The following is a 54,171-nucleotide window of genomic DNA, read 5'->3' as shown; positions in this document are numbered from 1 at the left end:
CGTCTTCGACTTCTCCCAGGGCGACGAGATCGTCGACCTCGCCCGCGCGAACCACCAGAAGGTGCGCGGCCACACCCTGGTCTGGCACAGTCAGCTGCCCGACTGGCTGACGTCCCGGGAGTGGACGGCGCCGGAGCTGCGCGCCGTACTGAAGAAGCACATCCAGACGGAGGTACGGCACTACCGCGGCAAGGTGTTCGCCTGGGACGTCGTCAACGAGGCGTTCAACGAGGACGGCACCTACCGGGAGACGATCTTCTACAAGACGCTCGGCCCCGGCTACATCGCCGACGCGCTGCGCTGGGCCCACCAGGCCGACCCGCGCGTGAAGCTCTACCTCAACGACTACAACATCGAGTCCGTCGGCCCGAAGAGCGATGCCTACTACCGGCTCGCCAAGGAGCTGAGAGCCCAGGGCGTTCCGCTGCACGGCATCGGCCTGCAGGCCCATCTGGCGCTCCAGTACGGCTATCCGACCACGCTGGAGGACAACCTGCGCCGCTTCTCGCGGCTGGGCCTGGACACCGCGCTCACCGAGGTCGACATCCGGATGTACGTGCCGGCGGACGAGCAGAAGCTCGCCACGCAGGCCGAGTGGTACCGGGACCTGACCGAGGCGTGCCTGGCGGTGCGCCGGTGCGTCGGCATCACGATCTGGGACTACACCGACAAGTACAGCTGGATTCCGGCGTTCTTCGAGGGCGAGGGCGCGGCCCTGCCGTGGGACGAGCAACTCGCGCCGAAGCCCGCGTACTTCGCGATCCGCGACGCGCTCAAGTAGCGGGCCGGGCGGGGCCGGTGCGCGGAACGCGTCTGCGGCCGGCCCCTCAGGTCTCCGGAGGGCGTGCGGGCCGCCCGGTCGTGCTCAGGCCGCGGTCGCCACCCGCAGCGGGCGGTGCGGGGCGATGATCTGGCCGTCGGGCAGGAGCTCACCGGTGTCCTCGAAGAGCAGTACGCCGTTGCACAGCAGGCTCCAGCCCTGCTCCGGGTGGTGCGCCACGAGGCGGGCGGATTCCCGGTCGGCGGAGTCTGCGGTGGGACACGGTGGCTGGTGCTGGCACATGGGTGGGATCTTCCGCTCTGACGTGGTGTTCATGGCCGCCCCCGTTGCGACAAGTGGTTCGAACCCAGTGTTGCCCCACGGGCGTCGATCCGCAGGGATTTCGGTGCACCGCTTCTCACAGGTTGATGACGCATCACTCGCGCGGACGGTTCATCCCAACTGCACTGTCATTTTGGGTGGTTCGGAGTGGCCGGATGGGGCTAGTCCATGCAGGTCGGAGGCTCGTGGGAGCGTCATGGTGCTCGTACGAGCAAGCAGGCGGCGCACCCGACGCCGTACCCCGCGACCGGCGACCGGTGGCGGGGTACGGGGGCGGTTCTTCCGGGTTTCTCAGGCGGGTGAGCCGAGGAGGGGCGCCGGGGTTACGCGGTGGGTCAGCACCGGGAGCAGATCGGCGACCCGGTGCGGCCGGTGGGCCGCGATGCCGGGCGGCGCGGGCGCCAGCGGGACCAGCAGGTCCGTGGGTTCGGGATGGCCGATGGAGGCGTCGGCGGCGCAGTCGCCGTGCAGCCACAGGGTGAGCATGTACAGGCCGGGCACCGACAGCAGCCGGGGCTGGTAGGCCTGCGGCATCGTCTCGGCCTGTCGCAGCGCGAGCTCGGTCGAGGTGATGTACGGGCCCTCGAAGAAGTGCGAGAAGGCCCAGCCGTCCGGGGTCAGCCGGGTCTCGGCGGCGGCGACGGCACGGTCGCCGCAGCGGATCAGGAAGCGCCAGCCGGTCAGCCGGGTGGTGGACGGGCCGGTGGCGGTGATCCCGTCCAGCACGTGCACCGGCAACGGCAGCTCGGGCGTGGCGGGTCCCTGGGCTGCGCGCAGGGACGGTGTTCGGGCCTCGCGGACCGCGGTGGGGGACCCGAGTGCGGTGAGGACGGAGCGAAGTGCGGGCGCGGGAGCCGGGGGGACATGCAGCGGCATGGTGGGTCGCCTCTCATGAGACAGGCACGGTGGCGCGAGGGCGGGGCGGACGGCGCTGTCAGCTCGCGGGGGCAAAGTGGTGTGGGCCGAGGTCTGGGTACGTGGGTGCGCGTGAGACCTGCCGCAGTCCATTGCTGCGGCAGGTTCTCCGACCCGGGCGCCAACCTTCTGCCTTGTTCGCGGAGTTTATACGACAAGTGTTCAGTGAGTGTTTCGTCTACCCGCTTCCGGCGCACTCGGCAAGGGCGCATTCGGACGGCGATGCGCGGGAATCATCCCGATTTCGGAAGGGGTGGACGCCGATGACCTCGGGTAATGCGCGAGAAGCGGTCGGCCAATTCTCGTCGGCGTTTTTCACGAGTTCGTCAACCGCGCGAATCCTTGCGCTGACCCATGCCCGGCGAATGTGCCGCCGGTCACGTCCGACAGCCTAGCGGGCGGCGGGCTCGTCCGGGGACGTTATCGATCGCTTCGGCTGGGCATCATCCCAACCGACCCGGGACACCGACCGGCGGCCGGATCCTCCGCCCGCCCATACGAGGAGGGATGCTCCGATGGGGGAGAAGGTCGTGGCAGGTCGGTTCGATCTGTCCGACCGCCAGCGCTACCGCGACAAGCTCCGGAAGTGTCTGGCGGGCCTGGAGCGGCTTCTGGCGGAGAAGCGGTTCGATCGCCCGAAGAACCTCATGGGGCTCGAGATCGAATTGAATCTCGCTGGAGCCGACGGCATGCCGAGAATGTTGAATGCGCAGGTTCTCGAGCGGATCGCGAGTCGGGATTTCCAAACAGAACTCGCCATGTTCAACCTGGAAGTCAACATCGCGCCACACCGGCTGGGCGGCCGGGTATTCGACCGTCTCGCCGAGGAACTCCGCACCTCCTTGGCATATGCCGACCGGAAAGCCGCTGAGCTGGACGCGGGAATCATGATGATCGGCATTCTGCCGACGCTCGACCGCGATGACCTGGTCTCGTCCAACCTCTCCGACGTCGACCGCTACACCCTGCTCAACGACCAGATCGTGGCCGCCCGCGGGGAGGACTTCCGGCTCGACATCGACGGCGTGGAGCACCTCAGCTGCACCTCGGGGTCGATAGCGCCCGAGGCCGCCTGTACCTCCGTCCAGCTGCACCTCCAGGTCACCCCGGGCCGCTTCGCCGACGTCTGGAACGCCGCCCAGGCCGTAGCCGCCGTCCAGGTCGCGATCGGCGCCAACTCGCCCTTCCTGTTCGGCCGCGAGCTGTGGCGCGAGTCCCGCCCGCCGCTGTTCCAGCAGTCCACCGACACCCGCCCGCCCGAGCTGCAGGCCCAGGGGGTGCGGCCGCGCACCTGGTTCGGGGAGCGGTGGATCTCCTCCGCCTACGACCTCTTCGAGGAGAACCTGCGCTACTACCCCGCGCTCCTGCCGATCTGCGACGACGAGGACCCGCTCCAGGTGCTCGACGAGGGCGGCGTCCCGAGCCTGGCCGAGCTGGTCCTGCACAACGGCACGGTGTACCGCTGGAACCGCCCGGTCTACGGCATCGCCGACGGCGTCCCGCACCTGCGGGTCGAGAACCGCGTCCTGCCCGCCGGGCCCACCATCACGGACGTCCTCGCGAACGCCGCCTTCTACTACGGCCTCATCCGCGCCCTCGCCGAGGAGCCGCGCCCGGTGTGGACGCGGCTGCCGTTCGAGGCGGCCGCCGCCAACTTCGACACCGCGTGCCGGTACGGCATCGAGGCGCGGCTGCAGTGGCCGCGGCGCGGTCGCTACGGCGGCGTCGCGGAGATCGACGCGGCCACCCTCGTACGCGACGACCTGCTGCCGCTCGCGGCGGCCGGTCTGGATGCGTGGGGCGTCGAGGCCGCCGACCGGGATCTGTATCTCGGGGTCATCGAGGAGCGGTGCCGGCGGCGGGCGAACGGCGCGTCCTGGCAGGCCGCGACCTTCCACCGCGCGCTGGAGCAGGGGCTGTCCCGGGATGCCGCGCTGGCCGCCACGACGCGCCGCTACTGCCAGCTGATGCATGTCGGCGAGCCGGTCCACACCTGGCCGGTGGGTCTCCCGGAGGCGGTACCACTGGGCTGAGGGGCGTGCGCCCGCCTCGGCCCCCGTGGGCTGATGCCGGCGTGGAGGACCGCCGAGGAGTGCCTGGACAGGGGCCGCCGCCGTTCGCCTCATACTGATCGGGCAAGCTGTGACGTCCTATGACGGTGGTGCCCCTGGGAGGCAGTGTGCAGGCGGAGGCGGGTCCCGTGGCCGGTTCATTCCCGCAGGAGGGGCCCTCGCGACGGATCCTCCGTGACGAGACGTTGCTGGTGCTCGGTGTCTCGCTCGGTGCGAGCGGGGTCTCCGCGCTGATCAGCTTCATCGGTTCGGCGACCAAGCCGGGCGGCCTGAAGGACCAGGCGGCGACCCTCAACGCCTCCGCGGCACCGGGCCGCCCCTGGCTGGACCTGGCCTGGCAGCTCTTCGGGATCACCACGTCCCTCGTGCCTGTCCTCCTCGTCGCGCACTTCCTGCTCCGCGAGGGCAGCAGCCTGCGCGCCCTGGGCTTCGACCGCACCCGCCCCTGGCCCGACCTGGCCCGCGGGGCGGCCGTCGCCGCGGTGATCGGCAGCAGCGGCATCGCCTTCTATCTCGCCGCCCGGGGTCTGGGCTTCAACCTCACCGTGGTTCCCGAGGCGCTGCCCGAGGTGTGGTGGAAGTACCCGGTGCTCGTCCTGTCGGCCCTGCAGAACGCGATCCTCGAAGAGGTCATCGTGGTCGGCTATCTGCTGCGCCGACTGCACCAGTTGGGCTGGACGCCGGGCGCCGCGCTGGCGGCCAGCTCCGTGCTGCGCGGCTCGTACCACCTCTACCAGGGCATCGGCGGCTTCATCGGGAACATGGTGATGGGCGTCGTCTTCGTCTACCTGTACCGCCGCTGGGGCCGGGTCGGCCCGCTGGTCGTGGCGCACTCGCTGCTCGACATCGGCGCGTTCGTGGGTTACGCGCTGCTCGCGGGGAAGGTCGACTGGCTGCCGACGGCGTGAAAGAGGGCGTACGACGGACTCGTACGCCCCTTTCGGCCGAGAGGCCCTAGGCCAGCAGCTCCCCGTCGATGACGGTGACCGCGCTGCCGCCGAGCAGGACGCGGTCGCCGCGCAGTTCGGTGCGGACCCGGCCGGAGCGCGCCGACGCCTGGAGGCCGGTGAGGCCGGGGCGGCCGATGCGCTCGGACCAGAAGGGGGCCAGCGCGGTGTGGGCGCTGCCCGTGACGGGGTCCTCGTCGATGCCGACGTTGGGGAAGAAGCAGCGGGAGACGAAGTCGTAGCCCCGGGAAGGGTCCTCGGCGCGGGCGGTGGCGATGATGCCGCGCTCGGAGAAGGCGCCGAGGGCGCGGTGGTCGGGGGCCAGGGAGCGGACCGTCTTCTCGTCGGCGAGCTCCACGAGCAGGTCGCCCACGTTCGGTCCGGTGTCGAAGGCGGCCAGCGGCTCGGCGCCGAGGGCGTCGGAGACCCCGGCCGGGATCTCGGTCGCGGTGAGCGGGGCGGTGGGGAAGTCCAGGGTGTACGAGCCGTCCTCGCGGGGCGTCGCGACCAGGACACCGCTGCGGGTGGCGAACCGGACCGGCCCCTCGTGCGCGCCGGAGGTGTGCAGCACATGGGCCGTGGCGAGCGTCGCGTGCCCGCACATCGCGACTTCGGCGGCGGGCGTGAACCAGCGCAGCGCCCAGTCGGCCTCCGGGTCGTCGGACAGCGGGTGGGCGAACGCGGTCTCGGCGTGGTTGACCTCCTTGGCCACGTTCTGGAGCCACTCGTCCCCGGGGAAGGCCTCGAGGAGCAGCACCCCGGCGGGGTTCCCGGAGAAGGGGCGGTCGGTGAAGGCGTCGACGATTCGGATGCGCATGGCACGACGGTAGGCGCCACGAAAACCCCGGACCAAGGCCAATCCCGGGCGACTGGACCCAATTCGCGGTGCCGTCGGCGGCTTCCGCTCCGGCAGAGGGGGCATCGTGATCCAACGTTGGCCAGAGGGCGCTGCGCACATGGGCCTGGGGTCGTCATCGTCGCGAGCGTGATCGTGGGCTGCTTCGCGGGCCCGGTCACCGGGTCGCTCGTGGCCGGAGCCTTCGCGGTCCTCTTCCTCGCCGCTCTGACGGTCATGCTCGTCTGGGGTCCGCCCTGGCCGCCGGCCGCCGGAAATCCCGCGGCTGTCGCGGGACAGCACCTGACGCGTCCGTCCGGTTCGGCCCGGGAACGAGCGAGTCCTGGCGGGGCTTGTCATGCGAACTATTCCGATATATCGTTGAGGCATCGCGACAGATCAACGATGGAATGGAGTGATTGCGATGCGTTCCCATGGATTCGAACGTGGACACGGTGGTGCCGGTCGTGAGGGCCGGGGCGGTTTCGACGGTCGGCGGGGTGCCTTCGGGCCCTTCGGGCCGGGCGGTCCCGGCTTCGGTGGCCCGGGGTTCGGCGGTGGGCCCGGCTTCGGAGGGCCGGGGCACTGGGGGCCCAGGGGCCGAGGCGGACCTAGGGGAAGGGCCCGGCGCGGTGATGTACGCGCCTCGATCCTGGCCCTGCTCAAGGACCGCCCGATGCACGGCTACGAGATGATCCAGGAGATCGCCGAGCGCAGCGGCGGGGCGTGGAAGCCCAGCCCCGGCTCGGTGTACCCCACCCTCCAGTTGCTGGAGGACGAGGGCCTGATCGCCAGCGAGAGCGAGGGCGGCAAGAAGCTGTTCTCCCTCACCGAGTCCGGCCGTGCCGCGGCCGAAGAGGGCCCCGAGGCGCCCTGGGAGGAAGCCTCCCGAGGCGTCGACTGGGAGGCCGTGAACGACATCCGGCAGGCCGGCTTCGGTCTGATGGAGGCCTTCGGCCAGGTCTGGAAGACCGGCAGCAAGGAGCAGCGCGAGAAGGCGATCTCCGTGATCAACGAAGCGCGCAAGAAGCTGTACCTGATCCTCGCCGACGAGGACTGACGGATTGACGGCCTCCCCGCCGTGACAGAGAGGCGCCCCGCGGATCGCTCCGCGGGGCGCCTCTTCGTCGTACGGCCGCTGTCGTACGGGGTGCTCAGCTCACGAGGCCCGCCAGCTTGCGCAGCGACTCGTTCAGGGCGGCCGTACCCGAGTCCTTCAGGCGGCCCGCCATCAATGACACCGCGGCGCCCGTGAACTCCCCGTCGATGCGGACCGTCGTGGCGTCGTCCCCGCCGGGCGTCAGGGTGTAGCGGGTGGCGACGCTCACCGCCATCGGCCCCTTGCCGCGCAGCGCCAGCACCCGGGCCGGCTCCAGCTCCTCGATCGTCCATTCGACCTCGGCCGGAAAGCCCATGAGTTTCATGTTCTCCTGGAAGGTCCCGCCCACTTCGAGGGCGGTCGGCCCGCCGTGCGGGAAGTTGGTGTGGGTCGCGTTCCACTCGCCGTACGCGGACCAGTCGACGAGCTGTGCCCACACCTTGTCGGCCGGTGCCCCGATCCGTGCCTCCGCGCTGACTTCGGCCATGCGACCACCCCTTCGTCTCGGGCTACGGTGTCGCGGAACGTAGTCGCAGGGCCTGGAACATTCAATACTGATGAACCGTCAGGAAGTGTGGAGGCCCCGGGCGAGGACTCAGCTCACCAGCCTTATCACCGCCGCGTCGAACAGATCCCACGCACGCGGGAAGGCGCTCTCGTCATGGCAGTGCCAGGCGTCCCAGAACAGGTCGGCGGGCAGCGCGTCCTCCGGGGCGTACACCCGGTAGACGTACTGTCTGCCGTCGACGGCCGGCAAGCCGACCAGCCAGCACCTGCTCTCCATGCACCTGTTGGACGTGTGAGGACGCGCGGTGGTTGCGCGCGGGGGGCGGATCACGGCGGCGCGCGCCGCTGAGGGGAGAAGGGCCTGATCTCATCCCCAAGGAGGAGATTCCGGCGCACCGGGTCCACTCTCCGTGGGACGCGAAGATGCATCCCTCCGTGGATGCCCCGGTCCTCGAACGCTGATGGGGTAGGGGCGTGCAATCCCGTATCCCCCGGCAGCCGGGCCAGGACCAGGCCGGAGGGCGCCCGGACGACGATGTCAGGCTCAGTGCCGAACTGGCAGCGGTGATCTCCGGTGCCCGCAGACGCGCGGTACGGGACGCGGACCGCCAGGTCGACACCGCCCATCTGCTGCACTCCCTGCTGGAGTACGACCCCGAGGTGCGGGAGGTCTTCGACGGCGGGCCCCGGATCGCCCGGCTGCTCGGCTACCTCGTCCAGCGCAGCATCGGCTACGGCCTGCGCTGGCAGGGCAGCGTCGAGGACTCTGGGGCCGTGCCCGTGGTGACCGAGGTCGAGGGGTTCTCGCCCCTGGCCGCCGGGGCGCTGGAGTACGCGTGCGCCCGGGCCGCCCGCCGCGGCGATGAACCCGCCCGTGGTGTCGACCTGCTCGCCGCCATCCTCGTGGACAAGGAGGCGCGGGCCGTCGAGGTGCTCGTCCGCGCGGGGATCGACGCGGGCGAGGTGTACGCCCGGATCGACAGCCGCCCCGAGACCTGCGTCGGCGAGAGCGGCTGCTGACCCGAGAGCGGCTGCTGACCCGGGCGCCGAGGCCGCGGGTACCGTCCAGTCGTTGAGACAGGTGTCATCGGGGGTGACGCTCATGTCATGGCCTGTCATCATGTGCCGGTGCGTAAGTCAGAGAGCAGTCAGGGCGGTCACGGCAAGGGGATGGGGCTGGGCCTCGCCCTCGCCTCCGCGCTCGCCTTCGGGGGATCCGGTGTCGCGGCCAAGCCGCTGATCGAGGCGGGGCTCGACCCGCTGCACGTGGTGTGGCTGAGGGTGGCGGGCGCGGCCCTGGTGATGCTGCCGCTCGCCGTACGCCATCGCGCGCTGCTGCGCCGCCGCCCGGCGCTGCTCGCCGGGTTCGGACTGCTCGGCGTGGCCGGTGTCCAGGCCTTCTACTTCGCCTCCATCTCCCGGATCCCGGTGGGCGTCGCCCTGCTGGTGGAGTACCTCGCGCCCGCGTTGGTGCTGGGCTGGGTGCGGTTCGTGCAGCGGCGTCCGGTGACCCGGGCCGCCGCGCTCGGTGTGGTGCTCGCGGTCGGCGGACTGGCCTGTGTCGTCGAGGTCTGGGCGGGCCTCAGCTTCGACGCGCTCGGCCTGCTTCTCGCGCTCGGCGCCGCCTGCTGCCAGGTCGGCTACTTCGTCCTGTCCGACCAGGGCAGCGACGCGGCCGACGAGGCTCCCGACCCGCTCGGCGTCATCGCCTACGGCCTGCTCGTCGGCGCCGCCGTGCTGACCGTCGTCGCCCGGCCCTGGTCGATGGAGTGGTCCGTGCTCGCGAACAGCGCCGACATGAACGGCACCCCGGTCGCCGCCGCCCTGCTGCTGTCCTGGATCGTCTTCATCGCCACGGTCGTCGCCTACGTCACCGGCGTGGTGTCGGTGCGCCGGCTCTCCCCGCAGGTCGCGGGCGTCGTCGCCTGCCTGGAAGCGGTCATCGCGACCGTCCTGGCCTGGGTCCTGCTCGGCGAGCATCTCTCCGCCCCGCAGATCATCGGCGGCGCGGTCGTGCTGCTCGGCGCCTTCATCGCCCAGTCCTCGGCGCCGAGCAAGGGATCCCCGGAGCCGGTGGCCAGTGGCGGCGCCGAGCGGGAGCTCTCGGCCCGGGGGACCGCCGCGTAGGTCACCTCAGGTAGGCCGGGACCTCGGTGCCGGGGGCCAGGTCCGGGTCGTCGACCGGGGCCTCGTACCCCTTGCGCAGCGGGACCACTCCGGCCCAGTGCGGCAGGGCGAGGTCCTCGGGCTCGTCGTTCACACCGCCCGTGCGGAGCTTGGCGGAGACCTCGTTCAGGTCGAGGCGGATGACGGCGGTGGCGGCGAGTTCCTTCTTGTTGGCGGGCCGGGAGTCGGCCGAACGGCCCGGGACGACATGGTCGACCAGCGCGTCCAGGGCGAGCCGCTTCTCCTCGGGGTCCGTCACGTCGTGCGCGACGCCGTGCACCACCACGGACCGGTAGTTGATCGAGTGGTGGAAGGCCGACCGGGCGAGGATCAGCGCGTCCACGTGCGTCACGGTCAGGCACACCGGCAGCCCCGGGTCGGCCTTCCCGGTCATCCGCAGCGGGCGGGACCCGGTCGAGCCGTGGACGTAGAGCCGGTCCCCGACCCGGCCGAACAGCGTCGGCAGCACCACGGGCGCCCCGTCCCGGACGAACCCGAGATGGCACACGTAGGCCTCGTCGAGTATCGAGTGCACCAGTTCCTTGTCGTACGACGCCCGCTCGGCGGAGCGGGTGGGAACCGTGCGGTCGGTCGGGGCGTAGGCGGCGGTCTCCGGCTGTCGGGTCCCCTGCATTGCGATCTCCATTGCACTAGTACATAATCTGCTTTGTGCTAGGAGAATATCGGATCACCGGCCGGCGCGCAGCGGAGATTGCGGCCGCCATCGAGGCCGCGGTCGGTTCAGGAGAGCTGGAACCCGGGCAACCGCTGCCGCCCATGCGGGAGTTGGCGGCCCAGCTGGGCGTGAACCCGAATACGGTCGCGGCCGCGTATCGCACCCTGCGCGAGCGCGGAGTCATCGAGACCGCCGGACGCCGGGGCAGCAGGGTGCGGCCCAAGCCGGCCACCACGGCACGCGAGTACGAGCGGACGGACGTCCCGGCCGGAGTGCGGGGCCTGGCCGACGGCAACCCCGACCCGGCCCTGCTGCCCCCGCTGGCTCCGGCGTTCGCGGCGGCGGCGGAACAGGGGGACCGCGAGCCGGTCCTCTACGGGGACGAGCCCCTGGATCCCGGGCTGGCGCGCCCGGCGCGCGCCGGGCTGGACGCGGACGGGGTGCCGGACGGCCCCCTGTTCGTCGCCTCCGGCTCGCTGGACGCCATCGAGCGGGTCCTCGCCGCCCATCTGAAGCCGGGAGACACCGTCGCCGTGGAGGACCCCGGGTGGGGCAGCGTCCTCGACCTCATCCCGGCGCTCGGGCTGCGCATCGCCCCCGTGGGCGTCGACGACGAAGGGCCGCTCCCCGACGACGTGCGCCGGGCGCTCGGCGCCGGGGCCCGCGCCCTGATCGTCACCGACCGGGCCCAGAACCCGACCGGCGCCGCGGTGAGCGCGGCACGCGCGCGTGCCCTGCGGTCCGTCCTGCGGGAGTACCCCGACACCCTGCTCATCGAGGACGACCACGGTCACGCGATCGTCGACGTCCCGCTGCACCCGCTGGCGGGCACCACGCGCCACTGGGCCTTCACACGCTCAGCGGCCAAGGCGTACGGCCCGGACCTGCGGCTCGCGGTGGTCACCGGTGACTCCGTCACCCTCGACCGGGTGCGAGGACGCCAGCGCCTCGGCCCCGGCTGGGTGAGTCTGCTCGTCCAGCGCGCCGTCGTACGGCTGTGGTCCGACGGCTCGGTCGACCCCAAGGCGGTGGCGGCGGCGTACGGCACTCGCCGTGACCTCCTCATCGGCGCGCTCGCCGAACGGGGCGTTCCCGCGCGGGGCCGTACCGGCATGAACGTCTGGATCCCCGTCCCGGACGAGACCGGCGCCGTCTCCCGTCTCCTGCACGCGGGGTGGGCCGTCGCCCCGGGCGCCCGCTTCCGCCTGACCAGCGGCCCCGGGATCCGCGTCACGGTCTCGACGCTGACGGAGGCGGAGACGCCGGCCCTGGCCGACGCCATCGCCTCCGCCGTACGCCCGGCTCCCGGCCGCAGTGGTGTCTAGGCCGCCTTCGCGGGCCGACGGACGGACCGGTCCCCGTCGGCCGGGAGGGGGCCGCGTGCGCGCGGGCGCATCTGGGTCAGGGCCGCGCCCGCGAGGACGATGGCCGCGCCGACCGGGGTCGACCAGCTCAGCGACTCGCCGAGCAGCAGGACGCCGGCCGCCGTCGCGATGACCGGGATGAAGTAGGTGACCATCTGGGCCGTCGTCGGACCGACCTCGGCGACCAGACCGTACTGGAGGAGCACCGCGAAGCCGGTGCCCAGCGCGCCGAGGGCCGCGACCGCGAGCAGGGGGAGCAGCGGGAAGTCGGTGGGGGCCGTGGTGAACAGCGGGGTGACGATCGCGAGTTGCACGGTGGCCAGCAGCAGCTGGGCGCCGGTCAGGGACAGGTGCGAGGAGTCCGCGCCGGCCAGGGTGCGGCGGACGTAGATCCAGCCGATCGGGTAGCAGAGGGAGGCCAGCAGGGCCATGCCGGTGCCCCGCGCGTCCATGCCCGTGAAGCCCTGCCAGGCGCCGAGCACCGTCAGGACGCCGAGGAAGCCGAGGCCGAGGCCCGCGACGCGCAACCGGGTCGGCCGGTCCTCGGAGAGGGCGACCAGGGACAGGGCCATGCCCCACAGCGGGGAGGTGGCGTTGCAGATGCCCGCGAGGGTCGACGGGATGGTCAGCTCCGCGTAGGCGAAGAGGCTGAACGGCAGCGCGTTCAGCAGCAGGGCCGCCACCGTCAGCTGCCCCCAGGTGCGTGCCCCGCGCGGGAGCCGGTCCCGGCGTACCACCATCGCGACCGCCAGCACCGCCGTGCCGAACAGCAGTCGGCCGAGGGTGACCTGGAAGGGCGCGTACGCCTCGGTGCCCACCTTGATGAGCAGGAAGCTGAAGCCCCAGATGAGGCAGAGCGCGGCGAAGCGCAGACGCCAGTCGAGCAGCGCGCGGGAGCGGGTCATGGGATCAGGGTGCGGCAGCTCGATCTCGTAGCACAAGCGAGAATTCGCGAGCCATATCTCGTAGCATTGCTTACATGTTGAACCTGGAGCGCCTGCGCACCCTCGACGCCCTCGCCCGGCACGGCTCGGTGAGCGGCGCGGCCGAGGGGCTGCACATCACGACGTCCGCCGTCTCCCAGCAGATGTCCAAGCTGGAGCGCGAGGTCGGCCAGCGACTGCTCGCCAAGAACGGCCGCGGGGTCCGGCTCACGGACGCCGGACGGCTGCTCGCCGAGCACGCGGCGCGGATCCTGTCCCAGGTCGAGCTGGCCCAGGCCGACCTGGAGGCACAGCGCGGTCAGGTCGCGGGGGAGCTGCGGCTGTCCGCGTTCCCGACCGCCGCGCGCGGACTCTTCCCCGACGCCCTGGCAGCGCTGCGCGCCGAGCACCCGGGGCTGCGGCTGCGCTCCAGCGAACTCGAACCGGAACACGGCGTCGCGGGCGTGGTCCGCGGCGATCTCGACCTGGCCGTGGTGCTCGACTGGTACAACAAGCCGATGCCGCTGCCGGACGGCCTGGTCAAGGCGCCGATCCTGGACGACCCCGCCGATGTGGCGATGCCGGTCGGCCACCGGTTCGCGGGCCGCGACGAGGTGGATCTCGCCGAGTTCGCCGAGGACGAGTGGATCACCTGGGGTCAGGGCGAGTTCTGCCACGAGTGGCTGATGTTCACCCTGCGCTCCAAGGGCATCGAGCCGATCGTGGGGCACCGCGCGGCCGAGACCCACACCCAGCTCGGCCTGGTCGCCGCGGGGCTCGGCGTGTGCGTCGTCCCGCTGCTCGGCCGCCACCCGATGCCGCCCGGCGTCGTCGCCGTGCCGCTCAAGCAGCGGGTGCGGCGGCATGTGTACGTCGTCTGGCGGGCGGACGCCGACCGCCGCCCGTCGATCCGGGCGGCGGTGAAGGCGCTGCGCGAGGCGGGGGAGCGGATCAGCACCACGGCGCCGACGGCTTCGACCGCGCCGACAGCTGCCACGGCGCCGACGGCTTCGACTGTGCCGACAGCTTCCACTACAGCGCCGACAGCTTCCTGAAGTCCCAGGACACGACCTTCTCCGGGGTCAGCCGCATCCAGGCGTGCCGGCCGTCGTGCGGCATCTCCTCCAGGCCGAAGTTCTTGCGCGCGAACAAGGTCTCCGGGACGTCGAGTTCGGCGCACAGCTCCCCGGTGCGGGGACTCTCGCCGACGAACTCCACCGTCCCGGACAGTTCCACGCCGCGCAGTTCGTCGTACTCCTCGCCCGTGTCGACCACGACGGCGACCCGCTGGTCGCGCCGCAGCTGCGCCCAACGCCTGCTGCGCACCACCGAGTACAGCCACAGCGAGGTGCCGTCCCACGCGAACCACAGCGTGCTCACGTGCGGGGCGCCGTCCGCCGACACGGTGGCGACCCGGCAGGTGCGCTGGGTGGCCAGGAACTCGTCCAGCTCACCCGGCGTCATCATGATCTTCCGGCCCCGGCGTTGAGTGACGGTCATGCGTCCCCCTCTTCTCCCACGTCGTGCCAGAGGAGATCCTCTGACATCACGTCAGAAAAGGATGGGGCGTCTTCCGTCCCCGCGCAATGGTGGCTAGTGTCGCCCGCTCCGGATTGTCGGCGACAAGGGGGAACCATGCCGTCGTACGACCAGCTCAGCGAACTCCTCGACCCGGCCGGGACCGTGCTGCTCACCGTCGAGTGCCAGCAGGGGGTGGTCGGACCGGACAGCGCCCTGCCCGAACTGGCCAAGGAGGCCCGCTCCTCGGGCGCCCTCGCCAACGTGGCCCGGCTGGTGGAGGCCTCCCACGCCTGCGGCCTCCAGGTGATCCACGCCATCGCCGAGCGCCGCCCCGACGGCCGTGGCGCCAACCGCAACGCCCGGCTGTTCCGGGCCGCCGAACGGCTTCCCGTCCAGCAACTGTCCGGCACCGTCGCGGTCCGAGTCGCCGCGCCGATCGAGGTCACCGAGGAGGACTTCGTCGTACGGCGGCTGCACGGCCTGTCGCCCATCCAGGGCACCGACGTCGACGCCCTGCTGCGCAACCTCGGCTGCCGCACGCTGGTCGTGACCGGGGTCTCGGCCAATGTGGCGATACCGAACGCGGTGTTCGACGCCGTCAACCGCGGCTACACCGCCGTCGTGCCCACCGACGCGATCGCCGGGGTGCCCTCCGAGTACACCCCCGCCATGATCCGCCACACGCTGGCGCTGGTCGCGACCCTGACCACGACCGCCGAGCTGCTGGCCGCCCTCCGGGTCAGGCGAGCGTGATCGAGTCGCCGTCCACGGAGATCTTCTTCGCGGGGAGCGGCTGAGTGGCCGGCCCCTTCTGCACGCTGCCGTCCTCGATGGAGAACCTGCTGTTGTGACAGGGGCAGGTGATGGCGCCGTCGGCGACACCCGTCACCGGGCAGCCCTGGTGGGTGCACTCGTAGGAGAACGCCTTGAAGGTGCCCGCCGCGGGTTGGGTGACGACCACCTTGTGGTCGTTGAGGATCTTCCCGCCGCCCTCCGGGATGTCCGCGGTCGTGGCGATGACCGTTCCGGCCGACCCGGACGATCCGGACGACTCGTCGTCCTCCGACCCGCACGCGTTCAGCGCGAAGGAGAGGCCCACCGCGCCGACCGCCGCCACGACGGTACGGCGGCTCGGGGCCGCGACGGGGTGGAGCGGTTCGCTGGTCATGCCGGACTTCCCTTCCACGGAGGTGCGCCTTGCCCCCACTGGTACGGGCGGCGCGCGTGAGCCGTTCAGAGCGCCAGTAACCTGGGGCGATGCTCAAGGAAGTCATCGCGACCCGGTTCATCACGCCGCTGCGTGAGGGCGGCTCGCTGCCGGGGCTCGTCGAGGCCGACGACTTCGGGACGTACGTCCTGAAGTTCCGCGGCGCCGGACAGGGCCGCAAGACGCTGGTGGCCGAGGTGGTGTGCGGCGAGCTGGCCCGCAGACTGGGCTTCCGGATGCCGGGCCTGGTGACGATCGGCCTCGACCCGGTGCTGGGCCTCGGGGAGCCGGACCAGCAGGTACAGGAACTGCTGAGGGCGAGCGGCGGTGCGAACCTGGGGATGGAATTCCTCTCGGGCGCGCTGGGCTTCGACCCGCTGGCCTTTCCCGTGAGCCCGAGGGAGGCGGGCCGGATCCTCTGGTTCGACGCGCTGGTGAACAACGTCGACCGCTCCTGGCGCAACCCCAACCTGCTGATGTGGCACGGCGATCTGTGGCTCATCGACCACGGCGCGACGATGATCTGGCACCACAACTGGCGCGGCGCCGAGGCCTCGGCGGCCCGTCCGTACGACGCCTCCGACCACGCCCTGCTGCCCTTCGGGCCGGATGTGGCGGCCGCGGCGGCGGAGTTGGCGCCGCGCGTCACGGAGGACCTGCTGGCGGAGGTCATGGCCGAGATCCCGGACGACTGGCTGACGGACGAACCGGGCTTCGAGACCCCGGACGCGCTGCGAGCGGCCTACACCCGCCCGTTGCTGGCCCGCGCCGCGGTCGTGCACGAGCGAATCGAGGGCACCAAGTGACCACCGACGACCGTCACTTCATCAAGGGCGGCCCGAGCGACCGCGACGTCTTCGAGTACGCCGTCCTGCGCGTCGTGCCCCGAGTGGAGCGCGGCGAGTGCATCAACGCCGGCGTGCTGGTGTACTGCCGGGCGAAGGCCTACGTGGCGGCCCGCACCCACCTGGACGAGGCCCGCCTGCTGGCCCTGGACCCGGAAGCGGATGTGCCGGGCGTCCGGGCCGCCCTGTCGGCGGTCGAACGCGTCTGCGCGGGCGGCGAGGGGGCGGGCCAGGCGTCCTCGGACGACCCGGGCCGCCGGTTCCGCTGGCTCATCGCTCCCCGCTCCACCATCGTCCAGCCGGGGCCGGTCCACACGGGGCTGACCGCCGACCCGGCCGCGGAGACGGAACGGCTCCTGGACCTGCTCGTGCGGTGAGCGGCCTCGTGCGCTGGGTCGGCCTTGTGCGTGAGCCGGCGGTGAGCCGGCCTCGCGCCTGAGCCGGCCTTCAGCGGTGAGCCGGCCTCGCGCCTGAGCCGGCCTTCAGCGGTGAGCCGGCCTCGCGCCTGAGCCGGCCTTCAGCGCTGGGCCGGCCTGCCGCGGTGAGTCGGCCTTCTCCGGTGAGTCAGCCGCGACGGCGCTTCACCACGTAAGCGGCCGCGACGGCGCCGCCGGTGGCGAGCGTCAGCCCGGCCGCGGTCTCCCAGCCGTTGAGCCAGGAGCCGGTGGCACCGCCCAGGCCGCCGCGCACGCCCATCGTCGGGGTGACGGAGGCGGGTGCGGTGGTGGCGGGCATGAGGGTGGCGGGCGCGGTGGTGACCGGCGCCGTGGTGACCGGCGCGGGAGTGACGGGCGCGGTGGTGACCGGCGCGGGGGTGCTGACGGCGGTGCCGACCCTCGGGAGGATCTCGCAGGCGATGCCGTCGTCCGGGCCCTGGTCCTCGTCGAGGCCGTGCGGATCACTGGGGTCGCGGTCGTACTCGGCCTGCGCTTCCTCGTGGGATCGGAAGTCGCGGCAGTCCAGGTCCTGCGCGTGTGCGATGCCGGCCAGCGGAAGGATCGCGGCTATGGCGATCAGGGCGCCGGCGGCCCCGGTGTGACGGCGCATGGTGCGCCTCCTTTCCGGCCACGGATGGCCCTCGGCCGACGCTAGGGCCGTTCGCGCGCCGGGACGCGCGGAGAGGGGCCGATCGGGTGCCCTGGCCAGAGCCGGTGCGGGAGGATGGCGGCCGAGGTTCCACGGAATGGATCACACCGTGACGGTGTGCCGTTGACACCGGGTGCCAGGGCTTCTAGCGTCACGTGTGCTGAAGGTACTAAGCGGTCGCTCACTGGAGAGTGTTCCGCTGAGCCGCATCCCAAGGGCGAGGAGAAGCAGGCATGTCCATCACTGAGCAGCGGGTCGCCGTCGTGACCGGCGGGGCGCGCGGGATCGGGGCCGCCACCGCCGTGCGGCTGGCCGCCGAGGGGCGCGCGGTCGCCGTGATCGATCTCGACGAAGCCGCCTGCAAGGACACCGTGGAGAAGATCACCGCGGCGGGCGGCAAGGCCCTCGCGGTCGGCTGCGACGTCTCCGACGAGGCGCAGGTCGAGGCGGCCGTGGCGCGGATCGCCGAGGAGCTCGGCGCGCCGACGATCCTGGTCAACAACGCGGGCGTGCTGCGCGACAACCTGCTGTTCAAGATGAGCGTCTCGGACTGGGACACCGTCATGAACGTCCACCTGCGCGGCGCCTTCCTGATGTCGAAGGCCTGCCAGAAGCACATGGTCGACGCCAAGTTCGGACGGATCGTCAACCTGTCGTCGTCCTCGGCCCTCGGCAACCGCGGCCAGGTCAACTACTCCGCCGCCAAGGCCGGTATGCAGGGCTTCACCAAGACCCTCGCCATCGAGCTCGGCAAGTTCGGCGTCACCGCCAACGCCGTCGCCCCCGGCTTCATCGCCACCGACATGACGGCCGCCACCGCCGAGCGCGTCGGCATGGGCTTCGACGACTTCAAGGCCGCGGCCGCCACCCAGATCCCGGTCCAGCGCGTCGGCTACCCCGAGGACATCGCCAACGCCATCGCCTTCTTCACGGGCGAGGACGCGGGCTTCGTCTCCGGCCAGGTGCTGTACGTCGCCGGCGGACCGCTCGACTAGGGAATCACGCACATGACTTCAGTGGAACTCTCCGGCAAGGTCGCCCTCGTCACGGGCGCCAGCCGCGGTATCGGCTACGGCGTCGCCGAGGCCCTCGTCGCACGCGGCGACCGGGTCGCCATCACCGGCCGCAACGAGGACGCCCTCAAGGAGGCCGTCGAGCAGCTCGGCGCCGACCGTGCGATCTACATCGCCGGCAAGGCCCACGACGAGGCCCATCAGGCCGTCGCCGTGGAGCGCACCATGGAGGCCTTCGGCCGTGTCGACTTCCTGGTCAACAACGCCGGTACCAACCCGGTGTTCGGGCCGATCGCCGACCTGGACCTGAACGTCGCGCGCAAGGTGTTCGAGACGAACGTGATCTCGGCGCTCGGCTTCGCGCAGAGGACCTGGCACGCCTGGCAGAAGGACAACGGCGGCGCGATCGTCAACATCGCCTCCGTCGCGGGCATCGCGCCCTCGCCCTTCATCGCCGCCTACGGCGTCAGCAAGGCCGCGCTGATCAACCTCACCCAGCAGCTCGCGCACGAGTTCGCCCCCAAGGTGCGGGTCAACGCCATCGCCCCGGCCGTGGTGAAGACCAAGTTCGCCCAGGCCCTGTACGAGGGCCGGGAGGAGGAGGCGGCCGCCTCCTACCCGCTGGCTCGGCTCGGTGTGCCCTCCGACATCGGGGGCGCAGCGGCCTTCCTCACCTCGGACCAGTCCGACTGGGTCACCGGTCAGACCCTCGTCGTGGACGGCGGCATCTTCCTCAACGCGGGCGTCGGCTGACGCCACCATGGATTTCCGCCCGGTTCTGTACAGAGCCGGGCGGAACGTCCAAACCGTAATCAGCCACAGACCTTTGACAACGTAGTCAAAGGTTTATCGATCAAGAACCCTCGTGAGACAGCGGTTCAACTCGTGAAGCTCTGCGGTATGGTCTGCCGACCCTTGGTATGGCAGATCGAGGAGCGTGCGCGTGTTCAACCGGAACCGACGCCTACGACAGGTGGCGGCCATCGCGTCCATATCGTCCCTGATGGCGGGATGCGGAATCCTCTCGTCGGACTCCTCCGAGGAGGAGGGTCCGATCGTCGTGGGCACCACCAGTGCGCCGAGCACGCTGGATCCCGCCGCGTCCTGGGACAGCTCCTGGGAACTGTTCCGCAACATCTACCAGACGTTGCTCAGTTACCCGGCCGGCGCGACCGTGCCCGAGCCCGACGCGGCCGAGAGCTGCGCGTTCACCGACACCTCGAACACGGCCTACCGCTGTGAGCTGCGCGAGGGCCTGAAGTTCTCCAACGGCGGCACGCTCGACGCCCAGGCCGTCAAGTACTCGATCGACCGGATCCTGAAGATCAACGTCAACGGCGGTCCGGCCGGTCTGCTGGGCAGCCTCGAACGGGTCCAGGCGCTGGGCGACCGCGAGGTCGTCTTCCACCTCAAGAAGGCGGACGCCACCTTCCCGTTCGTGCTCGCCACGCCCGCGATGTCGATCGTCGACCCGGACAGCTACCCGGCCGACAAGCTGCGCGAGGACGGCGGGATCGTCGGCTCCGGGCCGTACACCCTCGAGGCCTACGAGGACGGCAAGAAGGCCGAGCTGGTCCGCAACGACAGCTACGACGGCTACGCCGAGCGCAAGAACAGCGAAGTGACCATCCGCTACTTCCAGGACTCCGGCGAGATGGTCGGTGCCCTGCGCGAGCACGAGCTCGACGTCGCGTTCCGCGGTCTCGCCGCCGACGACATCCTCGAGCTGCAGACGCACGAGGCGCAGAAGGACTTCCAGGTCGTGGAGAGCGTCAGCACCTCCATCAGTTACCTGGTCTTCAACCCGAAGGACCCGTGGGCCGCGAAGCTCCCCGTCCGCCAGGCGATCGCCCAGATCCTGGACCGTCCCGCCATCGCGCACAAGGTCTACAAGGACACCGTGGAGCCGCTGTACTCCATGGTCCCGAAGGGCCTCACCGGCCACAGCACCGGCTTCTTCGACGACTACGGCCAGCCCAGCACCTCCAAGGCCCGGCAGATCCTCTCCGAGGCCGGCATCACCGAGCCGGTGCCGCTGCAGTTCTGGTACACCACCGACCGCTACGGCTCCGAGACCAAGGCGGAGTTCGAGGAGATCAAGAAGCAGCTGGAGGCGTCCGGCCTGTTCCAGATCACCCTCAAGAGCCGCCCCTGGAAGACGTACGTGACCGGCTACCAGAAGGGCGAGTACCCGGTGTTCGGCCGCGGCTGGTCGCCCGACTTCCCGGACGCCGACAACTTCATCGCGCCCTTCGTCGGCGACCAGAACGCCCTCGGTACGCCCTACCCGGCTCCCGAGATCACCGGCGAACTCCTGCCCCGCTCGCGGCAGGAGAGCGACCGCGCCAACGTGGAGAAGGACTTCGAGGAGGCCCAGCGGATCCTCGTCGAGGACGCGCGGCTGGTGCCGCTGTGGCAGGGCCGGCAGTACGTGGCCGCCAACAACGACATCTCCGGCGCGGAGCGGGCGCTCGACCCTTCGACGATCATGATGATGGGCTCGCTGTACCGCAAGACCAGCTGGTAGCGGGCGGACCCTCCGGTCCGCGCGGCGCGTTGTCAGTGGTCGCCGGTAGGTTCTGTGGTCAGGAAGCGACGCACGTCGTAGTGACCGCACACCGAAGGAAGTTGACGTGACCGACATCGCCATGCTGCCCGAGTCCTGGCGCGGGGTTCTGGGCGACGAACTGCAGCAGCCCTATTTCAAGGAGCTGACGGAGTTCGTCGAGGAGGAGCGAGCGAAGGGTCCCGTCTACCCTCCGCGCGAGGAGGTCTTCGCGGCGCTGGACGCCACGCCCTTCGACAAGGTGAAGGTCCTGGTTCTCGGCCAGGACCCCTACCACGGCGAGGGGCAGGGCCACGGCCTGTGCTTCTCGGTGCGTCCCGGGGTGAAGACCCCGCCCTCGCTGCGCAACATCTACAAGGAGATGGAGCAGGAGCTCGGCCTGCCGGTCCCGGACAACGGCTATCTGATGCCCTGGGCCCAGCAGGGCGTCCTCCTGCTCAACGCCGTGCTCACGGTCCGCTCCGGCGAGGCCAACTCCCACAAGGGCAAGGGCTGGGAGAAGTTCACCGACGCGGTGATCCGCGCGGTCGCCGGGCGGCCCGACCCCGCGGTCTTCGTGCTGTGGGGCAACTACGCCCAGAAGAAGCTCCCGCTGATCGACGAGACCCGGCACGTGGTGGTCAAGGGCGCGCATCCCTCGCCGCTGTCGGCCAAGAAGTTCTTCGGGTCCCGCCCCTTCACGCAGATCAACGAGGCGGTCGCGGCGCAGGGCCACGAGCCGATCGACTGGCGGCTGCCGAACCTGGGCTGACCTGGTGCGGGGCCGCCCGTGCGGGTCGGCCCCGCCTCGCCGGGATTGTCAGTCCCTGCCGTTAGCGTCGGGGGCGACCAGGCACAGAGGGTGTGGAGGACGCGGTGGCGGAGCGACAGGAGCGGACGGCGCCCGATGCCGTGATGACACGGATCGGGCAGGTCGTGATGTTGCATCACGCGGGGGACCGCGAGGAGGCCCGGCACCGCTTCCTCGGTCTGTGGGCCGAGATCGGCGAGGACGGCGACCCGCTGCACCGCTGCACCCTGGCCCACTACCTGGCCGACACCCAGGACGAACCCGCCGACGAACTCGCCTGGGACCTCAGGGCGTTGACGGCGGCGGAGGAGCTCAGCGACGACCGGCTCGCCGAGCACGAGGGGACGCTCGCGGTCCGCGCGCTGTACCCCTCACTGCACCTGAACCTGGCCGCGGACTATGTGAAGCTCGGCCGGGCGGAGGCAGCGCGCACCCATCTGCGCCGGGCGCGCACGGCGGCGGAGGCGCTCGCCGAGGACAGTTACGGGGACGGCGTGCGGGCGGCGATCAGCCGGCTGGAGCTGCGGCTGGGGGAGGGGGGTTCCGCCGACGGGTGGGGGCCGCCCCGACAGCGGCCGTGACGTCGTACCGGCCCTGACCTCATGCAGGCCCTGACCTCATGCAGGCTCTGGCCTCGTGCAGGCTCTGACCTCGTGCAGGCTCTGATCACATCGCCGACACCGGCGTCAACGTCCGTACGTCTGCTCGCAGATCCGCGCCTCTGGGCTGTCCCCGCGCCAACCGCCGTATTTCTTGCCCAGGGCACAGATGTCGGTGTTCTTGCGCACTTGCCCCGCGACGTCCGGGACTTCGACGCGCGGGCGCTGCGGCACCGAGTGCCCCGGGCGCGGGTGTTCCGGGCGGGCCGGGCGTGGGTGGGCGCGCGGAGCGGGGGCCCGGTCGGGCTGTGCCGCCGGTGCGGGGGCCGCCGGAGCCGGCCGCCCGGGTGGCGGTTTCCGGGGTTCCTCGCGGCGGGGCGGGCCGATGCGTTCCAGCGCCTCCAGGGCCGGCGCCTGCACCACCTGCGGCTCCGTCCGGCTGTCCGGGCGGGGCGCGGGCGGCTGGGAGGGCGCCTGGACGGGCGCCGAGGCGGGGGGACGCTGGACCGTCACACAGCCCGAGAGGGCCGAGACGGCCACAGCGGCCAGGAGTGTCGCGGTGGTGGTCGTTCGATGCACCCGCGCCACTCTGGTGGGTGCGGCCCTCCCCGGGACAGCGGACAGGCGCAGGATGCCCCGCACGGGTGATCTCCGCCCCCGTACGGAGGCCGCCCGCCCGCCGAGGGTGACGTCAGTCGCCGGTGAACCCGTCGACGCGCTCGCGCACCAGGTCGGCGTGGCCGTTGTGGCGGGCGTACTCCTCGATCATGTGGGTGTAGATCCAGCGCAGGTTGAAGTGCTCGCCGGCCCGGTTCGTGCCCTTGGAGAGGTCGTCCAGGTCCCGTCCCGCCACATTCGCCTCGGCGCGGGCGATCTCGGCCTGCCAGGTGGTGTGCGCCTCTTCCCAGGTGTCCGTCTCGGAGACGTGGAATTCGCCGTCCGGGTCCTCCTCGGAGGAGTAGAGCACCCCCAGATCCTCGCCGACGAGGATCTCGTGGAACCAGTACCGCTCCACCTCGGCCATGTGCCGCACCAGCCCCAGCAGGGTCAGTTCGGACGGCTCCACGGAGGCGGTCCTGAGCTGGGCCTCGGTCAGGCCCTCGCACTTCCAGGCGAGCGTCCGGCGGTGGTAGTCCAGCCAGCCGTTCAGCATGCTGCGCTCGTCGGCGGCGACGGCGGGTTCGCGGCGTTCTATGGTCATGACCGCATCATTTCGCATCCGACCCCGGCCGACCAGCGGTTTTTCCGGGCCGCGGACCGGCCGCCACCGGGGCCGCCGTATGCTTCCGTCGTGTCACGTACAGGCACACGGTAGGGAGCACCAGTGAAGGTCGGCTGCATCGGACTCGGCGACATCGCGCAGAAGGCCTACCTGCCCGTGCTCGGCCACCAGCCCGGCGTCGAACTGCATCTGCAGACCCGTACGCCCGCGACGCTCCACCGGGTCGCCGACACCCTTCACCTCCCGCCCGGGCAGCGCCACACCGACCTCGACTCCCTGCTCGCCCAGGGCCTCGACGCGGCCTTCGTGCACGCGCCCACCGCCGTCCACCCGGAGATCGTCACACGGCTGCTCGAGGCGGGCGTGCCGACGTACGTGGACAAGCCCCTCGCCTATGAACTCGCCGACTCCGAGCGGCTGGTGGAGCTGGCCGAGCTGCGCGGGGTGAGCCTCGCCGTCGGCTTCAACCGGCGGTACGCCCCCGGGTACGCGCAGTGCGCCGACCATCCGCGCGAGCTGATCCTGATGCAGAAGAACCGGATCGGGCTCCCTGAGGAGCCGCGCTCGATGATCCTCGACGACTTCATCCACGTCGTGGACACCCTGCGCTTCCTGGCTCCGGGGCCGGTGGACGACGTGACCGTGCGGGCCCGCGGCGAGGGCGGGTTGCTGCACCATGTGGTGCTGCAGCTCGCCGGGGACGGCTTCACCGCCCTCGGCGTGATGAACCGGCTCAGCGGCTCGGCCGAGGAGATCCTGGAGGTTTCCGGGCAGGACACCAAGCGTCAGGTGGTCAACCTCGCCGAGGTCATCGACCACAAGGGTCAGCCGACCGTGCGCCGACGCGGCGACTGGGTGCCGGTGGCCCGGCAGCGCGGGATCGAGCAGGCGGTGTTGGCCTTCCTGGACGCCGTACGCGCGGGCAAGGTGCTCAGTGCCCGGGACGCGCTGGCGACTCATGAGCTGTGCGAGCGGGTGGTACGCGCGGTTCAGGAGCGGACCGCCTGACCTTGAGGGTCCGTACGCCCTCGCCGGCGCACCAGCCGGCGAGGATCAGCAGCGCCAGCTGCACCGGCCAGTCACCGAAGCGCACGTAGGGCGTGGTGCCCCCGGCGAGCGGGACGTCGTACACCTGGGCCGCGCTCACGCTCGTGCCGAGCCAGGACCCGACCCGCTCGCCGCTCGCGTCGTAGACCGCGGACACCCCGCTCAGCGTGGAGTGGACCATCGGGCGGCCGGTCTCGGCGGCGCGCAGGGCGGCGAGCGAGGCGTGCTGCTCGGGGGCCCAGCTCTGCTGGAAGGTCGAGGTCGCCGACTGGGCGATCAGCACCTCGGCGCCGTTCTCGGCGAGATGGCGGCTCATGTCGGGGAACGCCGACTCGAAGCAGACCATCGGGCCGACGCGCAGGCCGTCGCCGACGTCCATCACGACCTGCTGGGAGCCGCGCCGCCGGTCCTCGCCCGCCGCTTCGCCGACCGAGGTCGCCCAGCCGAGCACGGAGCGGAAGGGGACGTACTCGCCGAACGGGACGAGCCGCATCTTGTCGTAGCGGTCGCCGGTCAGGCCGTCGGGGCCGACCAGGACCGAACTCTTGTAGATACCGGGCTTGTCGGCGCGCCGCGCGTCGACGTTGACGAGGATGTGGGCGCCGGTCTCGCGGGACAGGTCCGCGAGCCGGGTCGCCAGGTCGGGGCGCCGGGTCAGGTCGAAGCCGACGCTGCTCTCGCCCCACACGATCAGGTCCAGGTCCTGCCCGATGAGCTCCCTGGTGAGCCGCTCCTCGGCGGCGAAGCGCCGGTCGCCGCTGTCGGCGCCGTGGATCACGCCCGGCTGGACCACGGCGATCCGGGCCTGCCCCGCGGTGTCCGGGCGCGGGGACCAGACCCATGCGGCCGTAGCGACGGTGGCGGCGGCGACCAGGCCGGCGACGGCGGGGACGCGGGAGGCGCGGACCGCCACGAGGACGGCCACGGCGACGTTCAGCGCCACCAGCAGGAAGCTGAGCAGCCAGACCCCGCCCACCGAGGCGAGCCGCAGCGCCGCCTCCACCTCCCACTGGCTGGCGCCGAGCATGCCCCAGGGGCCGCCGAGGCCCTCCCAGGAGCGGACCAGCTCCACCATCAGCCAGCCCGAGGGCAGGACGGCAAGGGCCGCCGCGACTCGGCCCGGCCCCGGCTGTCCGGCGAGGAAGTGGCGCACGAGCCATCCCCAGGGGCCCCACAGGGCGCCGAGCAGGGCGGCGATGACGAAGGTGAAGACATGCAGGTTCGGCAGCAGCCAGTGGTGCATGGCCAGCATGAACCCGAAGCCGCCGCACCAGCCGTCGTACAGCGCCCGGCGGGCGGTCGGGGCGGCGCGCAGCAGCAGGATCCAGGGGACCAGGGCGACGGTGGCGAACCACCACAGCGATGGGGACGGGAAGGCGAGTACGGGAAGGGCACCGGCCAGGGCGGCGAGCAGCGAACGCCGCCAGGGGGAGTCGAACCAGTGGCCGAACCTCTGCATGCGGCGCCTCCTACCCGGTGGTCCTTCCAGTGTGCGCGCTGAGCTGGGCGCGCAAACCGAGCGTCGGAGAATCAATGATCATCGTGTCGCGCCGAATGCGCCCCCTCATGCCATCCGCCACGCACCGGATGGTGCCGTCCGGCGGGTGCGTTCCCGCTCACGGCATCCGCCGCCACTTCTCCCGTACGACGACCTTGCCGATCCGCCAGCCGTCGGGGGTGCGGGTCAGGGCGAAGGCGTAGCGGCCGCCGCAGACGAAGTCCGGGGCGGCCGAGGGCTCCTCATCGCGGGTCACGCGCATTGGGTTCACGTAGTCCGCCTGGACGTGGGCGGTGTCGCCGGTGTCCTGCTCCAGGGTCCCGAAGCGGATCCGGCGGTTGACGATGAGGTGCTGGCGCATCGAGAACACCCGTAGGCTCTCGGCGAGCCAGTCGGCCACCTGCCGGGCGTCGCCCTCGATACCGCCCGCCGAACGGTAGTCGGCCCGCCCGGCGGGGGCGAAGAGCCCGCGGTACGCCTCCCAGTCACCGTCGTCGACCGCCACCGCGTACTCGGTGATCAGCCCGTCGACGGCCAGCCGGTCCATCACGGTCGCGAGCTCCACACGCTGCGTCATCGGCTCAGTGTTGGGCATGAGGCGAACGACGCCAAGAGGCGTGCGGTGAACATCGTCGTTCCTAGGCGGCCTCGATGACGTCGGCGCGGATCGCGGCCGCCCATTCGACCACCAACAGTTCGTACTCCGCGCGTTCTTGGGCGGTCAGGGTGCCGCCCGCGCGCACCCACAGGGCGCGGATCTGCTCGTTCACCTCGGCGGCTGAGCGCACGGAACCACGGGCTCGGGAATCCGGGGACATGCGGACAAGCCTAGGGGCAAGCACTGACACTGCGCTACCGAACGGCTACGCATCCTGTATGCGATGAGTCACGGGAAAATCGGGGCGCCCGCTAATGCGCCGGTTCGCCCGCGTCCGGGCTCAACGCCCCAGTGGCGACAAGGATGATGATGACGATGCCGAGGGCGATGCGGTACCAGACGAACGGCATGAAGCTCTTGGTGGAGATGAACTTCATGAACCACGCGATCACGGCGTATCCGGTCACGAACGCGATGACCGTCGCGAAGGCCGTCGGCCCCCAGGAGACATGGCCGCCCTCCATCGCGTCCTTGAGCTCGAACAGGCCGGAGGCCAGTACGGCCGGGATCGCGAGCAGGAAGGAGTACCGCGCCGCCGCCTCGCGGGTGTAGCCCATGAACAGGCCGCCGCTGATGGTGGCACCCGAGCGGGAGACGCCCGGGACCAGGGCCGCGGACTGGCAGAGACCGAAGATCAGGCCGTCACGGACGTTCAGGTTCTGAAGTTCCTTGCGCTGCTTGGGTGCACGGTGCCGGCCGCCGCTCTCGTCACGCGCCGCCATGCGGTCGGCGACGCCGATGATGATGCCGACCACGATCAGCATGGTCGCGGTGATGCGCAGATCGCGGAACGGTCCCTCGATCTGGTCCTTCAGCGTCACGCCCAGGACACCGATCGGGATCGAGCCCACGATCACCAGCCAGCCCATCTGGGCGTCGTGGTCGCTGCGCATCGCCTTGTTCGTCAGCGACTTGGACCACGCCAGGATGATCCGCCCGATGTCCTTGCGGAAGTAGATCAGCACGGCCGCCTCGGTGCCGATCTGCGTGATCGCGGTGAAGGCCGCGCCCGGGTCCTCCCAACCGGAGAAGGCCGCGGTCAGCCGCAGATGCGCGCTGGAGGACACGGGCAGGAATTCGGTCAGCCCCTGGACGAGTCCGAGGATGAGGGATTCAAACCAAGACATGAAGTTACGACGTCCAAGTGCTGATCGTGTAGGCGCGGAACGGGCACACCGCACCGCGAACGGGCACACCGCGCCGCGGGGGCACGGTGATCACAGTGGTCGAGGGGCAGCGTAGCGCCCCTCGACGACAGCCATGGCACAGGGGTTTCGCAGAACGCGTCCGCCCCGGCCCGATCCTGGTCGACACCTACGCGGGCTGGAAGGGCTCGCTGCCGCCCGAGGAGGCGCTCCGGGAGTTCTGCCGCGCGCACGGGTGAGCCACCGACGTAGCGCGACCGCTCACGCCACCGCCGAAGGCCCCGCCACCGTCCACCCCTCGACCTGCGGATGCGCCGTGAGGTCCTCGTGCCGGACCCGCCCGCCGCACTCCGAGCAGGTGACGACCGGCAGCAGCTCATGGCCGCAGGAGTGCTCGATGACCATCGGCCGGTCTTCGTCCCCCCGCAGATGGCGGTCGCCCCATGCCATCAGGGTCATGAGGACGGGCTCCAGTTCCAGACCGGCCTGGGTCGGCCGGTACTCGAAGCGCCGCGGACGTTCGCTGTAGGCCCGCTTGGTCAGGATCCCGGCGTCCACGAGGCGCCGCAGCCGGGTGGTCAGGATGTCGCGCGGGGCGCCGATGTTGCGCACCAGCTGGTCGAAGCGGCCGTTGCCGAGGCACACCTCCCGCAGCACGAGCAGCGAGTACTTCTCGCCGACCAGCGCCAGGGCGTCGGCGATGGAACAGGGGCGCGGGTCCTTGGGGGCGGGCATGACGCCAAGTCTAGGGGAGGGTTTGATTTTCCAACTCACCGAGCTATGGTGAGTTCGGATTTCCTACTGACCAGTAGGCGCACCGTAGCCGCGGAGGCCGCATCATGCGTGACGCAGTGATCGTCGAAGCCGTACGCACCCCCATGGGCAAGGGCAAGCCCGGGGGTGCCCTCTCCCACGTCCACCCCGTCGAGCTCCTCGCCCACACCCTGCGCACCCTCGTCGAGCGCTCCGGCGTCGACCCCGCGCTGATCGACGACGTCATCGGCGGCACCGTCGATCAGGTCGGCGAGCAGGCCATGAACACCACCCGGTACGCCGCCCTGTCCGCCGGCTTCCCCGAGTCGGTGCCCGCGACCACCGTGGACCGCCAGTGCGGCTCCTCCCAGCAGGCCGTGCACTTCGCCGCGCAGGGCGTCATCGCGGGCGCGTACGACCTCGTCGTGGCCTGCGGAGTGGAGTCGATGAGCCGGGTGCCGATGTGGTCGAACGTGCCGCCCGGCAAGGACCCCTTCGGCCCCGGCATCGCCGAGCGCTACCCCGAGGGCCTGGTCCCGCAGGGCATCAGCGCCGAACTCATCGCCGCCAAGTGGTCGATCACCCGCGACCAGATGGACGCCTTCGCGGTCTCCTCGCACCGGCGGGCCGCCGCGGCCTGGGCGGCCGGCCGCTTCGACGCCGAGGTCGCGCCCCTGGACGGCGTCGCCCGCGACGAGTGCGTACGGCCGGACAGCAGCACCGGGATCCTCGCCGGACTGAAGCCCGCCTACCACGACCCCGCCTTCGCCGAGCGCTTCCCGCAGATCGAGTGGAACGTCACCGCGGGCAACGCGAGCCCCATCAACGACGGCGCCTCGGCGGTGCTCATCACCTCGAGCGAGACCGCGGCCCGGCTCGGCCTGCGCCCGCTCGCCCGCCTGCACAGCTTCGCCGTCACCGGCTCCGACCCGCTGCTCATGCTCACCGGCGTCGTCCCGGCCACGGAGAAGGTGCTGCGCAGGGCCTCGCTCACCCTCGACGACATCGACCTGTTCGAGGTCAACGAGGCCTTCTCCAGCGTCGTGCTGGCCTGGCGCCAGGAGACTGGCGCCGACCTGGCCAAGGTCAATGTGAACGGCGGCGCCATCGCCCTCGGGCATCCGCTGGGCGCGAGCGGGACCCGGCTGACGACCACGCTCGTCCACGCCATGCGCGAGCGCGGAGCCCGCTACGGCCTGCAGACGATGTGCGAGGCGGGCGGGCTGGCCAACGCGATGATCCTGGAGTCGGTGTAACCGCTCAACGGGCGCGCAGGTGGTGCCGTTTGCGCCAGGCCACCACCACGCCCGCCAGCGCGGGTACGGCGATGCAGGCCAGCGCGATCAGGAAGGCGGGGGAGGTCGGCGCCGAGGCGCGGGAGCCGGCCACCACGTACGCGGCGGTGTTCGGGATCGAGCCGAGCGCCGTCGCGAGCAGGAACGGAAGGTAGCCCATGCGGGAGACGGCGGCGCAGTAGTTCGCCGCCCAGAACGGCACGCCCGGGAAGAGCCGCACCGCCAGCATCGAGCGGAAGCCGTGCCGGGAGAGCTGCCCGTCCGCCGCCTTCAGCCAGCGGCCCCGCAGCAGCGGGCGCAGGGCCTCCTGCCCGAGGATCCGGCCGAGCCCGAAGGACAGCCCCGCCCCGAGCACGGTCCCCGCCACCGAGGCGGCGAGCCCCAGCTGGGAGCCGAACAGCGCGCCCGCCGCGAGATTGAGCAGCGGCCGGGGCACGAACGCCACAGTGCACAGCCCGTACGCCACCGCGAACACCACGGTCGCCGCGGCACCGCCCACCTGTGGTGGCCAGCCGTCCGCGAGCAGCCGCTGTGGCTCGAACAGCAGCATGGCGACCAGGGCCGAGACGAGCAGGACGACCAGGAGGGACAGCCGCGACCACGGCGAGAGCAGTGCTCTCGAACAGCGCGCGGCGAAGCTCACGGGTACGACGACGGCTAGCTCCGTGGTGGCGGCCTGGGGAGTGGCCACGGCAGTGCCCCCAGAGCGGGTGGTGGCATCGAGCATCCGGTGACACTAACCGACAAATGTGTGTGATCGCCGTATGGTTCGTCTCATGAGCGTGACAGGCGCGAGAACCCTGGACGTCCCCGACAGCGCTCTCGCCGACGTCCTGCTGGACCGGCTCACCGCCGCCTACGGCGCCGCCGCCGATCCCGAGCGTGCCGTGTCCATGCGGGCGTACATGAAGGACGTGGCCCCCTTCCTGGGCCTCGCCACCCCCGAGCGCCGCGCCCTGTCCCGCACGGTCCTGAAGGGCACCCCGCGCCCGGACGAGGCCGACTGCACGGCCGTCGCCCTGCGCTGCTGGCGGCTGCCCGAGCGCGAGTACCACTACTTCGCCGTGGACTATCTGCGCCGCCACGCCGGGCGCTGCTCCTCCGCCTTCCTGCCCGTCACCCGGCACCTGGTCTCCACGGTCCCCTGGTGGGACACCGTCGACCTGCTCGCCGTGCACGTGGTCGGCGCGCTCGTCGCCGCCGACCCGGAGCTCACCGCCGACATGGACGCCTGGAGCGAGGACGAGGATCTCTGGATCGTCCGCACCGCCCTGCTCCACCAGCTGAGCTACAAGGAACGCACCGACACCGAACGCCTCTTCGCCTACTGCCTGCGCCAGTCCGGGCACCCGGACTTCTTCGTCCGCAAGGCGATCGGCTGGGCCCTGCGCGAGTACGCCAAGACCGACCCGGAGGCCGTACGGGGCTTCCTCGCGCGGGAGAACGGACGCTTCGCGCCGCTGTCGGTGCGGGAGGCCCTGAAGAACATCGGCGCCTGACCGCCGTACACCCGCTGACGTACGCCCGCCGAACTCCCTTACCGCCGAAAACCATTCGACGTCGGACATCGCGTCGACGATGATCGACGTCATGTTCCGGCACGCCTTCGTCCTCGCAGCATCCGCGGTCGCGGATGCCCCGAAGGCTGCCGTCCTCGTCTTCCTGGCCGCTGTCGACGGCGCCCGAAGCTGACCCTCTCCGGATCGTCCGGCGGACCCCGCAGGGGGAGGGTCGGCCAGTTCCCGGGGTCCCACCGCCACTTCAGACGCTTCGAGGTACCGCCATGTCCAAGACGGCCTACGTCCGCACCAAACCGCATCTCAACATCGGCACGATGGGTCATGTCGACCACGGCAAGACCACCCTGACCGCCGCCATCACCAAGGTCCTCGCCGAGCGCGGCTCCGGCGGCACCACCCAGTACGTGTCGTTCGACCGCATCGACCGGGCGCCGGAGGAGGCCGCGCGCGGCATCACCATCAACATCGCGCACGTCGAGTACGAGACCGACACCCGGCACTACGCGCACGTCGACATGCCCGGCCACGCCGACTACGTCAAGAACATGGTCACCGGCGCCGCGCAGCTCGACGGGGCCATCCTCGTCGTCTCCGCGCTCGACGGGATCATGCCGCAGACCGCAGAGCACGTGCTCCTCGCCCGCCAAGTGGGCGTGAACCACGTGGTCGTGGCCCTGAACAAGGCCGACGCGGCCGACGAGGAGCTCGTCGAACTCGTCGAGCTGGAGGTCCGCGACCTGCTCACCGCGCACGGCTACGGCGGCGACACCGCGCCCGTCGTACGGGTCTCGGGGCTCAAGGCCCTGGAGGGGGACCCCAAGTGGACGGCGTCCGTCGAGGCATTGCTGGACGCGGTGGACACCTACGTTCCGATGCCGGAGCGGTATGTGGACGCGCCGTTCCTGCTGCCGGTCGAGAACGTGCTGACCATCACCGGGCGGGGGACCGTCGTCACGGGCGCCGTCGAGCGGGGGACCGTCCGGGTCGGGGACCGGGTCGAGGTGCTCGGGGCCGGTCTGGAGACCGTCGTCACCGGTGTCGAGACCTTCGGCAAGCCGATGGAGGAGGCGCAGGCCGGCGACAACGTGGCGCTGCTGCTCCGGGGCGTTCCCCGGGACGCGGTCCGGCGTGGGCATGTCGTCGCGGCGCCGGGGAGCGTGCTGCCCCGGCGGCGGTTCACGGCGCAGGTCTATGTGCTGTCGACGCGTGAGGGCGGGCGTACGACTCCGGTCTCCACCGGCTATCGGCCGCAGTTCTACATCCGGACCGCGGATGTGGTCGGGGACGTCGACCTCGGTGCGGTGGCGGTCGCCCGTCCTGGGGAGACGGTCGCGATGACCGTCGAGCTGGGGCGGGAGGTTCCGCTGGAGCCGGGGCTCGGGTTCGCCATTCGTGAGGGTGGGCGGACCGTGGGGGCGGGGACCGTGACCGCTGTCGAGGGCGGCTGATGTGAGCGGGGGACTGCGGGCCGGCTGTGGCCGGTCGCGCAGTTCCCCGCGCCGCACAATGGAGAGGTGACCGAAGCCCTCCCCGTCGCCCGTGCCGTTGATCATGGGTTCGCCAAGCTCATGCCCGATGTCGACCGGGAACGGGCCTGGCTGCTCACCGTCGACGGGGCGCCGCAGTCCTACGTCGATCTGGACGAGCCGACTCATCTGGAGTTCGAGTACGCACGGCGGCTCGGTCATGTGCTGGATGTCGTGGCCGAGCCGGGGGACCCCCTGGACGTCCTGCATCTCGGGGGCGGTGCGCTGACGCTGCCCCGGTATGTGGCCGCCACCCGGGCCGGGTCACGGCAGGACGTCGTCGAGGCGGACCGGGCGCTGCTGGAGCTGGTCGTGGAGCAGATGCCGGTTCCGGAGGGCGTGCGCCTGCATGCCGGGGACGCTCGCGCCTGGCTGGAGGCGGCTCCCGACGACGTCGCCGACGTGCTCGTCGCCGACGTGTTCGGCGGCTCCCGGGTTCCGGCGCACCTGACCTCCCTCGCCTACGCCCGCGAGGCCGGGCGGGTACTGCGCGGCACCGGCGTCTACCTCGCCAACCTCGCCGACGCCGCCCCCTTCGCCTTCCTCCGGTCCCAACTCGCCACCTTCGCGGCCGTCTTCGAGGAGCTGTCGTTGATCGCGGAGCCGGGGGTGCTGCGGGGGCGGCGGTTCGGGAACGCCGTGCTCGTCGCCTCGCACCAGCCCGTCGACCTCGCCGCGCTGACCCGGCTCACCGCCTCCGACGCCTTCCCGGCGCGCGTCGAACACGGTCCGGGGCTGCGGGAGTTCATCGGCGGGGCGCGGCCGGTGCGGGACGAGGACGCCGTACCGTCACCCGAGCCCCCGGACGGGGCTTTCAGCATCGGCTGAGGGCTGTGCGGCGGCCGTGGTGACGTGCTTGGTACGGCGGCGCAGGTTCCGTACGTCCGGTACGCACAGGGCGCCCGCCGTGACCACGACGATCAGCACGGAGCAGCCCCACAGCGCCGGGGTCCGCCCGAACGCCGACTCCGCCGGGCCCGCGAGGGCGGTGGCCAGCGGCATCAGGGCGACCGAGCCGAACCAGTCGTAGGCGGCGACGCGGGAGAGCTTGTCCTCCGGTATCTCCTGGTGGAGGGCGGTCATCCAGCTCACCCCGAACACCTCCAGGGTCACGCCGGTGACGAACATCACCGCACACAGGACCGCCACCGGCACCGGGATCGCCAGAGCGGCGGACGGCAGGGCCAGCGGGAAGACGCACAGGGTGCCGGCGAGGAGCAGCCGGCGGGGTTTCCATCGGGTCATGAGCAGGGCGCCCGCGACCGTGCCCGCGCCGAAGAAGCCCAGGGCCAGGCCCCAGGGTCCGGCGCCGCCCAGGTGGTCCCGGGCGACGAGCGGGCCGTAGACCGCGTCCGCCGCGCCGACCACCGCGTTGGCGATGGCGAACTGCACGACGACGGCCCACAGCCAGGTCCGGCCGGTGAACTCCCGCCAGCCCTCCCGGAGGTCGGAGAGGAGACCGCCGCCGGGGGCGCGCGGCGCGATATGGCCCACGTCGAGGAAGGCGCGCAGCGCGCCGGCGACGGCGAAGGCGACCGCGTCCGCCGCGAGCACCCAGCCGGGCCCGATCGCGGCGACCATCGCGCCGCCCAGCGCGGCGCCGCCCACGGCCGCGCCCTGCATCGCCATCCGGAAGACGGCGAAGGCACGGCTCGCCTGTTCACCGCTGACCGTCGACAGCAGCATGCCCTCGGCGGCGGGGGAGAAGAACGCCTGGCCGGTGCCGCCGAGCGCGGTCAGCAGCATCATCTGCCACAGGGCGGGTTCGCCCGCGAGGACCAGCACCGCGAAGGCGCCCTGCGACACGCAGTTCAGGGCGTTGGCGGCGACCATCACCCGGTGCCGCGGCAGCCGGTCCGCCACCGCGCCGCCGATGAGCAGGAACAGCACCAGGGGCAGTGTCCGGGCGGCGGCCACCAGGCCCACGTCGCCGCCGTCGCCGCCCGCCTCGAGCACCGCGAACGCGGCGGCGATCAGGGCGCCGTGACTGCCGAGGTTGGTCACGAACGCGGCGGCGGTCAGCAGCGAGTAGTTGCGGCCCGCCCAGGTCGGGCGGCGCAGTGGGATGGTGGGCTTCACCTGCCGACTATCGCCGGGGCGGGGCCGGGTTGCCAAATGCATTCCGGGCCATCTTCGGCCCCGCCACCTGCTGCTACGACTCGGTCGGCATGCTCTCGGTGAGCCGGACCGTGCTCAGGATCTTCTGGACGGTGGCGTCCGGGATCTCGTCCTTGACGCCCGTGGCGCCGAACAGGTTCCAGGTGACGTAATCGCCCGCGCCGTTCTCGAACGCGAAGGTGATCGCCTTGCCGTCGCTGTCGCACTTGCCGTTCTGCGGGGTGTTCTCCGAGTGCGCGGTGATGACGCTGCCCTTGATGCCCGAGGCGGTGGTGTACTCCTTGGGCTTGTCGTACTTCACGCTCTTGCGGTCCGGGCGGGTGTAGCCGCCGTAGATCCACCACGGCACCCGGGTCTCCGCGGCCTCGTCGAGGTCCTTGGCGCCGTTCTCGCCGCGGGTGCCGGCGGTGACGAGAGCGGTGTCCTCGGTGCGGCCGTCCTTGTCGGAGTCGACCGTGCACCACTTGGACTTGAGGTAGGCGGGCGCGGTCACGGTCGTGCGTTCGAGCGTGCCGTCCTTCTCCTCCCACTCGAAGCCGACGCTGGTGTCGGGGGTGTCGATCTCCCAGTCGGCGGGCACGTCGAACATCGTGCCGAAGCGCGTGTTGACGACGACCTTCCAGCCCTCGATGGTCGGCTCCAGGTCGTCGTTGCCGCGCGACTCACCGGTCTCCGTGGCCGTCGGCTCGGCCGACTTGGTCACGGTCGGGCTCGCGGAGGCCTTGCCGTCCGCCTTGTCGTCCTTGTCGTCGCCGCCCAGCACCAGGAACCCGGTGACTCCGGCGGCCACGACCACGGCTGTGGCCGCCACGATCGCGACCAGCTTGGTCCGGCCGCCGCCACCACCGCCCTGCGGCGCCGGAGACCCCGCCTGGGTCGGCGCGCCCCACTGCGGCTGCTGCCCATACGGGTTGGGCTGCTGAAAGCCGGGCTGCTGGTACGGATTCGGCTGCTGGTACCCCGGCTGCTGGTACGGGTTGTTCTGCTGCTGCGGGTTCTGCTCGCCCCCGGGCGGCTGCTGTCCTGGCCACATGGGCAGCCACCCTAGCGGCGCCAGGGACACGATTCGGTCACCGGGGCTTGTCAGGGACGTAGCAAATCAGCGCGGGGCGGGGGTGCGGCGGGGGTGTGGCCGCCATCCGTACGACGATCATCGCGCGAATCTGGCCAGCGGGGCTACTCGTGGGTAACATGCCGCCATGAGCGCAGATCAGATGTCGATCGGCGAGTTGCTCGCCGCCACGGTGCCGATGGTTCGCACGCTGAACCTGGAGTACGTGGAGACCACTCCGGAGAAGGCCGTCCTGGTGCTCCCGGACCAGAGCGAGTACCGCAACCACGTCGGCGGCCCGCACGCCGGGGCGATGTTCACGCTGGGCGAGTCGGCCAGTGGGGCCATCGTGCTCGCGGCCTTCGGGGACCAGCTGTCGCGGGCCGTGCCGCTGCCGGTGACCGCGGACATCGCGTTCAAGAAGATCGCCCTCGGCCCGGTCACCGCGACCGCGACGCTGGGCCGGCCGATCGACGAGGTCGTCGCCGAACTCGACGCGGGCAAGCGGCCGGAGTTCCCGGTGAGCGTCGCCATCCAGCGCGAGGACGGTGCCGTCACCACCGAGATGACGGTGGTGTGGACCCTGCGTCCCAACAGCTGAGGCAGGCGGAGGGCCCCTTGTGAGGGGCCCTGGTGCCGCTCCGGCTCAGGCCGCGAGGTGTCGGTCGCCGTGGATCCGCGCCACGAACTCCTTGAGCCGCGCGACGAACTCCCTGAGTCGGGCCACGAACTCCTTGAGCCGTGCGACGAACTCCCTGAGTCGGGCCACGAACTCCTTGAGCCGTGCGACGAACCTCTTGCGTCGAGCGACGAACGGGCCACGAACTCCGCGAGCCGCGCCGTGAATTCCGGGCCCAGGTCCGGCGGTCGTAGGCCAGGCGGGCCACCGTGCACAGACAAACAGGTCCCTGCGCGGGCCGATCAGGCCGTGCGCGACCCGGTGCGGCCGGCGAGCATCCACCACATCCGGCAGGGCGAGCCGCTCGGCCTCGGGCGCGCCGTGCTGTGCGCTCGTCAAGCGTCCTCCATCAAGTACTGGATGGCGGGTCTGCCGACGACCGCGCCCACCCCGGATGAGAACGGGCCGGGTGACAGTTGGAGATTCCGTGTGTCAATCGCCGTGCGCCGCACACAAGTTGCCACTTGGTTCGGACCGATGGTTCGAATGCCGGTGCGGATACCCGTGGTAACCATTCTGAATTCCCTCCTTCTTGAGCGAGAGCCACTCGAACTCCTTGTTTCCCATGAGTCGCTTGTGCGAAAGTGAGCGCCCCCTTAGCGGAGTGTGCCGCAACTCACGCGGAAGGAAATCGCTCAGTGCAATCCCCTTACCCCCCACGCCCCCCGTACCCGCCGCGTCCCGGAGCGGCCCAGGCCGACTCGGACCGTGATCTCCTCGCCCGGCTCGGCCCGTCCGGCACCGGCGCCGACGGTGTTCCGCTGCTGCTGGCGCGGCACTGGCGGGCCGCCCACGAGTACGCCGTGATCTGCCTGGCCACGGCCGGGAGTCCGGCCTCGATGGTGACCACCGCCGCCTTCCACCGAGTGCTCGGCGAACCGTCCGTCAGCGCCCTTCGCCCCCATCTCCTCATGGCCGTGCGCGACACGGTGAAGGAGTGGGCGGCCGACGAGAGAATTTCCGTCGTACTGCCGGAACTCCGCAAAACGACCGGAGCCCGCGGACTGCGCGCGGCGAGGTCCGTGACACCCGAAAGACGACGCCTCGCCGAGCGTGCGTTCCGGGCTCTTCCGGGCGCCTCGCAATGCATGTTGTGGCATACCGAGGTCGAGGCGGAGCCGATAACCGTACCGGCCGGTCTGCTGGGCGTCGACACCGTCACCGCTTCGGCCGCGCTGGAGCAGGCGCGCGAACAATTCCGTACCGCCTGTGTACGCGCCCACCACGAACTCGCGCCCACCCCGGAATGCCGCTTCTACAACCGCCTCCTCGACGTCCCGATCCGCCGGGGCGGCTCCCTGCTGCCCGATGTCCAGCGGCACCTGACGGAGTGCCGCTACTGCCGGCACGCCGCCGAACAGCTCAGCCACTTCGAGGGCGGCCTGGCGGAACTGCTCGCCGAGACGGTCCTCGGCTGGGGCGCCCGGCGCTACCTGGAGTCCCGCCCGGGGCGCACCGGCGAGCACACCGCGTCGGCCGCCCCCGCGCGCGGCGGACGCCACCGCCCCGCCCCCGCACGGCAGTTCGTCACTGTCCGCGGGCGCACGAAGGCCGTCGTGGGCGTCGGTCTGACCTCCCTCGCGCTGCTCGCGACCGTGCTGGTGAGCAAGGGCTGGTCCGATGACAACGGTGTCCCCGACCCGCACGCCACCTGGGGCGCGCCGAGCGCCGTGACCGGGTCGGCGACATCCGGCGGGACCTCGGCCGCCGCCGCGAGCCGCTCCGTCGAACTCGGCCACGGACGGCTGCGCAACCTCGGCACCGGGCTCTGCCTCGACGTCCAGGGCGGGGTGCCCCGGCCTGGCGGGGCGACCGTGCTCGCGGGGTGCTCGGCCGCCGGGTCACAGCAGTGGTCGTACCAGAACGACGGACTGCTCCGCAGCTCCGCCGATCCCGCGCTCTGCCTCGACGCCGACGCCGACGGGGGCGCGGTCGGGCTCGCCGACTGCCTCGTGCACGGCGGCGAGGTGCGCCACGACCTCACGGTCCACGGCGAACTCCTGCTCCGCGGCGACGAGGAGCGGGTCGTGGCGCCCGGTGACGGCGAGGAGGTGACCGTCGCCGAGCGGGACGGCTCGGCGGACCAGCGCTGGCGCTTCGAACCCGGGGAGGCCGGCACGAGGAAGAAGGCGGAGACGCCCGCTCCCGAACCCGGGGAACAGGAACCGTACGAGACACGGATCGCGCAGGTCGACAGTCGTACAGAGCCCGAACCCGCCACGCGGCCGGACCCGTTGGCCGAGGCCGCCTCCCTGCCAGCCCGAACGCTGGACACGGTCGCCACGGCCACCGCTCCGCTCTTCTGCTGAGGCTCGGGGCCACCCCCCGCCGGGGTGGCCCCTCTTTGTTCATGTCATTGACACGAGTCACCTCCGGTCCTAGGTTTCCGACGCGCCGGTGGCGTTTCTCACGGGGTGTCAAGTCGAACTGACGCATAGTGCGTTCAGAGGGCGAACGCATCCGGGGGGCCGCCGCGCGACCGCGGTTCACATCGTCGTGCCCGCACACCGAAGGAGTGACGGCTGCCATGACCGACACTGTTTCCCGGCGATCCGCCCTGCGGCTGGTGGGCGGCGCCATCGCCGTCGCCGCCGCGGCGACCGGTGGCATCGCCCCACCCGCCGCCCACGCCCAGGCCAGACCCGAGCCGAGCGCCGGCCGGCGCGTCGAAGGTCTCCTCGGCAAACTCACCCTCGACGAGAAGATCTCCCTGCTGCACGGCGCCACCGACCCCACCCCGCTCGGCCAGGCGGGCTACCTCCCCGGCGTGCCACGCCTCGGCATCCCGCCCCTGCGCCTGGCCGACGGCCCGGCCGGCGTCCGCGTCACCGCACACGCCACCGCCCTGCCCGCCCCCGTCCTGCTGGCCTCCGCCTTCGACCCCGAACTGGCCCGCCGCTACGGCCGGGTCATCGGCCACGAGGGCCGCGCCCTCGGCCAGGACGTGCTGCTCTCCCCGATGGTCAACCTCATCCGCACCCCCTACGCCGGGCGCAACTTCGAGACCTTCGGCGAGGACCCGCTGCTCGCCTCCGACCTCGTCGCCGCCGAGATCGAGGGCGTCCAGAGCCAGGGGCTCGTCGCCACCGTCAAGCACTTCGCCCTGAACAACCAGGAGAAGGACCGCGACTCCGTCGACGTGCGCGTCGACGAGCAGACGATGCACGAGGTCGAACTGCGCGGCTTCGAGGCCGCCGTCGGCGCCGGCGCGGGCGCGGTGATGGGCGCCTACAACATGGTCAACGGCACCTACGCCTGCGAGAACGAGTACCTCCTCACCGACGTCCTGCGCGACCGGTGGGGCTTCGAGGGCCTGGTGATGACCGACTGGTTCGCCGCGCACAGCACCCAGAAGGCCCTCACCGCGGGCCTGGACCTGGAGATGCCGGACGGCACCCACTTCGGCGCGGCGCTGAAGCGGGCGGTGCGCGGCGGCAGAGTGTCCGAGCGGTACGTCGACCGGGCCGTACGCCGGATCCTGTCCGTGATGGACCGCTTCGGCCTCCTCGACGGCAGCCCGCCGCCACGACCCGAGCGCGACGCCCGCGCCGGTGCCGCCGTGGCTCTGGAGGTCGCCAAGGCGGGCGCCACGCTGCTGCGCAACAAACGCGCCACTCTGCCCCTGACCGGCGGCGGCATCGCCGTGATCGGCCAGACCGCCGCACTGCCCTTCGTCAGCGGCGGCGGCAGCGCCCATGTCGTCCCCGACCACGCCGAGAGCCCCCTCGACGCCATCCGCGCCCGTGCCGACGACGTCTCCTACGCGCTGGGCGAGGACGTCTTCGGCAAGCCCGTCCCCGCCTCGGTCCTCAGCCCGGCCTTCGACAGCGAGGGTCTGCGGGTCGAACCGGGGCAGACCTGGTCCTACGACGGCACGCTCACCGTCGACGCGGACGACGAGTGGACCTTCGTCATCCACTACTCCGGCGCCCCGACGATCCGCCCGAAGGTCCTCCTCGACGGCGTGGAGCTCTTCCCGCTCGTGCCGGGCTGGGGCGAGTACTTCATGGGCGGTTACGTCACCACGGCTCCCGACGGACTGTCCGTGCGCCGCAAGTCGCTGACCCTGGCGCGGGGCGCGCACCGGCTGGAGATCACCGCGCGGGGCGGGGACACCGGCCAGACGTTCCGGCTGCGCAGGATCACCAGCGCGACCCGGGCGGACGACGTCGCCGAGGCCGTACGGGCCGCGCGCGGCGCCCGCCATGTCGTCCTGTTCGCCTACGAGGACGCGACCGAGGGCCAGGACCGCACCACGATCGCCCTGCCCGGCCACCAGGAGGATCTGATCGACGCCGTGGCCTCGGCCAACGCGCGCCTGACCGTCGTCCTCAACACCTCGTCCGCGACCGCGATGCCCTGGCTGAACCGCACCGGGGCCGTGCTCCAGATGTACTACCCGGGCCAGGAGGGCGCGGCCGCCACCGCCGCCGTCCTGTTCGGCGACTGCGATCCCGGCGGCAGGCTCACCCAGACCTTCCCGGTCGACGACGACCACCACCCCGTCGCCGGAGACCCGCGCCGCTACCCGGGAGTCGACGGCACCGAGGTCTACTCCGAGGGCATCCACGCCGGACACCGCTGGTACGACCTCACGGGAGAACACCCGCTGTTCCCCTTCGGGCACGGGCTGTCCTACACCACCTTCGGCTACGAGAACCTCTCGGCACGCAGGCACCGGCACGGCCTCGACGTGCGCTTCACGGTCCGCAACACCGGCCGGCGGGCGGGGATCGCGGTGCCGCAGGTGTACGTGGGCCCCTCGCCCGACCTGGAACTCGAGCAGGCGGTAAGGGTGTTGGGCGGCTACCGACGGCTGCGGCTGCGCGCGGGGGAGCGGCGCGAGGTCACCGTGCGCGTCACGGAGCGCACCTTGTCGTCCTGGGATCCGGACCGCCACGGATGGGTGCTGGGCACCGGGCGGCGAACTGTATGGGCTGGGGCGTCCGCGGGCGATCTGCGGGCGCGTACGAGTGTGGAGGTGACGCGTTGATACGGCGTGCTCTGACAACGGTGGCGGTCCTCGCGGCGGCGGTGGCCTCGCCCTCGCCCGCCCAGGCCGCCGCGGATCCGGTCGTCCGAACCGAGGCGGGCCTGGTGCGTGGTGAAAGCACCGCCGAGGGACGGCAGTTCCTCGGCATACCTTTCGCCGACGCGGCCCGCTGGAAGGAGCCGAGCCCGGTCCGCCCCTGGCAAGGAGTGCTGGACGCAAGGGACTTCGGCAACAAGTGTGTGCAGGGCGCGAGTTGGGACCCCGGCTACGAGCAGCCCAGCCTCACCGAGGACTGCCTCGACCTCAATGTGTACGTGCCCGAGGGAGCGGGCCGGCGCGCGGTGCTGGTGTGGTTCCACGGCGGCGGGCTCACCGCCGGGGCGGGGCAGGACGTCGTCCCCGACACCTTCGCCCGGCAGACCGGAACGGTCGTCGTGACCGTGAACTACCGGCTCGGAGCGATGGGCTTCCTCGCCACGGCCGGACTCGACGACGAGGCGGGCGACGGCGTCTCCGGCAACTACGGCATGCTCGACCAGCAGGCCGCGCTGCGCTGGGTGCGCGCCAACATCGGCCGCTTCGGCGGCGATCCGGGCCGGGTCACCATCGCGGGCGAGTCCGCGGGCGGCCGCTCGGTCTGCACCCAGCTCGCCTCACCCACCGCCCGGGGACTGTTCCGCGCCGGGATCATCCAGAGCGGCGCCTACGACGACTGCGCGGCCCGGCCCCGCGGCACGGCGGTGGCCCAGGGCGCCGCCTTCGCCGAGAAGCTCGGCTGTACGACGGTGGCGTGTCTGCGCGGCAAGACTCCCGCCGAGATCCTGGCCGCTCAGGGCGGCTTCGACTGGGGTCCGGTGACCGGCGGCGCCTTCCTGCCGGCGCAGCCGGCGGAGGCGTTCGGGAAGGGCGCCGCCAAGGGGGTGCCGGTGCTGAACGGCGCCAACCAGGACGAGGGGCGGCTGTTCGCCTTCGGCCAGTTCGACGGGGCGGGGGGACCGCTGACGGCCGAGCGGTATCCGTCTGTGATGCGGGGCGCCTTCGGCGAGGAGGCCCTCGCCCGCTATCCCCTCTCCGCGCACCCCTCCCCGACGATCGCCTACGGCACCGCCTTCGGCGACATGCTGTTCGCCTGCCCGGCGTTGCGGCTCGACGGCACACTGGCCGGACGCGGCCCGGTGTACACGTACGAGTTCGCCGACCGCACCTCCCCGCCCTTCGCCTCATTGCGCGACCTCGGTACCGACTTCGACTTCGGCGCGACCCATGTGAACGAGGTGCAGTACCTCTTCAAGCACTTCGGCCTGAAGAGCCCGCTCAACGCCGAGCAGAAGGCGCTGGCCCGGCAGATGGTCCAGTACTGGGGCTCCTTCGTGCGCACCGGCGTGCCCCGCGCCGGCGGACAGCCCGCCATGCCGGAGGGCGGTCCGGAGCGGGTGCTGTCGCTGCGGACCGCGTCGGCGGGCGGCAACGCTGCGAGCAGGGCCGTGTACCGGGACCACCAGTGCGATCTGTGGGACGCCTCGCTGTCACCGTGAGCAGGTAGGCTGCCCCGGCGCGCGCTCGTGGACGAGCGCGCGCCGGGAACAGGCCCAGCACTGAGAGGAAGCGGCGTTGCACGTCCAGGAATGGCTCGAAACGGTGCCCCCGCTCGCCATCTATCTGCTGGTGGGCCTGGTCATCGGACTGGAGAGCCTGGGCATCCCACTGCCCGGCGAGATCATCCTGGTCTCGTCCGCGCTGCTCGCCTCCCAGCACGGTGAGATCGACCCCGTGATCCTCGGCGCCTGCGCCACCACGGGCGCCATCGTCGGCGACTCCATCGGCTACGCCATCGGCCGCAAGGGCGGACGCCCGCTGCTGGCCTGGCTGGGCGGGAAGTTCCCCAGGCACTTCAGCGAGGCGCACATCGCCACCGCGGAGCGCTCCTTCCAGAAGTGGGGCATGTGGGCGGTCTTCTTCGGCCGCTTCGTCGCCCTCCTGCGCATCTTCGCCGGCCCCCTCGCGGGCGTCCTGCACATGCCGTACTGGAAGTTCCTCACGGCCAACGTCCTCGGCGGCATCCTCTGGGCGGGCGGCACGACGGCGGTCATCTACTACGTCGGCGTGGTCGCCGAGTCCTGGCTGAAGCGCTTCTCGTGGCTGGGCCTGGTGGCGGCGGTCCTGATCGGCCTGACGTCGTTCCTGATCGTGCGGAGCAAGGCGAAGAAGGCGCAGAGGGCGCAGCCGGAGGGGGAACTGGTGGGCGCCGGGGAGTGAGGCCTGTCTAGGGGCGCTCGTGTTCCTGCCGATGCGCCCCGGCCAGCTCCGCGTACATGGTCCCGTTCAGCGTGATCCCCTGACGCTCCTCCTCCGACAGCTCCCGCCGGACCTTCGCGGGTACCCCGGCCACGAGTGACCCCGGCGGTACGACCATCCCCTGCGGCACGAGCGCCTGCGCCGCGACGAGCGACCCCGCCCCGATCACCGCGCCGTTCAGCACGGTCGCCCCCATCCCGATGAGGCAGTCGTCCTCGACGGTCGCTCCGTGCACGACCGCGTTGTGCCCGATGGAAACACGTTCCCCCACGCTCACCGGAAATCCGGGATCCGCGTGCAGCGTGCAGTTGTCCTGCACGTTGCTGCTCGCCCCGACGGAGATCCGCTCCACGTCTCCACGGAGCACGGCCCCGTACCAGACGCTCGCGCCCTCCCGCAGCGTCACGTCCCCGATCACCGAGGCCGTGGGCGCCACGAAGACGTCCTCCGAGACCTTCGGCTCCCGCCCGCCGATACCCTTGATCATCATCGCCTCCTGATCACGTGATACACGGCACCGTACGCCACCTGTTGGGGCGAAGATCACAGCCCCTCGGCGGTATTCGGGCTCCGGACGCTCAGTACGGTGAACGCGTGCCGAAGAGCAAGAACACGTTCTCGTCCTGGAGACGCCGAGTGGCGCAGCGCGCCGTCCACGCGAGTTGGGCCTGGGTGCAGCGCACCGGCTCGGTCACCGCCGAGCGCCCCGGCCGTTTCCGCTTCGGCTCGATGGGCGAGGCCACCCGCCTGGCCTTCCCGCTCGGCACCGTCTTCGGAGAGCCCTGGATCCATCTGGGCTCCCACTGCATCGTCGGCGAGCAGGTCACGCTGACGGCGGGCCTGATGCCCGACCTCGACCTCGGCCCCGAGCCGATCCTGCGCATCGGCGACGGAGTGGTCCTCGGCCGCGGCAGCCATGTCATCGCCGACACCACGGTCACGATCGGCAGCGACTGCTACTTCGGTCCGTACGTCTATGTCACCTCGACGAACCACTCGTACGACGACCCGCACGAGCCCATCGGCAAGCAGTGGCCGCGGATGGAGCCGGTGTCGATCGGCCCGGGGTGCTGGATCGGCACCGGAGCGGTGATCCTGCCGGGCGCGCGGATCGGCCGGAACGTGGTCGTGGCGGCCGGTGCCGTGGTCCGCGGCGTGGTTCCCGACCACGCCGTGGTGGCGGGCGCGCCCGCCCGGGTCGTACGGCGCTGGACACCCGCCGACGGCTGGCAGCCCCCGCTCCGGACGCCCGCACCGGTCCCGATACCGGACGGCGTGACCTCGGACCAGCTCGCCGCGCTGGCGGACCTGGACGAGGAGTCGGTGGAACGACTGGCCCAGCTGGAGGCGGAGGCCTGAGGGGGCTGGTGGCCGGGAGGAGGCAGCGGCCTGGGTCGGCGGAGGCTGTCGGGGGCGGGGGTCTGAGGCGGCTGGTGGTCGGGTGGAGGCAGCGGGCCTCGGTCGGCGGGTCGCGGCCGGGGGCGGGGGCGAGGGCTGAGCCTGCCGGTGGTCGGGAGCAGCCCGGGCCCGAGGCGGCCGGTGGTCCGGAGGGGCGAGGACTGAGCTTGCCGGTGGTCAGGAGGCCCGGGCACCGGTGGCCGCCGGAGGGCTGGGTCAGCCCGTGGCCAGGAGGAGGGTGCCCGCGAGGGCCAGGCCCGCGCCGGCCGCCTGAATGGCCCGGAGCCGTTCGCGGAGCAGTCCGTACGCGGCCAGCGCCGTAACCACGGGGTACAGGGAGGCGAGCACGGCGGCGACCGTCACCGGGCCGGTCTGCGCGGCGATGGAGTACGTGCCGTTCGCGGCGACGTCCGCGAGGCCGACGAAGCCGAGGGCGGGCAGCGAGCGCCAGGGGAAGCCCTCGGCGGGGAGGGCGGCGGAGCCGCGCCGCACCGAGATGTACAGGGCCGTGCCGCCCGCCATGACATTGGTGACCCGCTGCACGAACAGGGCGAGGAACAACCCCGTGAGCGAGCTCGACGCCTCGGCGATCAGCGCCATCACCGCGCCGAAACCGAACGCCGCGACGAGCGTGAGCAGGACCGCCTGCCGCTGCACCGGCGCGCCCCGGAACTGCGGCCCGCCCGCCAGGACGACCCCCGCGACGGCCACCACGATGCCGGCGAACTGCATCAGTCCGGGCCGCTCGCCCAGGACGAGGCCGACGCCCACCGGAACCGCGACGCCCAGGGATCCCAAGGGCGACACGACACCCATCGGGCCCAGGGCCAGGGCCTTGTAGAAGGCCAGCATGGCCACCGGGCCCACCAGTCCCGCCGCCACGGCGAACCAGAGCTGCGGTCCGGCCTCGCTCCAGCCCCCGGTCGCCAGCACGATCGCGCCGAGCACGGCCACCGCGATCGACTGGGAGATGACCACCACGGTGAGCGCGGGCGTGCGCTTGCTGAGCAGGCCTCCGCCGAAGTCGGCCAGCCCCCACAGGACGCTGGTGGCCAGGGCGAAGAATGCTGTCACGGGTCGCCTCGCAGTACAGTTCGGTGAACGATCGGGTGCACCTCACCGTAGTTCAATAAAATCAACTCTGTCATCCAGAATATTGGACGGAATGTGTCGGACCTCGACCTGCTGACCCAGTCCCTGGCGCGCAACGTCAAGCGCTGGCGCACCGAGCGCGGTTTCACCCTGGACACGCTCGCCGCCCGCGCCGGGGTCAGCCGCGGCATGCTGATCCAGATCGAGCAGGCCCGCACCAACCCCAGCCTGGGCACGGTCGTGAAGATCGGGGACGCGCTCGGGGTCAGCATTCCCACCCTCCTCGACTACGAGCAGGGACCGAAGGTGCGCGTCGTCCCGGCCGACCAGGTCGTACGGCTGTGGCACACCGACGCCGGCAGCTACAGCCGCCTCCTCGTCGGCACCGAGGCCCCGGGACCGCTGGAGATGTGGAACTGGCGGCTGATGCCCGGCGAGAGCAGCGCGTCCGACCCGCACCCCACCGGCACCGTCGAACTCCTCCATGTCACCGCCGGGGAGCTGACGCTGACCGTCGACGGCGTGGAGCACCGCGTCCCGGCGGGCGCCAGCGCCTACTTCGAGGCGAGCGCCGCGCACATGTACGGCAACGACGGGGACGTCCCCGCCGAGTTGGTGCTGGTCGTCTCCGTCCCGCCCGTGCGCTGAGGTCCGCCGCGCGCTTGCTACCGTGCGGCCATGCGCGCACCCATCGGACACTTCGACCGGGCCACCCCCGCCCCCGACTGCCTCGACGAGCTGACCGCCCCGGTCGCCGCCGCCGTACGCGACTGGAACGGCAGCGTCCCCGCCGACCAGATCGTCTACGTCGACACCGACCCGCAGTGGGCCGACACCGCCGTCTTCGTCGAGCACTACGGCCGCGAACTGCTGGAACAGTCGGCGAACTGCGTGGTGGTCGCCGGCAAGCGCGGCGGCGAGACCACGCTCGCCGCCTGTGTCGTGCTCTCCACCACCCGCGTCGACGTCAACGGCGCGGTCCGCCGCCAACTGGGCGCCCGCAAGGCCTCGTTCGCCGCGATGGACACCGCGACCGGCGAGACCGGCATGGAGTACGGCGGCATCACCCCGATCGGACTGCCCGCGGACTGGCCGGTGCTGGTGGACTCCGCGGTCGTGGACCTGCCGTACGTCCTGGTCGGCAGCGGCCGTCGGCGCGGCAAGCTGCTGGTGCCGGGGAAGGCTTTCGCCGAGCTGCCCGGTGCCGTCGTCCTGGACGGGCTCGGGCTCGCCTGAGACCGCGCTCGCCGCCTGCTACGGACTAGTAGTCGGCGTTCACGCCGAGGTACTGCTCCGCGAACGCCAGGCCCGCCGAACGGGAGCCGAAGAGGCGGCGCAGCCGGGCCAGGGTCGTGCCGGCGCGATGCGGATCGCCCGAGGAGGTGCCGTGGTACACCTCCGACAGCCACTGGGAGAACTCCTGGTAGTCCCAGACCCGGCCCAGGCAGGCCTGTGAGTAGCCGTCGAGGCCAGTGGTGTCGCCCTTGGTGAGGAACGCGACCAGGGCGTCACCGAGCAGGAAGGCGTCGTGCAGGGCGAGGTTCATGCCCTTCGCGGCGATCGGCGCGGTGAGGTGGGCGGCGTCCCCGGCCAGGAAGAGCCGCCCGAAGACCATGGGCTCGACGACGTAACTGTGCATGTCCAGCACGCGCTTCTCGATCAGCCGCCCCTCGGTCAGACGGGGCGCCCCGGCCGCGCCGAGCCGCTCCTGGAGCTCGGACCAGACCCTCTCGTGGGACCAGTTGTCCGGGTCGTCGCCCGGCGGGCACTCCAGGTAGTAGCGGGTCACCTCGGGGCTGCGCGCCATGTGCCCGGCGAAACCGCGCGGATGCATGCCGAACACCACACAGTCGTTGGACGGGGGCGCCTCGGCGAGCAGCGCCAGCCAGCCGACGCCGTAGTCGTACCGCGACACATGCGCGCGCCCGGACGGCAGCGCGGTCCGCGACACCCCGCGCGCCCCGTCGCAGCCCGCGACGAAGTCGGCGCGCACGACGAGCCGTTGCCCGGACTCGGGGTCGGTGTACGACACCGAGGGCCGGTCCGATTCCGGATCGTGCAGCTCCACGTCCCGCACGCCGAAGCGGATGGCGCCGCCGCGGACGTCCGCGTACTCCCGGACGAGGTCCGTCACCAGCAACGGCTGCGGATAGACATAGTGGTGATGACCCGTCAGTTCGGCGTACTCGAACCGGTAGCGCTCTCCGGCGAACCGGAACTCGCACTCGTTGTGCACCTGCCCGTGTGCCAGCAAGTTGCCCGCGAGGCCGCGCTGTTCGAGCCCGCGTACGGCCCACTCCTCCAGGACGCCGGCCCTGGGCCGCCGCTCGATGAACTCACGGCTCTCGGTCTCCAGGACCAGACAGTCGACGGACGCGGCCCGCAGGATGTTCCCGACGGTGAGCCCGGCGGGTCCGGCGCCGACTATGACGACCGGAAAGCGCTGTGCGGCAACGGAGTTGGGGTGGGGGGCGGTGGAAGTCACCCCAGCATTATGGTCGTACCGGATGTCAGGCGTCGGCCGCGCAGCGGAACCCCGCGTGACCGCTGGAGCTGTCCGGGGTGTTGGCGCTGCGGGCGGCGACCCGGTACCGGTTGCAGTAGGAGGCGTGGCACATGTGGGAACCACCGCGGATCACCTTGGCGGTGCCCTCGGCCGGGCCGGTGGGGTCGACGGCCCGCCGATGGTCCGTGGACCACCAGTCCGCGCACCACTCCCACACATTGCCCGCCATGTTGTGGAGCCCGTACCCGTTGGGCTCGAAGGCGTCCACGGGGGCGGTGCCCCGGTAGCCGTCGGCGGCGGTGTTCTTGGTGGGGAAGGTGCCGCGCCAGATGTTGCAGCGGTAGGTGCCGTCGGGGTCGAGGTCGTCGCCCCAGGGGTAGCGCTTCCGCTCCAGGCCGCCACGGGCCGCGTACTCCCACTCGGCCTCCGTCGGCAGCCGCTTGCCCGCCCAGGCCGCGTAGGCGGCGGCGTCGTACCAGGACACATGGACCACCGGGTGGTCACCGCGTCCGGCGAGATCGCTGCCCGGGCCCTCCGGCCGGTCCCAGGCCGCACCCGCGACCGCGCACCACCAGGGCGTCCGCTCGGGCCGCGGGGCGCCCCGGCGCAGGGCGGCGGGCAGGAACCCGGCGAAGACGTACGACCAGTCCAGGCGCTCGGCGTCGGTGAGATGGCCGGTGTCGGCGACGAACGCGGCGAAGGCGTCGTTGGTCACCGCGCGGGTGTCCATGCGGAAGGAGCTCAGCCGCACGGGTCGTACCGGGCCCTCGCCGTCGTCCGGGAACCCCTCGCTGTCCTCCGCCCCCATGAGGAACTCGCCGCCGGGGAGCAGGACCATGCCGTCAGTGGAGAGGGTGCCCGTGGCGACCGGCGCCCGGGAACCCAGGGCGACGGGCTGCCGCCCGGCCGAGCCGGTCCCGGACGAGGGCATGCAGCAGCGGGCGGGCGACTGGGGCTCGGGCATCGGTTCTTCCTCGCGGACGGGTGACGGCTGTGCACCCCTGTCTACGCCATGTCGCTGTACGCCATCTCGCCGTGCGTCACCGCAGCAGCGGGATCTCGATGGCCGGGCAGCGGTCCATGACCATGTCCAGGCCGGCCGCCCGCGTCCGGTCGTAGGCGGCCTCGTCGATCACGTCGAGCTGGAACCAGACCGCCTTGGCGCCCTTGGCGACGGCCTCGTCCGCGACCGGCCCGGCCAGCTCGCTGTTGACGAAGACATCGACGACGTCCACGTCGAAGGGGATGTCCGCGAGGGAGGCGTAGCCCTGCTCGCCGTGCACGGTCTCCGCCTTGGGGTGCACCGGCACCACACGCTTGCCGTAGCGCTGGAGCACCTGGGCGACGCCGTAGGCCGCGCGCCTCTGGTTCGACGACAGACCCACCACGGCCCAGGTGTCGCCGAGCTCGGTGAGGATCTTGCGGATCGTCGCTTCGTCGCCGTACACCAGGGGCCTCCTCGACCTCGTGCCATGCCTTGCCCAGCTCAACGGCCAAGGGCGCCCGGAGATTCCCGGGCCTCGCGTGGTAGCTTGCCGAGGCCAGTCGAACCCATGCTCATGGGTCAGGGAATCCGGTGCGAATCCGGAGCTGACGCGCAGCGGTGAGGGTGACGGGCGGGGCCTCGGCCACTGGACGGTGTGACAGCCGTCTGGGAAGGCGCCCCGACCGGACGACCCCGAGTCCGAAGACCTGCTGGCGGCCCCCGCGGTCGAACGGACGGCGGGGGAGCACCGTACGGACGGGCTCCGCGTTCGAGCCCTCGACGACTGAGGAACCGCACCCGTGCCCATCGCACGTCTCACCCGCCCCGCCGCCCTGCTCACGGCCGCCGGACTGCTCCTGACCGGCTGCGCGGACAACACCCCGGCCGACGACGCCAAAGCCGCCGTCACCCTCGACAACTGCGGCCACGCCGTACGCGTCGCGCACCCGCCCCGGCACGCCGTCTCCCTGAACCAGGGCAGCACCGAGATCCTGCTCTCCCTCGGCCTCGCCGACCGCCTCGCGGGGACGGCGACCTGGACCGACCCGGTGATGAAGGGCCTGGAGAAGGCCAATGCCGACGTCCCGCGCATCGCCGAGAACAACCCCTCCTACGAACGTGTCCTGGCGGCCGAGCCCGACTTCGTCTCCGCCTCCTTCGTCTCCACCCTCGGCAAGGGCGGCGTCGCCGGCCGCGAGCAGTTCGAGAAGCTCGGCGTGCCGACCTACGTCTCCCCGTCCGACTGCGTCGGCAAGGACAACTCCGCGGGCGGCGACGGGGTACGGACCACCCCGCTGGCCATCGAGGACGTCTACGGCGAAGTCCGCGACCTGGCCGCCGTGTTCGGCGTGCAGCGGCGGGGCGAGGAACTGGTCGCCTCGCTGGAGAAGCGGATGGCGAAGGCCACTTCGGGCGTCGACGCCTCCGACGTCACCCTCCTGTACTGGTTCGCCAACGCCGAGTCGCCCTACATGGCGGGTTGTTGCGGTGCCCCCGGCATCATCACCCGCGCCCTCGGGGCGCGGAACGTCTTCGACGACACCCACGACGAATGGCCCCAGATCAACTGGGAGACCGTCGCGGACCGCGATCCCGACGTCCTGGTCATCGGCGATCTGACCCGCAAGTCGCAGACGGCCGAGTCGGCCGCCAAGAAGATCGCCTTCCTGGAGTCCAACCCCGTCACCAGGACCATGGACGCCGTCAAGCACAAGCGGTACGTCCTGCTCAGCGGCCAGGCCATGAACCCGACGATCCGCACGGTGGAGGGCGTGGAGCAGGTCGCCGCAGCGCTGCGCGAGTTCGGGCTCGCCAAGTGAGCCTCCGGCGAACGCTGCTGCTCGGCGGGGCCGGGTTCGTCGTGCTGTGCTGCTCCTTGGCCGTGGCGATCACCATCGGGCCCGCCGACATCCGGGTCGCAGACGTCTGGTCCACGGTTCTGTCCCATCTCGGCCTCGGCAGCTCGCGGTTGACGCCGATCCGCGACGGCATCGTCTGGCAGCTCCGGCTGCCGCGCACCCTCCTCGCGGCGGTGTGCGGCGCCGGGCTCGCCGTGTGCGGGGCGGTGATGCAGTCGTTGCTGCGCAACCCGCTCGCGGATCCCTTCGTGCTCGGCGTGTCCTCCGGCGCCTCGACCGGGGCGGTCGTGGTGGTCGTCCTCGGTGTGGGCGGGGGCGCGGTCCCGGTCTCCGCGGGGGCGTTCGTGGGCGCGCTGGTCTCCTTCGCGCTGGTGCTGCTGCTCAGCCACACCCTGGGCGGCACGACCGACCGGGTCGTCCTGGCGGGGGTCGCGGCCATGCAGCTCTTCTCCGCGCTCACCTCTTTCGTGGTGATGACCTCGGCCGACGCCGAGACCACGCGCGGGGTGCTGTTCTGGCTCCTCGGCTCGCTCGCGGGCGCGGGGTGGACCGACGTCTGGCTGTGCGGGGCCGTCCTCGCCGTGGCGCTCGTGGTCTGTCTGTCGTACGCCCGCACGCTCGACGCCTTCGCCTTCGGACAGGACGCCGCGGCATCCCTGGGGGTGTCGGTCGCCCGCACCCGGCTGGTCCTGCTGTGCGTCACGGCCCTGCTCACGGCCGCTCTGGTCAGCTCGGCGGGGGCCATCGGCTTCGTCGGCCTGGTCCTGCCCCACGCGGCCCGCGCGCTGGCCGGCCCCGGCCACACCCGGCTGCTGCCGCTGACCGCGCTGGTGGGCGCGGTGTTCCTGGTGTGGGTCGACACGCTGGCCCGTACCGTCCTCGATCCCCAGGAGGTGCCCGTGGGTGTCGTGACCTCGCTGATCGGGGTTCCGGCGTTCGTGGCGGTGCTGTATCGGACGGGGAAGGTGCGATGAGCGGGCGCCTTGACCGGACGGAGGGTGCGATGAGCGGGCGTTCGGACCTGACGGACAAGGGGGCGGCTGGCCTTTGCGCGGACCGGGTGAGCCGCCGGGCCGACGGTCGGCTCATCCTGGACGGGGTCACTCTGGCGCCCGCCCCCGGCACCACCGTAGGCCTCCTCGGGCCCAACGGCTCCGGCAAGTCCACGCTGCTGCGGCTGCTGGCCGGAGTGCTCGCGCCCTCGGCCGGTGTCGTCACCCTCGACGGCGATCCGCTCACGGGCCGGCCCCGCCGGGAGATCGCCCGCCGCCTCGCCGTGGTCGAGCAACAGGCGGACACGCAGGTCGAACTGACGGTCCTGGACGTCGTACGACTCGGCCGCCTGCCGCACCGACGGGCCTGGGCGCCCGCCTCCGCGCGGGACGAACGGGCCGTGCGGGCCGCCCTGGACCGCACCGGCCTCACCGGCCACGCCGACCAGTCCTGGCACACCCTCTCCGGCGGGGAACGCCAACGGGTGCAGATCGCCCGCGCGCTCGCCCAGGAACCCCGCGAACTGCTCCTCGACGAGCCCACCAACCACCTCGACATCCACCACCAGCTCGATCTGCTCACCCTCGTCACCGGCCTCCCGCTGACGGCCGTGATCGCCCTGCACGACCTCAATCTCGCCGCGATGTACTGCGACGAGGTCGTCGTCCTGCGGGCGGGGCGCGCGGTGGCGGCAGGGACCCCCGGTGACGTGCTGACCGAGGAGCTGATCGCCGAGGTCTACGGCGTCCGCGCCGCCGTGAGCCGGGAGGGCGCCGACCGCCGTCCGCACGTCCGGTTCCTCGGCACCGTGACCTGACCTGACCTGACCTGACCTGACCTGACCTGCCTGACCCGACCTGCCTGACCCGACCCGACCTGTCCGGAAACCGAGCCGCATGCTGCGCTCCGGCGCGCGCCCGCCTACGCTCGGGGAGTGCTGCGCATCATCGACGCCCGAACGGGCGAGCCCGTCGACGCCGCGCCCGCCCGGCGCGGCCTGACCCGGGTCGAGGCCCATGCGCCCGGTTTCGACACCGGCGCCCTGCGCGTGCTTCTCGTCACCGATCTCCTGGTGCGCGCCCTGGAGCTCGGCGGCACGCCGGTCTGGGCCGTGCTGCACGGCCAGGCAGATCCGGAGCTGCGCGCGAGCGCCGCCGCGCTGGGCATCCGGCCCCTGGAGGACAGCCGGGAGGCCGACCGCGGACTCGGTGAGAAACAGGTCATCCATGTCGTTCCGGAGGACGGGCCCGCCCCGGTCGGCGTCCGCGTCGCCGTTGCACCCGTGCACGCCTCGACTCCGGCCCC

The 54,171-nt window shown here is 71.8% G+C and carries 59 protein-coding genes and 1 riboswitch (2 of these 60 only partly in view); of the genes, 33 read left to right on the top strand and 26 right to left on the bottom strand.

The window, feature by feature from the left end; all coding sequences use genetic code 11:
- Positions 1-781, top strand: the 3' portion of a protein-coding gene (locus AC068Z_RS36470; protein WP_478565921.1) for an endo-1,4-beta-xylanase. It extends 254 nt beyond the left edge of the window; only the last 781 of its 1,035 coding nucleotides appear in the window; its start codon lies off the left edge, out of view; its stop codon occupies positions 779-781.
- An 84-nt stretch (positions 782-865) separates the two neighbouring features.
- Here the strand turns inward: AC068Z_RS36470 and AC068Z_RS36465 are convergent, their stop codons facing one another.
- Both AC068Z_RS36465 and AC068Z_RS36460 read right to left on the bottom strand, forming a co-directional pair.
- On the bottom strand, positions 866-1,063 hold the full coding sequence (locus tag AC068Z_RS36465) for a DUF5999 family protein (RefSeq protein WP_451731324.1): 198 nt from the start codon (positions 1,061-1,063) through the stop codon (positions 866-868).
- Positions 1,064-1,393: 330 nt separating this feature from the next.
- Positions 1,394-1,978, bottom strand: coding sequence for a hypothetical protein (locus tag AC068Z_RS36460; RefSeq protein ID WP_478565918.1), 585 nt, complete (start codon positions 1,976-1,978; stop codon positions 1,394-1,396).
- Between the two features lie 554 nt (positions 1,979-2,532).
- On the opposite strand from AC068Z_RS36460, the gene AC068Z_RS36455 reads away from it, so the two are divergent.
- Positions 2,533-4,050 (top strand): glutamate-cysteine ligase family protein, encoded by a 1,518-nt coding sequence (locus tag AC068Z_RS36455; RefSeq protein ID WP_478565915.1) that lies wholly within the window; start codon positions 2,533-2,535, stop codon positions 4,048-4,050.
- Positions 4,051-4,196: 146 nt separating this feature from the next.
- Positions 4,197-4,997 (top strand): CPBP family intramembrane glutamic endopeptidase, encoded by an 801-nt coding sequence (locus AC068Z_RS36450; protein ID WP_478565962.1) that lies wholly within the window; start codon positions 4,197-4,199, stop codon positions 4,995-4,997.
- Positions 4,998-5,043: 46 nt separating this feature from the next.
- Here AC068Z_RS36450 and AC068Z_RS36445 read toward each other — a convergent pair whose 3' ends face one another.
- Positions 5,044-5,853 carry a PhzF family phenazine biosynthesis protein gene (locus tag AC068Z_RS36445; RefSeq protein WP_478565913.1) on the bottom strand — a complete coding sequence of 270 codons (810 nt, stop codon included), beginning with the start codon at positions 5,851-5,853 and terminating at the stop codon, positions 5,044-5,046.
- A gap of 442 nt (positions 5,854-6,295) precedes the next feature.
- Between AC068Z_RS36445 and AC068Z_RS36440 the strand changes: the two genes are divergently transcribed.
- Positions 6,296-6,931 (top strand): PadR family transcriptional regulator, encoded by a 636-nt coding sequence (locus AC068Z_RS36440; protein WP_478565910.1) that lies wholly within the window; start codon positions 6,296-6,298, stop codon positions 6,929-6,931.
- A gap of 94 nt (positions 6,932-7,025) precedes the next feature.
- Here the strand turns inward: AC068Z_RS36440 and AC068Z_RS36435 are convergent, their stop codons facing one another.
- Positions 7,026-7,457, bottom strand: coding sequence for a type II toxin-antitoxin system Rv0910 family toxin (locus tag AC068Z_RS36435; protein ID WP_478565907.1), 432 nt, complete (start codon positions 7,455-7,457; stop codon positions 7,026-7,028).
- Between the two features lie 108 nt (positions 7,458-7,565).
- On the bottom strand, positions 7,566-7,754 hold the full coding sequence (locus AC068Z_RS36430) for a hypothetical protein (protein ID WP_478565904.1): 189 nt from the start codon (positions 7,752-7,754) through the stop codon (positions 7,566-7,568).
- A gap of 197 nt (positions 7,755-7,951) precedes the next feature.
- Between AC068Z_RS36430 and AC068Z_RS36425 the strand changes: the two genes are divergently transcribed.
- Together AC068Z_RS36425 and AC068Z_RS36420 are read left to right on the top strand one after the other, a co-directional pair.
- A complete protein-coding gene (locus AC068Z_RS36425; RefSeq protein WP_478565901.1) occupies positions 7,952-8,497 on the top strand; it encodes a Clp protease N-terminal domain-containing protein in 546 nt (181 codons plus the stop codon).
- A gap of 87 nt (positions 8,498-8,584) precedes the next feature.
- Positions 8,585-9,604: an EamA family transporter gene (locus AC068Z_RS36420; protein ID WP_478565898.1), complete on the top strand. Its 1,020-nt coding sequence runs from the start codon at positions 8,585-8,587 to the stop codon at positions 9,602-9,604.
- 1 nt (position 9,605) lies between these two features.
- Here the strand turns inward: AC068Z_RS36420 and AC068Z_RS36415 are convergent, their stop codons facing one another.
- Positions 9,606-10,277: a pyridoxamine 5'-phosphate oxidase family protein gene (locus AC068Z_RS36415; RefSeq protein WP_478565895.1), complete on the bottom strand. Its 672-nt coding sequence runs from the start codon at positions 10,275-10,277 to the stop codon at positions 9,606-9,608.
- Positions 10,278-10,312: 35 nt separating this feature from the next.
- Between AC068Z_RS36415 and AC068Z_RS36410 the strand changes: the two genes are divergently transcribed.
- Complete coding sequence (locus AC068Z_RS36410; RefSeq protein ID WP_478565893.1) at positions 10,313-11,644, top strand: aminotransferase class I/II-fold pyridoxal phosphate-dependent enzyme; 1,332 nt, start codon at positions 10,313-10,315, stop codon at positions 11,642-11,644.
- Here the strand turns inward: AC068Z_RS36410 and AC068Z_RS36405 are convergent.
- Positions 11,641-12,588, bottom strand: a complete 948-nt coding sequence (locus AC068Z_RS36405) for a DMT family transporter (protein WP_478565890.1) — start codon at positions 12,586-12,588, stop codon at positions 11,641-11,643. The two genes, AC068Z_RS36410 and AC068Z_RS36405, sit on opposite strands and share 4 nt — an antisense overlap.
- A gap of 74 nt (positions 12,589-12,662) precedes the next feature.
- On the opposite strand from AC068Z_RS36405, the gene AC068Z_RS36400 reads away from it, so the two are divergent.
- The gene (locus AC068Z_RS36400; protein WP_478565888.1) at positions 12,663-13,661 is read left to right on the top strand and encodes a LysR family transcriptional regulator; all 999 of its coding nucleotides are present in this window, start codon (positions 12,663-12,665) and stop codon (positions 13,659-13,661) included.
- Here AC068Z_RS36400 and AC068Z_RS36395 read toward each other — a convergent pair.
- Positions 13,639-14,106 carry a pyridoxamine 5'-phosphate oxidase family protein gene (locus AC068Z_RS36395; protein ID WP_478565885.1) on the bottom strand — a complete coding sequence of 156 codons (468 nt, stop codon included), beginning with the start codon at positions 14,104-14,106 and terminating at the stop codon, positions 13,639-13,641. The two genes, AC068Z_RS36400 and AC068Z_RS36395, sit on opposite strands and share 23 nt — an antisense overlap.
- 135 nt (positions 14,107-14,241) lie before the next feature.
- On the opposite strand from AC068Z_RS36395, the gene AC068Z_RS36390 reads away from it, so the two are divergent.
- Positions 14,242-14,880: an isochorismatase family protein gene (locus AC068Z_RS36390; protein ID WP_478565882.1), complete on the top strand. Its 639-nt coding sequence runs from the start codon at positions 14,242-14,244 to the stop codon at positions 14,878-14,880.
- Here the strand turns inward: AC068Z_RS36390 and AC068Z_RS36385 are convergent.
- Complete coding sequence (locus AC068Z_RS36385; protein WP_478565879.1) at positions 14,867-15,295, bottom strand: Rieske (2Fe-2S) protein; 429 nt, start codon at positions 15,293-15,295, stop codon at positions 14,867-14,869. The two genes, AC068Z_RS36390 and AC068Z_RS36385, sit on opposite strands and share 14 nt — an antisense overlap.
- Before the next feature lie 89 nt (positions 15,296-15,384).
- Between AC068Z_RS36385 and AC068Z_RS36380 the strand changes: the two genes are divergently transcribed.
- Positions 15,385-16,140 carry a HipA family kinase gene (locus tag AC068Z_RS36380; RefSeq protein ID WP_478565876.1) on the top strand — a complete coding sequence of 252 codons (756 nt, stop codon included), beginning with the start codon at positions 15,385-15,387 and terminating at the stop codon, positions 16,138-16,140.
- A complete protein-coding gene (locus AC068Z_RS36375) occupies positions 16,137-16,556 on the top strand; it encodes a DUF3037 domain-containing protein (protein ID WP_478565874.1) in 420 nt (139 codons plus the stop codon). Before AC068Z_RS36380 ends, AC068Z_RS36375 begins: the two co-directional genes overlap by 4 nt.
- A gap of 187 nt (positions 16,557-16,743) precedes the next feature.
- Here the strand turns inward: AC068Z_RS36375 and AC068Z_RS36370 are convergent, their stop codons facing one another.
- Entirely contained in the window at positions 16,744-17,226 is a 483-nt protein-coding gene (locus AC068Z_RS36370; protein WP_478565871.1) for an excalibur calcium-binding protein, read from the bottom strand.
- A gap of 272 nt (positions 17,227-17,498) precedes the next feature.
- On the opposite strand from AC068Z_RS36370, the gene fabG reads away from it, so the two are divergent.
- The 5 genes from fabG to AC068Z_RS36345 all read left to right on the top strand — a co-directional run bounded on the left by fabG (position 17,499) and on the right by AC068Z_RS36345 (position 22,215).
- The gene (gene fabG, locus AC068Z_RS36365; protein WP_478565868.1) at positions 17,499-18,260 is read left to right on the top strand and encodes a 3-oxoacyl-ACP reductase FabG; all 762 of its coding nucleotides are present in this window, start codon (positions 17,499-17,501) and stop codon (positions 18,258-18,260) included.
- A 12-nt stretch (positions 18,261-18,272) separates the two neighbouring features.
- Complete coding sequence (locus tag AC068Z_RS36360) at positions 18,273-19,031, top strand: SDR family oxidoreductase (RefSeq protein WP_478565865.1); 759 nt, start codon at positions 18,273-18,275, stop codon at positions 19,029-19,031.
- Positions 19,032-19,221: 190 nt separating this feature from the next.
- Positions 19,222-20,805 (top strand): ABC transporter substrate-binding protein, encoded by a 1,584-nt coding sequence (locus AC068Z_RS36355; protein ID WP_478565862.1) that lies wholly within the window; start codon positions 19,222-19,224, stop codon positions 20,803-20,805.
- Between the two features lie 106 nt (positions 20,806-20,911).
- Positions 20,912-21,595, top strand: coding sequence for a uracil-DNA glycosylase (gene ung, locus AC068Z_RS36350; protein WP_478565858.1), 684 nt, complete (start codon positions 20,912-20,914; stop codon positions 21,593-21,595).
- 104 nt (positions 21,596-21,699) lie between these two features.
- Positions 21,700-22,215, top strand: coding sequence for a hypothetical protein (locus tag AC068Z_RS36345; protein ID WP_478565856.1), 516 nt, complete (start codon positions 21,700-21,702; stop codon positions 22,213-22,215).
- A 105-nt stretch (positions 22,216-22,320) separates the two neighbouring features.
- On the opposite strand, the gene AC068Z_RS36340 is transcribed toward AC068Z_RS36345, so the two are convergent.
- Together AC068Z_RS36340 and AC068Z_RS36335 are read right to left on the bottom strand one after the other, a co-directional pair.
- Positions 22,321-22,812 carry a hypothetical protein gene (locus tag AC068Z_RS36340; RefSeq protein WP_478565853.1) on the bottom strand — a complete coding sequence of 164 codons (492 nt, stop codon included), beginning with the start codon at positions 22,810-22,812 and terminating at the stop codon, positions 22,321-22,323.
- 112 nt (positions 22,813-22,924) lie between these two features.
- On the bottom strand, positions 22,925-23,434 hold the full coding sequence (locus AC068Z_RS36335) for a DinB family protein (RefSeq protein ID WP_478565850.1): 510 nt from the start codon (positions 23,432-23,434) through the stop codon (positions 22,925-22,927).
- A 123-nt stretch (positions 23,435-23,557) separates the two neighbouring features.
- On the opposite strand from AC068Z_RS36335, the gene AC068Z_RS36330 reads away from it, so the two are divergent.
- Entirely contained in the window at positions 23,558-24,463 is a 906-nt protein-coding gene (locus AC068Z_RS36330) for a Gfo/Idh/MocA family protein (protein WP_478565847.1), read from the top strand.
- Here AC068Z_RS36330 and lnt read toward each other — a convergent pair.
- The 5 genes from lnt to AC068Z_RS36305 all read right to left on the bottom strand — a co-directional run bounded on the left by lnt (position 24,387) and on the right by AC068Z_RS36305 (position 28,538).
- A complete protein-coding gene (gene lnt, locus AC068Z_RS36325; protein ID WP_478565844.1) occupies positions 24,387-25,961 on the bottom strand; it encodes an apolipoprotein N-acyltransferase in 1,575 nt (524 codons plus the stop codon). The two genes, AC068Z_RS36330 and lnt, sit on opposite strands and share 77 nt — an antisense overlap.
- Before the next feature lie 157 nt (positions 25,962-26,118).
- Positions 26,119-26,577 (bottom strand): nuclear transport factor 2 family protein, encoded by a 459-nt coding sequence (locus AC068Z_RS36320; RefSeq protein ID WP_478565841.1) that lies wholly within the window; start codon positions 26,575-26,577, stop codon positions 26,119-26,121.
- A gap of 61 nt (positions 26,578-26,638) precedes the next feature.
- Positions 26,639-26,818: a hypothetical protein gene (locus AC068Z_RS36315; protein WP_478565838.1), complete on the bottom strand. Its 180-nt coding sequence runs from the start codon at positions 26,816-26,818 to the stop codon at positions 26,639-26,641.
- Positions 26,819-26,909: 91 nt separating this feature from the next.
- Complete coding sequence (locus AC068Z_RS36310) at positions 26,910-27,785, bottom strand: undecaprenyl-diphosphate phosphatase (protein ID WP_478565835.1); 876 nt, start codon at positions 27,783-27,785, stop codon at positions 26,910-26,912.
- Between the two features lie 279 nt (positions 27,786-28,064).
- Positions 28,065-28,538, bottom strand: a complete 474-nt coding sequence (locus AC068Z_RS36305; RefSeq protein WP_478565832.1) for a winged helix-turn-helix transcriptional regulator — start codon at positions 28,536-28,538, stop codon at positions 28,065-28,067.
- Positions 28,539-28,642: 104 nt separating this feature from the next.
- Here AC068Z_RS36305 and AC068Z_RS36300 point away from each other — a divergent pair, with 104 nt between their 5' ends.
- A complete protein-coding gene (locus AC068Z_RS36300; protein ID WP_478565829.1) occupies positions 28,643-29,812 on the top strand; it encodes a thiolase family protein in 1,170 nt (389 codons plus the stop codon).
- Between the two features lie 4 nt (positions 29,813-29,816).
- Here AC068Z_RS36300 and AC068Z_RS36295 read toward each other — a convergent pair whose 3' ends face one another.
- Positions 29,817-30,578 (bottom strand): TVP38/TMEM64 family protein, encoded by a 762-nt coding sequence (locus AC068Z_RS36295; RefSeq protein ID WP_478565826.1) that lies wholly within the window; start codon positions 30,576-30,578, stop codon positions 29,817-29,819.
- Positions 30,579-30,627: 49 nt separating this feature from the next.
- Between AC068Z_RS36295 and AC068Z_RS36290 the strand changes: the two genes are divergently transcribed.
- From AC068Z_RS36290 to AC068Z_RS36280, 3 genes are all read left to right on the top strand, one after another.
- A complete protein-coding gene (locus AC068Z_RS36290) occupies positions 30,628-31,350 on the top strand; it encodes a DNA alkylation repair protein (protein WP_478565823.1) in 723 nt (240 codons plus the stop codon).
- Positions 31,351-31,634: 284 nt separating this feature from the next.
- The gene (gene tuf, locus AC068Z_RS36285) at positions 31,635-32,819 is read left to right on the top strand and encodes an elongation factor Tu (RefSeq protein WP_478565820.1); all 1,185 of its coding nucleotides are present in this window, start codon (positions 31,635-31,637) and stop codon (positions 32,817-32,819) included.
- A gap of 66 nt (positions 32,820-32,885) precedes the next feature.
- Positions 32,886-33,725: a spermidine synthase gene (locus tag AC068Z_RS36280; protein ID WP_478565817.1), complete on the top strand. Its 840-nt coding sequence runs from the start codon at positions 32,886-32,888 to the stop codon at positions 33,723-33,725.
- Here the strand turns inward: AC068Z_RS36280 and AC068Z_RS36275 are convergent.
- Positions 33,687-35,012, bottom strand: a complete 1,326-nt coding sequence (locus AC068Z_RS36275) for an MFS transporter (RefSeq protein WP_478565959.1) — start codon at positions 35,010-35,012, stop codon at positions 33,687-33,689. The genes AC068Z_RS36280 and AC068Z_RS36275 overlap by 39 nt on opposite strands.
- A 37-nt stretch (positions 35,013-35,049) precedes the next feature.
- Entirely contained in the window at positions 35,050-36,048 is a 999-nt protein-coding gene (locus AC068Z_RS36270) for a DUF8017 domain-containing protein (protein WP_478565814.1), read from the bottom strand.
- A gap of 181 nt (positions 36,049-36,229) precedes the next feature.
- Here AC068Z_RS36270 and AC068Z_RS36265 point away from each other — a divergent pair, with 181 nt between their 5' ends.
- On the top strand, positions 36,230-36,667 hold the full coding sequence (locus AC068Z_RS36265) for a DUF4442 domain-containing protein (protein WP_478565956.1): 438 nt from the start codon (positions 36,230-36,232) through the stop codon (positions 36,665-36,667).
- 45 nt (positions 36,668-36,712) lie between these two features.
- Here AC068Z_RS36265 and AC068Z_RS36260 read toward each other — a convergent pair whose 3' ends face one another.
- Positions 36,713-36,835 carry a hypothetical protein gene (locus AC068Z_RS36260; RefSeq protein ID WP_478565811.1) on the bottom strand — a complete coding sequence of 41 codons (123 nt, stop codon included), beginning with the start codon at positions 36,833-36,835 and terminating at the stop codon, positions 36,713-36,715.
- Positions 36,836-37,383: 548 nt separating this feature from the next.
- Between AC068Z_RS36260 and AC068Z_RS36255 the strand changes: the two genes are divergently transcribed.
- The 4 genes from AC068Z_RS36255 to AC068Z_RS36240 all read left to right on the top strand — a co-directional run bounded on the left by AC068Z_RS36255 (position 37,384) and on the right by AC068Z_RS36240 (position 43,994).
- A complete protein-coding gene (locus AC068Z_RS36255) occupies positions 37,384-39,054 on the top strand; it encodes an RICIN domain-containing protein (protein ID WP_478565808.1) in 1,671 nt (556 codons plus the stop codon).
- A gap of 218 nt (positions 39,055-39,272) precedes the next feature.
- Positions 39,273-41,738, top strand: a complete 2,466-nt coding sequence (locus AC068Z_RS36250; RefSeq protein WP_478565805.1) for a beta-glucosidase — start codon at positions 39,273-39,275, stop codon at positions 41,736-41,738.
- 20 nt (positions 41,739-41,758) lie between these two features.
- Positions 41,759-43,273: a carboxylesterase/lipase family protein gene (locus AC068Z_RS36245; RefSeq protein ID WP_478565803.1), complete on the top strand. Its 1,515-nt coding sequence runs from the start codon at positions 41,759-41,761 to the stop codon at positions 43,271-43,273.
- Between the two features lie 76 nt (positions 43,274-43,349).
- Complete coding sequence (locus tag AC068Z_RS36240) at positions 43,350-43,994, top strand: DedA family protein (protein ID WP_478565801.1); 645 nt, start codon at positions 43,350-43,352, stop codon at positions 43,992-43,994.
- A gap of 7 nt (positions 43,995-44,001) precedes the next feature.
- Here AC068Z_RS36240 and AC068Z_RS36235 read toward each other — a convergent pair whose 3' ends face one another.
- Positions 44,002-44,523: a gamma carbonic anhydrase family protein gene (locus tag AC068Z_RS36235; RefSeq protein ID WP_478565798.1), complete on the bottom strand. Its 522-nt coding sequence runs from the start codon at positions 44,521-44,523 to the stop codon at positions 44,002-44,004.
- Positions 44,524-44,627: 104 nt separating this feature from the next.
- Here AC068Z_RS36235 and AC068Z_RS36230 point away from each other — a divergent pair, with 104 nt between their 5' ends.
- Positions 44,628-45,392, top strand: coding sequence for an acyltransferase (locus tag AC068Z_RS36230; RefSeq protein WP_478565795.1), 765 nt, complete (start codon positions 44,628-44,630; stop codon positions 45,390-45,392).
- A 255-nt stretch (positions 45,393-45,647) separates the two neighbouring features.
- On the opposite strand, the gene AC068Z_RS36225 is transcribed toward AC068Z_RS36230, so the two are convergent.
- Positions 45,648-46,505, bottom strand: a complete 858-nt coding sequence (locus tag AC068Z_RS36225) for an EamA family transporter (protein WP_478565792.1) — start codon at positions 46,503-46,505, stop codon at positions 45,648-45,650.
- A gap of 93 nt (positions 46,506-46,598) precedes the next feature.
- Here AC068Z_RS36225 and AC068Z_RS36220 point away from each other — a divergent pair, with 93 nt between their 5' ends.
- Both AC068Z_RS36220 and AC068Z_RS36215 read left to right on the top strand, forming a co-directional pair.
- Positions 46,599-47,171 (top strand): helix-turn-helix domain-containing protein, encoded by a 573-nt coding sequence (locus AC068Z_RS36220; RefSeq protein WP_478565789.1) that lies wholly within the window; start codon positions 46,599-46,601, stop codon positions 47,169-47,171.
- Between the two features lie 30 nt (positions 47,172-47,201).
- Complete coding sequence (locus AC068Z_RS36215; RefSeq protein ID WP_478565786.1) at positions 47,202-47,759, top strand: YbaK/EbsC family protein; 558 nt, start codon at positions 47,202-47,204, stop codon at positions 47,757-47,759.
- A gap of 25 nt (positions 47,760-47,784) precedes the next feature.
- On the opposite strand, the gene AC068Z_RS36210 is transcribed toward AC068Z_RS36215, so the two are convergent.
- From AC068Z_RS36210 to AC068Z_RS36200, 3 genes are all read right to left on the bottom strand, one after another.
- The gene (locus tag AC068Z_RS36210) at positions 47,785-49,008 is read right to left on the bottom strand and encodes a 4-hydroxybenzoate 3-monooxygenase (RefSeq protein ID WP_478565783.1); all 1,224 of its coding nucleotides are present in this window, start codon (positions 49,006-49,008) and stop codon (positions 47,785-47,787) included.
- Between the two features lie 25 nt (positions 49,009-49,033).
- Entirely contained in the window at positions 49,034-49,993 is a 960-nt protein-coding gene (locus AC068Z_RS36205; RefSeq protein ID WP_478565781.1) for a formylglycine-generating enzyme family protein, read from the bottom strand.
- A 76-nt stretch (positions 49,994-50,069) separates the two neighbouring features.
- Positions 50,070-50,477 carry a CoA-binding protein gene (locus AC068Z_RS36200; protein ID WP_478565778.1) on the bottom strand — a complete coding sequence of 136 codons (408 nt, stop codon included), beginning with the start codon at positions 50,475-50,477 and terminating at the stop codon, positions 50,070-50,072.
- A 92-nt stretch (positions 50,478-50,569) separates the two neighbouring features.
- Positions 50,570-50,729, top strand: a riboswitch (cobalamin riboswitch).
- A gap of 85 nt (positions 50,730-50,814) precedes the next feature.
- Here AC068Z_RS36200 and AC068Z_RS36195 point away from each other — a divergent pair.
- The 4 genes from AC068Z_RS36195 to AC068Z_RS36180 form a co-directional block, all read left to right on the top strand.
- Positions 50,815-51,834, top strand: a complete 1,020-nt coding sequence (locus tag AC068Z_RS36195) for an ABC transporter substrate-binding protein (RefSeq protein ID WP_478565775.1) — start codon at positions 50,815-50,817, stop codon at positions 51,832-51,834.
- Positions 51,831-52,847: a FecCD family ABC transporter permease gene (locus AC068Z_RS36190; RefSeq protein ID WP_478565772.1), complete on the top strand. Its 1,017-nt coding sequence runs from the start codon at positions 51,831-51,833 to the stop codon at positions 52,845-52,847. The genes AC068Z_RS36195 and AC068Z_RS36190 overlap by 4 nt, the downstream gene beginning before the upstream one ends.
- A gap of 29 nt (positions 52,848-52,876) precedes the next feature.
- A complete protein-coding gene (locus tag AC068Z_RS36185) occupies positions 52,877-53,683 on the top strand; it encodes an ABC transporter ATP-binding protein (protein WP_478565770.1) in 807 nt (268 codons plus the stop codon).
- Positions 53,684-53,800: 117 nt separating this feature from the next.
- Positions 53,801-54,171, top strand: partial view of a hypothetical protein gene (locus tag AC068Z_RS36180; protein ID WP_478565767.1) — the 5' portion only. Its footprint extends 352 nt past the window's final position; the window shows 371 of its 723 coding nt (coding positions 1-371); its start codon is at positions 53,801-53,803; the stop codon falls past the right edge of the window.

Source organism: Streptomyces sp. NPDC043726 (assembly GCF_056436565.1).
This window is presented reverse-complemented; position numbering and strand designations above follow the sequence as displayed.

Excerpts from the sequence above, each read along its gene's own strand:
- AC068Z_RS36465 (WP_451731324.1), bottom strand. The coding sequence starts at position 1,063 with ATGTGCCAGCACCAGCCACCGTGTCCCACCGCAGACTCCGCCGACCGG.
- AC068Z_RS36460 (WP_478565918.1), bottom strand. The coding sequence starts at position 1,978 with ATGCCGCTGCATGTCCCCCCGGCTCCCGCGCCCGCACTTCGCTCCGTC.
- AC068Z_RS36455 (WP_478565915.1), top strand. The coding sequence starts at position 2,533 with ATGGGGGAGAAGGTCGTGGCAGGTCGGTTCGATCTGTCCGACCGCCAG.
- AC068Z_RS36445 (WP_478565913.1), bottom strand. The coding sequence starts at position 5,853 with ATGCGCATCCGAATCGTCGACGCCTTCACCGACCGCCCCTTCTCCGGG.
- AC068Z_RS36440 (WP_478565910.1), top strand. The coding sequence starts at position 6,296 with ATGCGTTCCCATGGATTCGAACGTGGACACGGTGGTGCCGGTCGTGAG.
- AC068Z_RS36435 (WP_478565907.1), bottom strand. The coding sequence starts at position 7,457 with ATGGCCGAAGTCAGCGCGGAGGCACGGATCGGGGCACCGGCCGACAAG.
- AC068Z_RS36430 (WP_478565904.1), bottom strand. The coding sequence starts at position 7,754 with ATGGAGAGCAGGTGCTGGCTGGTCGGCTTGCCGGCCGTCGACGGCAGA.
- AC068Z_RS36420 (WP_478565898.1), top strand. The coding sequence starts at position 8,585 with ATGGCCTGTCATCATGTGCCGGTGCGTAAGTCAGAGAGCAGTCAGGGC.
- AC068Z_RS36415 (WP_478565895.1), bottom strand. The coding sequence starts at position 10,277 with ATGCAGGGGACCCGACAGCCGGAGACCGCCGCCTACGCCCCGACCGAC.
- AC068Z_RS36405 (WP_478565890.1), bottom strand. The coding sequence starts at position 12,588 with ATGACCCGCTCCCGCGCGCTGCTCGACTGGCGTCTGCGCTTCGCCGCG.
- AC068Z_RS36400 (WP_478565888.1), top strand. The coding sequence starts at position 12,663 with ATGTTGAACCTGGAGCGCCTGCGCACCCTCGACGCCCTCGCCCGGCAC.
- AC068Z_RS36395 (WP_478565885.1), bottom strand. The coding sequence starts at position 14,106 with ATGACCGTCACTCAACGCCGGGGCCGGAAGATCATGATGACGCCGGGT.
- AC068Z_RS36390 (WP_478565882.1), top strand. The coding sequence starts at position 14,242 with ATGCCGTCGTACGACCAGCTCAGCGAACTCCTCGACCCGGCCGGGACC.
- AC068Z_RS36385 (WP_478565879.1), bottom strand. The coding sequence starts at position 15,295 with ATGACCAGCGAACCGCTCCACCCCGTCGCGGCCCCGAGCCGCCGTACC.
- AC068Z_RS36380 (WP_478565876.1), top strand. The coding sequence starts at position 15,385 with ATGCTCAAGGAAGTCATCGCGACCCGGTTCATCACGCCGCTGCGTGAG.
- AC068Z_RS36370 (WP_478565871.1), bottom strand. The coding sequence starts at position 17,226 with ATGCGCCGTCACACCGGGGCCGCCGGCGCCCTGATCGCCATAGCCGCG.
- fabG (WP_478565868.1), top strand. The coding sequence starts at position 17,499 with ATGTCCATCACTGAGCAGCGGGTCGCCGTCGTGACCGGCGGGGCGCGC.
- AC068Z_RS36360 (WP_478565865.1), top strand. The coding sequence starts at position 18,273 with ATGACTTCAGTGGAACTCTCCGGCAAGGTCGCCCTCGTCACGGGCGCC.
- AC068Z_RS36335 (WP_478565850.1), bottom strand. The coding sequence starts at position 23,434 with ATGACCATAGAACGCCGCGAACCCGCCGTCGCCGCCGACGAGCGCAGC.
- lnt (WP_478565844.1), bottom strand. The coding sequence starts at position 25,961 with ATGCAGAGGTTCGGCCACTGGTTCGACTCCCCCTGGCGGCGTTCGCTG.
- AC068Z_RS36320 (WP_478565841.1), bottom strand. The coding sequence starts at position 26,577 with ATGACGCAGCGTGTGGAGCTCGCGACCGTGATGGACCGGCTGGCCGTC.
- AC068Z_RS36315 (WP_478565838.1), bottom strand. The coding sequence starts at position 26,818 with ATGTCCCCGGATTCCCGAGCCCGTGGTTCCGTGCGCTCAGCCGCCGAG.
- AC068Z_RS36310 (WP_478565835.1), bottom strand. The coding sequence starts at position 27,785 with ATGTCTTGGTTTGAATCCCTCATCCTCGGACTCGTCCAGGGGCTGACC.
- AC068Z_RS36305 (WP_478565832.1), bottom strand. The coding sequence starts at position 28,538 with ATGCCCGCCCCCAAGGACCCGCGCCCCTGTTCCATCGCCGACGCCCTG.
- AC068Z_RS36300 (WP_478565829.1), top strand. The coding sequence starts at position 28,643 with ATGCGTGACGCAGTGATCGTCGAAGCCGTACGCACCCCCATGGGCAAG.
- AC068Z_RS36295 (WP_478565826.1), bottom strand. The coding sequence starts at position 30,578 with ATGCTCGATGCCACCACCCGCTCTGGGGGCACTGCCGTGGCCACTCCC.
- AC068Z_RS36290 (WP_478565823.1), top strand. The coding sequence starts at position 30,628 with ATGAGCGTGACAGGCGCGAGAACCCTGGACGTCCCCGACAGCGCTCTC.
- tuf (WP_478565820.1), top strand. The coding sequence starts at position 31,635 with ATGTCCAAGACGGCCTACGTCCGCACCAAACCGCATCTCAACATCGGC.
- AC068Z_RS36270 (WP_478565814.1), bottom strand. The coding sequence starts at position 36,048 with ATGTGGCCAGGACAGCAGCCGCCCGGGGGCGAGCAGAACCCGCAGCAG.
- AC068Z_RS36265 (WP_478565956.1), top strand. The coding sequence starts at position 36,230 with ATGTCGATCGGCGAGTTGCTCGCCGCCACGGTGCCGATGGTTCGCACG.
- AC068Z_RS36250 (WP_478565805.1), top strand. The coding sequence starts at position 39,273 with ATGACCGACACTGTTTCCCGGCGATCCGCCCTGCGGCTGGTGGGCGGC.
- AC068Z_RS36235 (WP_478565798.1), bottom strand. The coding sequence starts at position 44,523 with ATGATGATCAAGGGTATCGGCGGGCGGGAGCCGAAGGTCTCGGAGGAC.
- AC068Z_RS36215 (WP_478565786.1), top strand. The coding sequence starts at position 47,202 with ATGCGCGCACCCATCGGACACTTCGACCGGGCCACCCCCGCCCCCGAC.
- AC068Z_RS36205 (WP_478565781.1), bottom strand. The coding sequence starts at position 49,993 with ATGCCCGAGCCCCAGTCGCCCGCCCGCTGCTGCATGCCCTCGTCCGGG.
- AC068Z_RS36185 (WP_478565770.1), top strand. The coding sequence starts at position 52,877 with ATGAGCGGGCGTTCGGACCTGACGGACAAGGGGGCGGCTGGCCTTTGC.